This is a genomic window from Polaromonas sp. CT11-55 (assembly GCF_047303325.1).
Taxonomy (GTDB): Bacteria; Pseudomonadota; Gammaproteobacteria; order Burkholderiales; family Burkholderiaceae_C; genus Polaromonas.
The window spans coordinates 115,343-170,583 of record NZ_JBKBEX010000002.1 but is presented as its reverse complement, the minus strand read 5'-3'; the positions used below and the strand labels follow the sequence as shown (position 1 = coordinate 170,583).

Below are 55,241 nucleotides of genomic sequence, written 5' to 3'. Positions count from 1 at the left end.
CTCCGAGATGATCCACAGTCTGCTGCCCGTCTTCATGGTCACGGTGCTGGGCACCAGCCTGTGGGCCGTCGGCCTCATCGAGGGCCTGGCCGAAGCCACGGCCCTCATCGTCAAGGTGTTCTCGGGCGTGCTCAGCGACTACTGGGGCAAACGCAAACCGCTGGCGCTGCTGGGCTACGGCCTGGGCGCGGCCTCCAAACCGCTGTTCGCGCTGGCCGCGACCACAGGGCTGGTGCTCAGCGCCCGCCTGGTGGACCGCGTGGGCAAGGGCATACGCGGCGCGCCGCGCGACGCCATGGTGGCCGACCTGGCCCCGCCCGGCATGCGCGGCGCAGCCTTCGGGCTGCGCCAGTCGCTGGACACCGTGGGTGCCTTTGTCGGGCCGCTGCTGGCCATGGGCCTGATGCTGCTGTGGGCCAACGACTTCCGCGCGGTGTTCTGGGTCGCCGTCATTCCTGGTTTTCTGGCGGTGGCGCTGCTGCTGTTCGGCGTGCGCGAGCCAGAGCGTGAACGCGCGCCGGATGCCCCGCGCCTGAACCCCATCAGCCGCGCCAACCTCAAGCGCCTGGGCGCGCCCTACTGGCGCGTGGCGGTGCTGGGTGCGGTCTTCATGCTGGCGCGTTTCAGCGAGGCCTTTTTGCTGCTGCGCGCCATGCAGGGCGGCCTGCCGGTGGCCTACGCGCCGCTGGTGCTGGTGGCCATGAACGCGGTCTATTCCCTGGGCGCCTACCCTTTCGGCAAGCTGGCCGACCGCATGAGCCACAGCGCCTTGCTGGCTTGGGGCCTGGGGGTGCTGGTGGCGGCCGACCTGCTGCTGGCCGCCGGCAGCCACTGGGGCACCGCGGGCGTGGGCATCGCGCTGTGGGGCCTGCACATGGCCATGACCCAGGGCCTGCTCGCCACCATGGTGGCCGAAACGGCGCCGTCCGACCTGCGTGGGACGGCTTTCGGTTTCTTCAACCTCGCCAGCGGCCTGGCGCTGCTGCTGGCCAGCACCCTGGCCGGCGTGCTCTGGGACCAGTTGGGCGCGCCGGCCACCTTTGCCGCGGGCGCCGTGTTCAGCCTGGCGGCGCTGGCGCTGCTGGGCATCTGGCGCAAGTCACTGCGGCTACCGGCGGCCGCCTGATCCCTGCCGGATCAAGCCAGCGCCAGCCCCGCCACACCCAACAGCATCAGCGCCGCGCCCAGCACCTGCGAAGGCTTGAGGGGTTCCTTGAGCAGCCGGGCACCCACCAGCGTGCCTATCAGCATGGACATCTCGCGCACCGGGGCTACGTAGCTGAGCGGCGCGGACTGCACGGCGAACAACACCAGGCAGTAAGCCAACGGTGAGAGCAGGCCGATCAGCAAGATGGCCGTGCGGTGCTGCCGCCATTGCGCCGCCAGCAAGGCGCGCCGCGGCAACACCCAGGGCGCGAGCAGCACCGTGCGAAAACCAAGGCCCGCGGCATAAAACAGCACCGGCGCCATGCCCAGGGACTTCACTGCCCAACCGTCGACCACGGTATAGCCGGCAATGCACAGGCCGGTCAGCCCGCCCCAGAGCACCCCGCGCCGCCGCCGCGCGTCCCCGCTGCCGACAATGCCCGCCGCGCCACCGGAGGTCATGAAGACGCCCGCCAGCACCAGGGCCACGCCCAGCCAGCCCAGTGCGCTGGGCAGCTCGCCAAGCAAGGCCACGGCGCCCAGCACCGCGAGCAGCGGCCCGGTGCCTCTGGCCATGGGATAGACCACGGCGAAATCGGCCACCCGGTAGCCTTTTTGCAGCACCAGCGAATACACCAGGTGCAGCAGCGCGCTGGCCAACGCCGCCAGCCACATCCAGCCGTCAAAGGCCTGGGGGTGTTGATGCCATGCGAGCAGGGCCACCGGCGCCGCCGCCGCCATGCTGACGCAGCCGAACAGCCAGATAAAGAGCAGGCCGCCGGCCGCGCGCTTGGCCACGATATTCCAGAGCGCGTGGCACACCGCCCCCGCGAGCACCAGCGCCAGCGTCTGGGCGCTCATGCTGGTGTGCCGGCACCGGTCTCGGGCAGGCGGAATCGGCTGTCCAGCAGGGTTTTGACGCGCCCGGCCACGGCTTCGCATTCCGCTGCGGTGAGCGGCTCGAATCCCGACGCCCAGGCCGCCATGTCCTCCCAGCGCGGGAATTTGGGCGACTCGCCCCAGCGCCAGTCGGGATGCGCCGACCGCCGGTTGCGCCCCAGCACGTGCAGGTGCACGCGGCGATGCGCCTGCACGTTCTTGGGCCCGGCGGGCGGGGCCTGGTCGTTGAGCGCCCAGTTGCCCGCCTCCCAGTAATTGAGGCAGCCATCGTTCAGGGCGGGCAGCACGTCCAGCATGGCGCGGCCCGTGGCGGCCACCAGGCAGGACCAGTGGGCCAGCTCCAGCGGCGCCAGTTCGCTGCGCTCCCAGACCGACCGCGGCGGGTTGACGACCAGGTGGCCGCCGTCGCGGCGGTCGCACAAAAGGGCGTCGGGCAGAAGCAGGGTGCCGCCGGGGCAGCTGTGCAAAACAAGAGGCATGGGGTACAACCTTTGGCGATAAATGATGAGCAAATGTGATCAGTAAATAAATTGAACAACCGCCATAATCCTTGAATTTCCTCAATATCACACTCAAAACCATGAGGAAAGCGACCGCAAATGATGAGTAAAACAGATGACTCGAGTCCCCAGACACTGCCGCTCAACGCGGTGCGGGTGTTTGTGGAAGCCGCGCGCCAGCTCAATTTCAGCCGCGCCGGCCGCGTACTGGGCATGAGCCAGGGCGGCGTCAGTCGCCATGTGGCCACGCTGGAGCGCTACTTCGGGCAGCCCCTGTTCGCGCGCAGCGGCACTTCGGTCCGCCTGACCGATGCGGGGCGCCTGTATTTCGACACGGTGCAGGAAGCCCTTTCGACCATAGAGCTGGCCACCCGCCAGCTGGCGCAAGGTCAGGCCGGCGCCCGCCTCATCGTGCGCACCTCGCTGCCCACTTTTGCGATGACCACGCTGATTCCCGCCCTGCCCGGCTTCCAACCCGAGGCCCCGGTGGCGGTGGACCTGGTGACCTCGCTCTCGCCGCCGGACGCGGGCGACAGCTACGACGTGCTGGTCACGCGCGACCTGGCCATTGCCGGCGCCGAGCACTGGCTGCTGGCCGCCGAAAACCTGGTGTGCGTGGCTTCGCCCGCGCGCTGCCGCAAGTTCGCGCACCAGCCCATCAGCCAGTGGCAGTTTCTCGCGGCGCAGTCACGGCCCGACGTGCTGGCCGCCTGGTCGGCCCAGCTGGGCGTTCAGGCGACCGGCATCCATGTCAGCGCCAGCTTCGACCACTACTTCCTGGCGATAGCCGCGGCGACGGGCGGCATGGGCCACCTGGTGGTGCCCGAATTGCTGGTGGCCGAGCCACTGCGCCGCGGCCATCTGCTGCGGGCCTCGCCTGTGGTGGTACGCGGCGACGCCAGTTATTCGGCCTATATCAACCCGCGCAGCACAGCCCCGGAAACCGCCCGGGTGTTCTGCCGCTGGCTCAAGGGATGGTTCAGGCAGGCGCAGGACGGCCCGCCGGCAGCGCTACAAAAACACTAGCTGCGGGGACCGATGCCAATTGGCTTGCGCTGGACTTTTTGTTATTTCTGTATCAAACTGTTCTACTGGTCTGTCTTTGGAGCGCTCATGCCGGTCATCGCAGTCGTCAACCGCAAGGGAGGCAGTGGCAAAAGCACACTGGCCGCGCACATTGCCGCATGGTGCGCGCGCAACGGCAGCTCGGTCATGCTGGGCGACGTGGACCGCCAGCAATCGGCGCGCAGCTGGCTCAAGCGCCGCGGCGCCGACCTCCCCGCCATTGCCCCCTGGGCCGTGGACCAGAAAAACATGCTGCGCGTGCCCACGGGCATCACGCACGTGGTGCTCGATACACCAGGCGGCATGCACGGCTTCGAACTCGCGCGCGTCGTGATGTTCGCCGACGCCATCGTCATGCCGGTGTGCAATTCCATGTTCGACCGCGAGTCGGCCGCGCAGTGCCATGCCGACCTGATGGCCCTGCCGCGCGTGGCCAGCGGCCGCTGCCGCCTCGCCACCGTGGGCATGCGCATAGACGGGCGCACCAGCGCGGCAAAAGTCCTGGAAGAATGGTCCGAAGGCCTGGGCATGCCTTTCCTGGGCGCGCTGCGTGAAACCCAGCTGTATGTGCGCAGCCTGGAGCGCGGCATGACGATGTTCGATTTGCCGGCCAGCGCCGCCGCGCCGGACCTGGCGCAATGGCAACCCATACTGAATTGGCTCAGGCCTACGCTGTACCCGCCGCAGGCGGCCAACGACGCCCCCGAACAGGCACAGGCCAGGACAGTGGCCAAGGCCCCGGCCCGGGTGATCGCGCCCCGGCCCTCGGTCGCCGCGACGCTGGGCGCCAGGCCGCTCAACCCGTCACCTGTACAAAAAGTGGAAACAGCTTCACGCCTGGGCAGTTCCCTGCCCGGCAGCCTGATGCCGGCCCAGGAATCGCTGCTGCACGGCGCCCGGATGTCCGCCCAGAGCACGGCCCGCGCCGTGGTCCGGCCTGTCCAGGCCGCCGGCACGCCGGCCATGTCGCGCAACATGAATTCGCCCGACGGCCTGCAGATCCCGCAGTTCCTCAAACGCGCCACCTGAGGCGCCGCACCGGCCCCGCCGTCAGGCAGCGGCGAGTTCTTCGCGGACTTCGCGCGCGGCCTGCACCATATTGCCCAGCGCCGCCTCGGTCTCGGGCCAGCCGCGGGTCTTGAGGCCGCAGTCGGGGTTGATCCAGAGGTTTTCCGCCGGGATCACCGCAGCCGCCTTGCGCAGCAGCCGCACCATCTCGTCCACCGTGGGCACACGCGGCGAATGGATGTCGTAGACGCCCGGACCAATCTCGTTCGGATACTTGAAGTCGCCGAAGCCGCGCAGCAGTTCCATGTCGGAGCGGCTGGTTTCAATCGTGATGACGTCGGCGTCCATGGCCGCAATTTCCGGCAGGATGTCGTTGAACTCGGAATAACACATATGGGTGTGGATCTGGGTTCCATCGGCCACACCGCTGGCGCTGATGCGGAAGGCGCGCGTGGCCCATTCCAGGTAAGGTTTCCAGCCGGCGCGACGCAGCGGCAGGCCTTCGCGTATCGCCGGCTCGTCGATCTGGATGATGCCTATGCCCGCGCCCTCCAGGTCCACCACCTCGTCGCGTATCGCCCAGGCGATCTGCGCGGCGGTCAGGCTGCGCGGCTGGTCGTCGCGCACAAAAGACCATTGCAGGATGGTGATGGGGCCGGTCAGCATGCCTTTCATGGGCCGCTTGGTCAGGCTTTGCGCATACACCGTCCAGGCCACCGTCATGGCCGCGGGGCGCGCCACGTCGCCGTAAATCACCGGCGGCTTCACGCAGCGCGAGCCGTAGGACTGCACCCAACCCTTGGCCGTGAAGGCAAAGCCGTCGAGCTGCTCGCCGAAATACTCGACCATGTCGTTGCGCTCGGCCTCGCCGTGCACCAGCACGTCCAGGCCTAACTCTTCCTGCTTGCGCACGGCGAGGCGGATCTCGGCCTGCATTTTTTCGGCGTACTGCGATTTGCCGATCTCGCCGCGCTTGAGGGCCGCGCGCGCGGCGCGTATCTCGGCGGTCTGTGGAAACGAGCCTATCGAGGTGGTCGGAAACAGCGGCAGCGCAAAACGTTGCCGCTGCAGCTGCTGGCGCCGGCTGAAAGGCGAAGGCCGCTGGTCGGCGCCCACGGCGGCCCGGGCCAGCCGCGCCGCCACGGTGGCGCGGTGCACGCGGGGGCTGTGGCGCCGCGCCTGGGCGGCCAGGCGGGCGGCGGCCAGTTCGGCCTGCACCGAGCTTTCGCGGCCTTCGAGTGCGGCCTTCAGCATGCGCAGCTCAAACAACTTTTCCACCGCGAAGGCCAGCCAGGACTTGAGTTCGGCATCCAGCGTGTCCTCGGCCTGCAGGCTGTAAGGCACGTGCAGCAGCGAACACGAAGGCGCCAGCCAGAGCTCGCCCCGGTGTTTTTCGGCCACCGGCCGCAGCCTTGCCAGGGCGGCATCGGGATCGGTGCGCCAGATGTTGCGGCCGTCGATGATGCCCACCGACAGCACCTTGTGGCTTGGCAGCCAGTCGGCCACACCGACAAGTTCTTCGGGCGCGCGGACCGCATCGACGTGCAGGCCCGCCACCGGCAGCTGGCAGGCCATGCGCAAGTTTTCTTGCAGCGGCGAAAAGTAAGTGGCGAGCAGCAGCTTCACGCCTTTGCGTGCAAGCCGCCAGTAGCTGGACTCAAAAGCCTGGCTCCAGGCGGGCGGTAAGTCCAGGCCCAGGATGGGTTCGTCCATCTGCACCCACTCCACGCCCTGGTCCTTGAGACGGGCCAGGATTTTTTCGTACACCGGCAGCAGTTTCTCAAGCAGGCTGAAGCGGTCGAAACCCGGCACCTTTTCCTTGCCCAGCCACAAAAAGCTCAGCGGCCCCAGCAGCACGGCCTTGACGGCATGGCCGGCCTCCTGGGCCTGCCCGACTTCGTCAAACAGGCGTTCAGAGGCCAGGCTGAACTCGGTGTCCGGTCTGAACTCCGGCACCAGGTAGTGGTAATTGGTGTCAAACCACTTGGTCATCTCCAGCGCGAAGCTGCCGCCGCCGGCGCCGCCTTCAGCGCAGCCGCAGTCCGCGCTGTGGCTGTGGCCGACACCGGCATTCACGCCGCGCGCCATGGCGAAATAGCGGCTCAGCGCGGGCTCCTGGCCGGTGAAACCAAAGCGCGCCGGCTCGCAGCCCAGCATCTGGATGTGGTTGGCCACATGGTCGTAAAAAGCGAAGTCGCCCACTGTCACGAAGTCCAGGCCCGCTTCTTTTTGCACCGCCCAATGACGCTCGCGCAGCTCGGCGCCGGCGGCTTCCAGCGCGGCAATGTCTATCTCGCCGCGCCAGTGTTTTTCGAGCGCGAACTTCAGTTCCCGGTGCGCGCCCATGCGCGGAAAACCCAGGGTGTGTGTATGGACCATGCAGGCTATCTCCCGTTTGCGAATCAACAAAGAACGCCATGGTCGGCCAGATTCAACTATTATTCAAACGAAAGATATTGCCTTTCAACATGAAAATTATTGATTCACACCTGAATCACATTTGATTCACCCACAAGCCGGACATGACCTTCTCCATTCTTGAACTGCGCCACCTGCGTACCCTGACGGCCCTGCGCGACAGCGGCAGCCTGGTGCGCGCAGCGCAGCTGCTCAACCTCACGCAGTCGGCGTTGTCGCACCAGGTCAAGCTGCTTGAAGACCGCTATGCCGCGCCGCTGTTCGAGCGCAAGTCCGTGCCGCCGCAGTTCAGCACCACGGGCCTTCGCCTGCTGGCACTGGCCGATGCGGTGCTGCCGCAGGTCGAAGAGGCCGAACGCGACGTGGCGCGGCTGGCCACGGGGCGCTCCGGCCAGTTGCGCATCGCGGTTGAATGCCATACCTGTTTTGACTGGCTGATGCCGGCCATGGATGCCTTTCGCACGCGCTGGCCCGAGGTGGAACTCGACATCGTCTCGGGCTTTCACCCCGACCCGATCGCGCTGGTGTTGCAAGACCGCGCCGACATCGCCATCGTGTCGGAGGCCGATGCCGATGAAACTGTCGACTTCCATCCGCTGTTCCGTTTTGAAATCACGGCGCTGCTGGCCAACCACCATGCGCTGGCGGCCAAAACGCACCTCACGGCCAAAGACTTCGCCAAGGAGACGCTGATCACCTATCCGGTTCCGGACGAAATGCTGGATGTGGTGCGCCAGGTGCTGGAGCCGGCCGGCGTCAAGCCCGCGCGCCGCACCACCGAACTCACGATTGCCATGCTGCAGCTGGTGGCCAGCGGCCGCGGCGTCGCCGCGCTGCCCAAGTGGGCGGTTCAAAGCTACCTGGACCGCGGCTATGTAAGCGCCAGGCCCATCGGTAAAAAAGGGTTGACCGGCCGCCTGTATGTGGCGTGCACCGAGGCCACCTCAGGCCGGCCCTGGCTGGCCGACTTTGTGGCGATCACGCGCGAGAGTTGCTTTCTCACGCTCAGCGAGATCGAGCTGCTTTAAGCGCCGCAAAGCTCAGTGCCGGCCCTGGCGCAGTTGGGCCAGGCGCTCGGCCATGGCGTCGATGTCGAGCGCGTCTTCGGCATTGGCCAGGTAGATTTCCAGGTCGGCCATCGCGCGGTCCGGTTCGCCGTGGGCGGCCCAGGCCAGGCCGCGGTCACGGTATTCGGCCCAGGCTTCGGGCTGCAGCACGATGAGGCGGTCCTGCACCGGAATCAGGCGCTGCCAGTCTTCCTGGGTCTTGTGGATTTCCTTGAGGTTGCGCAGCATGCGGCTGATGATCTCGCGCGGCGGCGCCGACTGCAAGTACAGGCCCATGGGCACCTCGAATTCGTCGCCCGGGCTGCCGCCGTGCTGCCGGAAAGGCTCGAGCCGCTCGGACAGTTCTTCGCGGCTCAGCGACTGGCCGCTGAACGGGTCTATCACCACCTGGCCCTTGGGCAGGTTGACCTTGACCATGAAGTGCCCCGGAAAGGCCACGCCGCGCGCATTGAGGCCCAGGCCCAGAGCCAGCTCCAGCCAGAGCACGGCCAGCGTGATGGGAATGCCGCGGCGCGTGCGCAGCACCGCGTTCAGGTAGCTGTTGTCGGGGTCGTAGTAGTCGTTGACGTTGCCGCCAAAGTTCAGGTCGTGGAAAAAGAACTGGTTCAGCGCGCGCAGCCGCTGCAGCGCCGGCGCGTCAGCCGGCAGGCGGCGCTTGAGCCGGGCCAGCAGCTGGTCGACGTCGCCCAATACCTGCTGCACATCCAGGTCGGGGTATTCGTCCTGCGCCAGGCTGATGGCGGCTTCCAGAAGGGGGAAATGCTCGTCGCTTTCCACCAGGCTGGAGAAATATTGCAATGGTGACGGTACAGCCAGATTTAATTGCATGGCCCCTACTTTCTCATAAACCGGCGCAAAAAGGCATCCGGAAAATGCCGCTCGGTGCCCAGAGCATGCCGCCCGTCAATGTCTCAGCAGCTTTGTGACCTTGAGGCCGGACACCCACAGCGCCGTGAAATACAGCAGCGCCGAGGCCAGCAGCACCAGCGCCAGCCAGCCGATGCGCTCCAGGGAGTGGCTTTTCAGCGCGACCCAGCTCACCGCCCCGGCGGCCCACAGCAAAAAGGCCGCGAGCAAGGCGCTGGCGCCGCCCACCTGCAGCGCGAATTTGCCCCAGCCCGGCAGCGGTTTGTAACTTCCGCGCTTCAAGAGCCCTAGCAGCAGCCACAGGGCATTGACCAGCGCGCCAATGGCGATCGACAAGGTCAGGGCCGCATGCTGCAGCAGGGGCACCAGAAAATAATTCAGCACCTGGGTGAACACCAGCACGCAGACGGCAATACGCATGGGCGTGCGCATGTCGTGCCGGGCATAAAAGCCCGGCGCCAGCACCTTGACGGCCACGATGCCCATCAGCCCCACGCCATAGCTGGTCAAGGCCGCCGTCGTGCGCTGGACGTCAAGGTCGCTGAACGCGCCATAGTGGTACAGCACCGCGACCAGCGGCTGCGAGAAAACCAGCAGGGCCACGGCACAGGGCACAGACAGCAGCATCACCAGGCGCAAGCCCCAGTCGAGCATGGAGGAATAGCGCGCCTCGTCCTGGCTGCCGCGCGCGGCGGCCAGTTGCGGCATCAGCACCACCCCCAGGGCGACGCCCAGCATGGCGGTGGGAAACTCCATGAGTCGGTCGGCATAGGTGATCCAGCTCACGCTGCCGATAGCCAGGTGCGAGGCGATCTGGGTGTTGATGAGCAGCGATATCTGCGCAACGCTCACACCCAGCAGGGCCGGCAGCATCAGGGACAGCACCTTGCGCGTGCCCGGGTCGTTCCAGGACTGGCGCAGGGCCGCAAAGCTGGCGCCTATGCGCGGCAGCAAGCCCAGGCGCCGCAGCGCGGGTAGTTGCAGGCCCAGTTGCAGGATGCCGCCCACCATCACCCCCACGCATTGGGCATAGATCGGCTCGATGCCGTTCCTTGCGAACCAGGGGGCCCCCAGGGTGATGGAGCCTATCAGCGCCAGGTTCAGCAGCACGGGCGAGGCGGCGGGCACGGCAAACCGGCGCCAGGTATTGAGGATGCCGCCGGCCAGCGCGACCAGCGACATGAAGCCGATGTAAGGGAACATCCACCGGGTCATCACCACAGCGGCGTTGTAGCCCTGCGGCTTCAAGCCGCTGGCCATGGCCCAGACCATCAGCGGCGCGGCCAGCACGCCCGCCACGCATAGCAGGACCAGCGTCCAGGTCAGCAGGGTCGCGACGTGGTCAATCAGCTGTTTGGCGCCCTCTTCCCCTTGCTCAGCCTTGCAAGCCGCCAGCACCGGCACAAAAGCCTGGCTGAAAGCCCCCTCGCCGAGCACCCGCCGGAACAGGTTGGGGATGCGAAAGGCGACGTTAAAGGCGTCGGTCATGGCGCTGACGCCAAATACCGAAGCCATCAGCAGGTCCCGGACCAGACCCGTGATGCGCGAGGCCAGGGTCAGCAGGGAAACGGTGGAAGCGGCTTTGAATAATGACACCCCGGGAGTTTATGCGGCCAAAAGCCAAGAACCCGATAAAGTTGCAGCCAAGACGGGCCTAACCCAGGCGCAATGCGAAGCGAGCCGCGTAAAACCAAGTTAGAGACGCGGAACCGGCTTTGCCGGGCCGCAGGCGGGCGGCCCCTTCCTCAGTGCAAGGGGCAGGGAGCCGCCGCAGGCTCGAAGTGAGCGACCGTGGGGGCTGCTATAATTTAAGGCTTTGCTGCAACATCCACAGACTCCTCCCCAGGATTAAAGGAATACATATATGGCTACCGCCAAACCCAAGAAAAAGAACCCGCGCCTTGCGTCGGGCCGCAAACGCGTCCGCCAGGACGTCAAACTCAACGCCGCGAACACCTCGCTGCGCTCCAAATACCGTACCGCTGTGAAAAACGTCGAAAAAGCCGTTGCAGCCGGTGACAAAGACAAAGCCAAGGACCTGTTCGCCAAGGCCCAGAGCATTGTGGACACGGTTGCCGACAAGGGCATCTTCCACAAGAACAAGGCAGCGCGCGACAAGAGCCGCCTGTCCGCCAAGGTGAAAGCCCTGGCACTGGCCCCCGCAAAGGCCGCCTAAGCAATTAGGCAAATCGCCCGGACGGCATCTTTCCAACGAAAATACCGTCCGCCGTTTTGTAGGGTGCGCTGCAGCAAAGCAAAAAAGCCGTCGAAAGACGGCTTTTTTGTTGGCGCTTCAAAAACCTCAGTCAGCCCTTGGGCGGCTGGTCGGGCAGCAGGCAGGCTTCGGCCATCTGCAAGTCGTTGTCCTTGGCGAAATTGATGGCGAAATCCCAGGCCATGGGCTCGGCTTCGCGCAACTCCGAATTGACGACCACACACTTCACGCCGTTGATGACGGTGGGCACACACCAGGGGGAGTAGGTCAGGTGGCTGCCGGGCTGGGGGCCGCCCGGGCGGAAATGGCTCATCACACCGCACAGCCTGTCGGCCCAGTCGCTGGGCCGGAAGGTTTTGCCGTCGCGGGTAATACCCTGGATAAAGACTTCTTTGGCGGTGTTGGAGACCATCGGGTGGAGGGTTTTTTGCGCTGCCCGGCATGGGAAAGGGTGGGATCGCACCCCATGCTGCAGCGCACAACAATTCTAGCGTAACTCTGACTCTTATATAAGACTTGGAAGACAAATTTTCAATGCCGGCGATAGCGAGCGGCGCCCGGGCGCTTGCATTGCAGTGATGCAGGAACGTCACAAAAGGCCGCAAAGTCTGCGCCTAAAATCAGCCCAGGCCCGCATCAACTGCTGCGGGCCTCGAATTTTCCGCACTGTCACAGCCCTTGTTCCGGAGTTTTCCATGACCGCAGCCCTGCCCAAGCACATCGAAGCCGCCTCCCCTCACGTGATGAACACCTACGGCCGCCTGCCCATCGCGCTGGACCATGGCCAGGGCTGCCGCGTCTGGGACGTCAACGGCAAGGCTTACCTCGACGCGCTGGGCGGCATTGCCGTCAACACCCTGGGCCACAACCACCCCAAACTGGTGCCGGCCCTGCAAGACCAGATCGCCAAGCTCATCCACAGCTCCAATTACTACCATGTGCCGCTGCAGGAAACCCTGGCCGCCAAACTGGTGGAGCTGTCGGGCCTGGAAAACGTATTCTTCTGCTCCACCGGGCTGGAAGCCAACGAAGCCGCGCTCAAGCTGGCGCGCAAGTTCGGCCACGACAAAGGCATTGAGCGCCCGGAAATCGTCGTCTACGAAAAAGCCTTCCACGGCCGCAGCATCGCCACCCTGAGCGCCACCGGCAACCCCAAGGTGCAGGCCGGCTTCGGCCCGCTGGTCGAAGGTTTTATCCGCGTGCCGCTCAACAACATCGATGCGCTCAAGGCCGCCACTGCCAACAACCCCAATGTGGTCGCCGTGTTCTTTGAGGCCATCCAGGGCGAAGGCGGCATCAACAGCATGAAGGACGAGTACCTGCGCGAAGTGCGGGCGCTCTGCGACGAACGCGACTGGCTGCTGATGATCGACGAAGTGCAGTGCGGCATGGGCCGCACCGGCAAGTGGTTTGCCCACCAGTGGGCCGGCATCAAGCCCGACGTGATGCCGCTGGCCAAGGGCCTGGGCTCGGGTGTGCCGGTCGGCGCGGTGGTCACCGGCCCCAAGGCCGCCCACATCTTCGGCCCCGGCAACCACGGCAGCACCTTCGGCGGCAACCCGCTGGCCATGCGGGCCGGTGTGGAAACCCTGCGCATCATGGAAGAAGAAGGCCTGCTGGCCAATGCCGTGAAGGTGGGCGAGCACCTGCGTGCGGCGCTGGCGCGCGGCTTGGCCAGCGAGAAGGGCGTGAAGGAAATCCGCGGCCGCGGCCTGATGCTGGGCATCGAGCTGGCCGTGCCCTGCGGCGAGCTGCTGGGCCGCGCCGCCGAGAACGGCCTGCTGCTGAGCGTGACCGCCGACACCGTGATCCGCATGGTGCCATCGCTCATCATGACCACGGCCGAGGCCGACGAGGCGGTGGCCATCCTGGTTCCGCTGATCAAGCAGTTGTTGAAAGAGAAAAACGCGTGACCACTGTGATCCCCACCACGCCCGCTCCCGTGCGGCATTACCTGCAGTTCAGCGACCTGAATGCGGCGGAATACGCTTACCTGTTCGAGCGCGCCGCCATCATCAAGAAGAAATTCAAGACCTACGAAAAACACCAGCCGCTGGTCGACCGCACGCTGGCCATGATTTTCGAGAAAGCCTCGACCCGCACCCGCGTGAGCTTCGAGGCCGGCATGTACCAGCTGGGCGGCAGCGTGGTGCACCTGACCACCGGCGACAGCCAGCTGGGCCGGGCCGAGCCGATTGAAGACAGCGCCAAGGTCATCAGCCGCATGGTCGACCTGGTGATGATCCGCACCTTCGAGCAGACCAAGATAGACCGCTTCGCCGAGCATTCGCGCGTGCCCGTCATCAACGGCCTGACCAACGAATTCCATCCCTGCCAGATCCTGGCAGACATCTTCACCTACATCGAGCACCGCGGCTCCATCAAGGGCAAGACGGTGGCCTGGGTGGGCGACGGCAACAACATGGCCAACACCTGGCTGCAGGCCAGTGAGATCCTGGGCTTCAAGGTGCACGTCAGCACACCGGGCGGCTACGAGGTGGACCAGTCCATCGCCGGCATACGCTCGGCCGAAAGCTACAAGGTCTTCAAGGACCCGATGCAGGCCTGCGCCGGCGCCGACCTGGTCACCACCGACGTCTGGACCAGCATGGGCTACGAAGCCGAAAACGAAGCGCGCAAGAAGGCCTTTGCCGACTGGTGCGTAGACACCGAAATGATGCGCGCGGCCAAGCCTGATGCGCTCTTCATGCACTGCCTGCCCGCCCACCGCGGCGAGGAAGTCGAAGCCGACGTCATAGACGGCCCGCAATCAGTGGTCTGGGACGAGGCTGAAAACAGGATGCACGCACAGAAGGCACTCATGGAGTTCCTTCTGCTCGGGCAGCTCGCGTAACACGCGAGCGTCGGCGCGGTAGCGCCGGCATGCTGTTTCGGCGCAGGCTCATGTGCGCAAAGCGCACGTGAAGCGGCCAGGGGCTGCGTGCCGAAGCCAAAACAGGATGCACGCGCAGAAGGCACTCATGGAGTTCCTTTTACTTGGACAGCCTAGCTAAGGGCGAGAAGGTCGAACCGGCATAGCCGGCAGCCTTTCCGGAAAGCATGGGTCACTGCGGATGGTCAATTTCCAGCGCCGCCGCAGCGCCACGAAACGCCGGTGACTGCCCTGCCTGAATCACATAAACAGGTATTTCCGACAGCTGTCGCGCGAAACGGCCTTTCGCCTCGAAGCGCTGCCTGAACGCCGAGCAATTGAAAACCTCACCCAGACGCGGAACAATGCCGCCGCCTATGTATACCCCGCCACGCGCACCCAGCGTAAGCGCCAGATTGCCGGCAACCGTTCCGAGAAACGCGCAAAACAGTTCGAGCGCCTCAAGCGCCTGCGAATCGCCGTGCTCCATGGCCGCTGCCACCACATCCGCGGCACCGAATTCGGCAACTACCTTCGCCCCGTCGATTTCCTGCACAGCGCGGTGGATATCGGCCAGCCCCTGGCCGCACACAGCGCGCTCGGCCGAAGCGTGGCCATACCGGGAGGTGAACCACTGAAGCAGCTGCTGCTCTCGCGCCGTGCAGGCCGGCAAGGTGACGTGGCCGCCTTCACCCTCGATCGCTACCCATCCGCCGCGGCCATCAGGCAGCAATCCGGACACACCCAAGCCGGTGCCGGGGCCGATCAGGGCCTTTGCGGCGAGAGGGGCCGCTTGCCCACCCTGCACCTGACGCAGTTCCGCCGGGCCGAGACCCGGCAAGGCCAAGGCCAGAGCGGTGAAGTCATTCAGCACGCGCAAAGTCGTGAAACCGAATTGCACCTTTAACGCGCGAATGGAAAAAGCCCAGTGATGGTTGGTCATCTGTACCTGGTCGCCAAACACGGGATTGGCAATGGCGATTGCGCAATTCGCGGGCGCGTTCCGTCCCAGGATCGCCAGGTAATGCCGCATCGCATCCGCAAGCGTCGGATATCCGGCACAGGGCAAGATCTCCATGTGATTGATGGACTCCCCGGCGCCGTTCTGCCACGCGAACCGAGCGTTGGTTCCGCCAATGTCAGCCAAAAGCCGCTCGTTGCCGTGAGGACTGGTGGGAACTGCAGCCATCAATTCCTCGGAGTTGATCGCGGCCAGGCCGGGGAATGCCACCCGGCGACCGGCTCGCGACGGTCGGCCCTGGCAAAAAAAGCCGTACCCATCACTCCATCGTGATTTTTGCAGTCTTCACGATATCGCGGTACAGCGTGGCCTGAGGACCGATGAACGCGCGCATCTCGCGCCCGGTCATTGGTGCGACCGAGATGCCAGCATCCGCCAGCTTGGCGCGCACATCGGGCTGCGCAAGCGCTTCCACCAATGCCTTCTCATAAGCGGCCACGATGGCGGGAGAAGTTCCCGATTTCACAAACAGGCCCTGCCAGAGCGGCAGCGAAATGCCGTTGAACCCCTCTTCCTCGCCGATGCGCTTGACGTTCGGCAATTGCGCAACGCGGGCACCGTCAGACACCGAGAGGGCCTTGATTTTCCCGTCCTTGAGAAACGGCATGGCCGTAGACAAGACCAGCACTGCGCTGTCCACCTGGCCGCCGACCAGATCATTCGCGATCTGTGCGCCGCCGCGGTAGGGGATGTGCAGCATTTCTACCTTCGCTTGCTTGTTGATGAGCGCACCATAGATATGCTGCATCGTCGCAACTCCGGGGGTTGCGTAGTTGAAGCTCTCTTTGCCGCTCTTGCGCAGCGCGCCCACCAGGTCGGACAAAGACGCGTAAGGGGAGCCCGAGGGAACGGCGAATACCAGCGGCACCGTGGTCATTCGTCCCACCGGCAGAAGGTCCTTCTCCCAGTCAAGCCTGGACTTCGGATTCACCATGGGCACGAGCACGGTATCCGTGCCGCCCATGTAGATGACGTTGCCGTCAGCCGGTGCATTGAGCACTTTCTGCGCGGCGATCATGCCGCTGGCGCCAGCCACGTTCTCGACAATGACCTGTCGCCCCAGGCGCCTGGACAGCTCGGTGCCGACAACACGCGCGACCAGGTCGGCACTGCCGCCCGCGGAGTAGCCGACCACCAGCGAGATGGGCTTGTCGGATTGCGCATGGACAACACCCGACAACAACGCGCCGGCGCCCAACAAGGCAAGTTGATTCAACAATCTGCGTTTCATGCCGGGCTCCTTTCAGAAGGTGTGTTTGATGCCAAGGTCGAACGCCGTTGTGCGGCTCTGGCCGACCTGCTTGGCGGAGCCTACATTCGTATACAGCAAGGTGCGCTTGCTCAGGTCGTACTGAATCCCCGCCCCCACCATTTTCGAATTGAGATGGGTTGCCGGGCGCAGGTTGCCGTAAGAGACATAGGTGCGCCCAAAACTCAGGGGCACCAGCGCAGACACGGTGAACGAAGTGGCGTCACCGTTGAGGCCGCCCTTGGCGCGTGAATAACTGGCGGTGGGGCGGACCACGCCGAAGTCATATCCACCGGCAATGAGCTTGAGGTTGGTCCTGTTGTCCAGGCCATCGTAAGCTGCACCGAGCCAGACCGGGCCGTCCTTGTACTGGACGTTGGCGGAGGTGCTCCGCTGGCGCGTGCCTTCTCCCAGGCCGGTTGCCAGCTCGAAGCTCACGGCGCCCAGCGCCGGCGATTTGTAGCCTATGGTGTTGCTCCAGCGAATGTTGGAGGCCTCGACCGTCGCAGCGACCGGGAGGTAGTTCGCGTAGGTGTAAGTGGACCCGGTCTGGCTGACATAGCTCCAGAGCGTGGGATCGGTGTTGAGCGCAACCGTGTACGCCGCAGAGTATTCACGGCCGGAATAAATTTCGCCCCAGTCCTTGCTGCCTATGGCAAGCACTGAACGGCCCAGCCAGAAAACATTGGCGTTGCTGAGCGCCCCCGTATCGGTCGCGAAGCGGGTTTCGATCTGAAAGCGGGTGTAGTTGCCGCCACCCAGGTCTTCCTCACCGCGAAAGCCAAGACGGGAGGTGTTGCCGGCTTTCACGTTCCAGTCGTCATTGGGAGCCCTGCCGGGCAGCATCCCGGCCGGCGTGGTGCCGCTGGTCGCTTTTGTCAGCCCTTGGTCCACGATGCCGTAAATCGTCAGTGATGACTGGGCGTGTACTGAAAAAGCCGGGGCCAGCGCGCTTGCGGCCAGCAGTGCGCTGCGCATGGCAGCGCTCCGGGCTCTGCAGTGGCCCATAGGTGTAAAGAGGAATGTCTTCAAGCTTGTCTCCTTGTTCTGCGCCGGCTCCATCCGCCGGCGGGGGCAGTATATATGTATTTATTGTATTGAAGTACAATTAATATTGTATCGATCAAAATTCCAGTCGCACCACTCCGAAGCTCCGTGCGCGTGCCTAGCCTTAAAATTTCGCCAATTTCACAAATCAATGCAATTCATACAATATGCAAGAACGGCTCCGCTTATCGGGTTTTTCTCCGCCACTGCCAGCCCCCGTGCAAAGCGTTTCCTCCTGACGGGAACCCCATGAACATCGGAATGTTTGAATCCTTCATTACCGGCCACTGGTTCAGCGCTGAGGCCAAACGCATCTGGAGCGATGTCGCCACGCTGCAGGCCTGGCTCACCGTCGAAGCCGCCCTGGCCAGCGCCCAGGCTGAACTGGGTGTCATTCCTGCGCAGGCCGCAACCACCATTGCGCAGAAAGCAGATGCCCGGCTGTTCAACCTGGAGCGCCTTTCGCGCGACATCGCCTTCGCGCAGCACCCGCTCGTTCCCGTGCTTTACCAGTTCGAAGAGCTGTGCGGCGAACCTGCCGCCGGTTTCATCCATTGGGGTGCGACAACGCAGAACATCTTCGATACCGCGAGCTCACTGCAGATGCTCGAAACGCATCAGCTGCTGACAAACCATCTGGATGCGGCCATCGCCGCCTTCGGCCAACTTGCGCTGGCGCACCAAGCCACCGTGATGCCCGGCCGCACGCACGGCCAGCACGCCTTACCCATGACCTTTGGCTTCAAGCTCGCCGGCTGGCTGGACGAACTCGACCGGGACCGCGATCGGCTCAGGCAGCGATTGCCATCGTCATTCGTGGCGAGCCTGGGCGGGGCCATAGGCACTTTCGCGGCCATGGGCAGCGCGGGGCGCGAGGTCGAGGCGCGGATGGCCGCGCAGTTGGGACTTGAGCCGGCGGGGCTGCCCATGCGTTCGTCCTACGACCGTGTCTGCGACTACATCTCTGCGCTGGGGCTGCTGGCCGGCACCGTGCAAAAAATCGCGCAGGATGTCGTGTTCATGCAGCGCACCGAGATCGGCGAGGTTGCAGAAGCATTTCACATGGGAAAGGTGGGCAGCTCAACCATGGCGCAGAAGCGCAACCCGTCGACCGCGCTGTTGCTGGCCAGCCTTGCGCGCATGATGCGGGCCCGGGTGCCGGCAGCGCTCGAAGCGATGGTTCGCATGGACGAGGGCGACTCGTCCGCAACCAATGTGACCGATACGCTGTTGCCGGAAATTGCCATCATTGCGGCGTCGATTGCCGAAACCCTCGCGACCCTGGCCCAGGGCCTCGTCGTACACCCCGAGGCGATGCGCCGCAACCTCGATTTATCAAACGGCCTGATCGCGTCGGAAGCCGTGATGATGCGGCTGACCAGGCTGATGGGGCGGCATGAAGCGCATCAATTGCTTTATGAAGCGGCGCAGCGGTCCCAGTCCGAGGGCATGCCTTTCATGACGACGATCGGCGAGCATCCCCTGTTTGCAAAATGCGAGCTGCCGCCCGACCTGGTGCAGGCGCTCGTCGCCAGCAGCTATGTCGGCGAATCGGTGGTGCTCACGCGCGAAACTGTGGAACGCGTGGCCGGCGGTGGCGCCGCAATGGACTGACCCACCTTGCTCGTCACCGGGATCAGGCGCACGCCGTAGGGCAAGGAGGGGTCGGCCCATCGCACATTGATCGCCTGGTACAGCGACTCGATCTGGTCGGCAACGCTGCACCCGATGGTGTCAAAGAAGTTGGCGTGTTCGTTCGCCAGGTCCGTACGCCCCAGCAACACCACGCTCAGCGCCGATGGGATGCCGACGCCGGCATCCGACAGCAGTTGCCGGAATTTGGCGCCATCTTCAACGCCCCATGCCACCAGGGCAGTGAACGGCAGCCGCCCTGAGGCATCCAGGCTGGCCTTGATCAGGTTTGCAAGCGCCGCTTCGTAATTGTCGTCAGGCAGATGCGGTACGGTGATCTCGTGGAGCTCGGTGTCCGCCAGGGTGGTCTGCAGGTATTCAAACCGCCGGCGGCCCATCTGCGTTGCCAGAACGGGGGACGACGTTGCCGCGTACGCGATGCGGCCATGGCCTTGCTGCCGCAAAAGGGCAATCGCCTTGGCCAGGGGTTCGCCCCACTCCATGCCGACCGCCTCGACGTCCGTGCCGGCGAGCGTCGCGCCATCCACCGCCAGCACATCACATTTATCCCGCAGCGCGGCGAGCAGATCGATGGTGATGGTCTTGTAAGTCGACTGGACCACGCAGGCGTCGAAACGCGGCGAACCTTTCAATACGGTGCGTGCATGGGCCGGGTCGGTGTATGAAACCTCCAGCACCCGATGCCCGTCCGCGGTGAACCGGCGCTGCAGGCCTTCCACCAATACGCGGCCACGGGTGATGCTGATGGAGCGCCTGAGCAGCAGCACCGATCTGTTTGCCTGCAAGCGGGGGCCGGTGTTAGCCGGCACCAGCTCGCCATCCCCCCGAAAGTAGGTTCCGCGTCCCACCTGCGAATCGATCAGCCCTTTGGTTTTGAGGCCTTGAAAGGCGCGCTGGACCAGCATTTGCGATACACCGAAGCGGCGCATCAAATCACGTATCGGAGGCAGGCGATCGCCGGGACGGGCGTTGTTCGCAAGCTCGTCCAGGTACTGTTCCAGGTCGGAGGCCGTATTGTTCATATACATACAATACAACACATTTTGCTGGTGCCGCCCACGCTGATCCGCGGCTCAAGCGGCAGCGCCAATCAGGGCCGCATCAACCACGCCCCACAAACGGCATCTTCGTGGCCATGATGGTCATGAACTGCACATTGGTCGACAGCGGCAGAGACGCCATGTGCACCACTGCATCGGCCACTTCCTTGGCATCCATCATGGGTTCAATGGCGATCTCGCCGTTGGCCTGAGGCACGCCCTTGGCCATGCGGGCCGCAAGCTCCGTCATGGCATTGCCGATGTCGATCTGGCCGCAGGCGATGTTGTACTTGCGGCCGTCCAGCGAGATCGACTTGGTCAGGCCCGTGATGGCGTGTTTGGTCGATGTGTAGGGCGCCGAATTGGGACGCGGCGCGTGGGCCGAGATCGAGCCGTTGTTGATGATGCGGCCGCCTTGGGGCGATTGGTCTTTCATCAGCCTGATGGCGGCTTGCGCGCAGAGAAAAGAACCGGTGAGGTTGATGTCGACCACATTGGTCCACTGCTCAAACGTGATGTCCTCGATGTTCACCGGCGGGGCGCCCACGCCGGCATTGTTGAACAGCAGGTCGAGGCGGCCGAACTTTTCCTTGACCTTGGCAAAGGCCGCCGCCACGGACTCGGGCTTGCTCACGTCGGTGGGCAAGGCCAGCGCGCGGTCCGTGCCGGACTCCTTGGCGACTTCATTGAGCGGCTCCACGCGGCGCCCCACCAGCGCCACGCTATAGCCCTCACGCAGCAGGGCCACGGCCACGGCCTTGCCGATGCCTGTGCCCGCGCCGGTGACGAGTGCGACTTTGCCGTTGGACTTGTTCTCGGAATTCATGGTCTGCCTTGTCTCTCTTGAAAGGTTGGGGGGAGGTATTGCTGGTTGGTAAATCGATGCAGCGATGCGCCGCAGGTCTGGATTGTGCCCCAGCCTCGCCCAGGCCGCATGACCCTGGGCAGGCCAGCACCGGCAGATACTTTAGGTCTCAACTATTTTTGAAATTGTTGGAAATAACCGACACCACGGCTTTTTTGCCGGTGCTACCTTTGGATCCATGCCTGCCTCCACCCCATCAGCATCGCGCAAACTCTGGGACATCTCGCCACCGGTGGATGAAAACGCCGCCGTGTTCCCCGGTGACACGGCCTACTCCCAGACACTGCATTTCTCCCTGACGCCGGGTTGCCCGGTCAACGTCAACAGCATCACGCTGTCGCCGCACACCGGCGCCCATGCCGATGCCCCGCTGCACTATGCCAACGGCGCGGCCAGCGCCGGCGAGCTGGACCTTGCTCCCTACCTCGGGCCCTGCCGCGTGATCCATTGCCTGGACTGCGGCCCGCTGGTCTTGCCCGAACACGTCGCCCACGCGCTGGATAGCCTGCCGCCGCGCGTGCTGCTGCGCACTTCGCGCAGCGCCAGCCAGGCCTGGGACACTTTCACCGCCATCGCGCCTGAAACACTGGCATTGCTGGCAAGCAAAAACATCTGCCTGATCGGCATCGACACGCCCAGCGTGGACCCGGCCACCAGCCAGGACCTGCCCAGCCACCACCAGTTGCTGGCGCACGGCCTGCGCGTGCTGGAAAACCTGGTGCTCGACGAGGTGGCCGAAGGCGATTACGAACTGATTGCCCTGCCGCTCAAGCTGACCCGGGCCGATGCTTCCCCCGTGCGCGCCGTGCTGCGCGAACTCTCCTGAAACCCAAAAACTTTAGCCATGACCACACTCCAGGACTGCCGCGCCCTTGACGCGCAAGACCCGCTGCGCGAGCTACGCCAGCAATTCACGCTGCCCGAGGGCGTGATCTACCTTGACGGCAACTCGCTGGGCGTGCTGCCCACCACAGCCGCCGCCCGCGTCGCCGAGGCCGTCACGGCCGAATGGGGCCAGGGCTTGATCCGCTCCTGGAACAGCGCCGGCTGGTTCGAACTGCCGCAGCGCCTGGGCAACAAGATCGCGCGGCTGGTAGGCGCGGCTCCCGGCGAGGTTGTCGCCACCGACAGCACTTCCATCAACCTCTACAAGGTGCTCAGCGCCGCGCTGCACATCGCGGCACAAGACGCCCCCACGCGCAAGGTGATCGTCAGCGAGCGCAGCAACTTCCCGACCGACCTCTACATCGCCGAAGCGCTGTGCCGCGAGCGCGGCTTTCGCCTGCAACTGGTGGAGCCTGAAGAAATCGCGGCCGCCCTCACCCGCGACGTGGCCGTGCTGATGCTGACCCACGTGAACTACCGCACCGGCGCCATGCACGACATGGCCGCTGTGACCGCCGCGGCCCATGCCGCCGGCGCGCTCACCGTCTGGGACCTGGCGCACAGTGCGGGCGCCGTGCCGGTGGACCTCAACGCAGCCAAGGCTGACTTCTCCATCGGCTGCGGCTACAAATACCTCAATGGCGGCCCCGGCGCACCGGCCTTCGTCTGGGTCAATCCCAAGCACGCCGACCGTTTCTGGCAGCCGCTGGCCGGCTGGTGGGGCCATGCCGCGCCGTTTGAGTTCACGCCCGATTACCGGCCTGCGGCAGGCATCTCGCGCTACCTCTGCGGCACCCAGCCCATCCTGAGCATGACCGCGCTGGAATGCGGCCTGGACACCGTGCTCGCTGCCGAAGCTTTGGGTGGCATGCAGGCCCTGCGAAAAAAATCGCTGGAGCTCACCGACCTGTTTATCCGGCTCGTCGAGGAACGCTGCGAGGGCCACGGCCTGGGCCTGGCCACGCCGCGCGAACATGCGCAACGCGGCTCCCAGGTCTGCTTGACCCGCACCGAAGGCGCTTATGCCATCGTGCAGGCGCTGATCGCGCGCGGCGTGATCGGCGACTTCCGCGCCGGCGACGGCGCAGCCGGCAAGCACCTGGACATCCTGCGCTTTGGTTTCACGCCGCTCTACATCGATTTTGAAGACGTGTGGAACGCCGTCGAGCATTTGAAGCGGGTGCTTGAAACAGCCGAATGGCGAAAAGCCGAATTCAACCAGAAGCACGCGGTCACCTGATGAACAGCCACAACAAACCACAAGCCCCTGAAGACATCGTGCGCGACGAAAAAGCGCAGCTCGACTTCAGCAAGTCCATGAGCTACGGCGACTATTTGCAGCTGGACGCCATCCTGGGCGCGCAGAAACCGCTCTCGCCCGATCACAACGAAATGCTCTTCATCATCCAGCACCAGACCAGCGAGCTCTGGATGAAGCTGATGCTGCACGAGCTGCGGGCGGCGATTGCCAACGTGGCCAACGACGAACTGGGTGGTGCCTTCAAGATGCTGGCGCGCGTGAGCCGCATCATGGAGCAATTGGTGCACGCCTGGGACGTGCTGGCCACCATGACCCCGCCCGAGTACAGCGCGATTCGCCCCTACCTCGCCAACTCCAGCGGCTTTCAAAGCGCGCAATACCGCTGCATCGAATTCGCCCTCGGCAACAAAAACGCCGCCATGCTCAAACCCCATGCGCACAGGCCCGACCTGCTGGCCCAGGTGCAGGCCGCGTACGAGGCGCCATCGCTCTATGACGAAGCCCTGCGCCTGCTGGCCCGCCGCGGACTGGCCGTTCCGGCCAGCCACACCCAGCGCGATTGGACCCAGGGCTATGTGGAAAGCGAGGCCGTCGAGCAGGCCTGGCTGGTGGTGTACCGCGACCCGAAAAAGTACTGGGACCTGTACCAGCTGGGTGAAGAGCTCACTGATCTCGAAGATGCGTTCCGGCTCTGGCGGTTCCGGCACGTCACCACGGTGGAACGCGTCATCGGGTTCAAGCGCGGCACCGGCGGCACAGGCGGCGTCAGCTACCTGCGCAAGATGCTGGATGTTGTGCTGTTTCCGGAGATCTGGAAACTACGCACTGATTTATAAGCGCCCAGGGGTGCGGACGGTGTGACGCGCTGCGGCCGCCGTCCCGGAAATACCCCGGGCTGGGCTGGTATGCCTCAGGACTTCCTTCCCCGACAGGCGCCCCGAGCTGGCGAGGATTTCCGCCTGTTCACGCCGCAGGCTGTTGAGTGCGGCGATGGGGCCCATGCCGAAGTTTTCCGCAAACTTGCGCTGAAAAGTGCGCCGGGACATATTGCACATATCCGCCATCGCGTCGACAGACCATTCGTGGTCAAGCCGGGCCTGCAACAACTCGATCAACTGGCGAAAGGGTGCTGCGGCTCTATCCTGAATCCTCAGGGCCTGGCTGTACTGGCGCTGATCGCCGTCCCTGCGTAAATAGACTAGCAGCCGCCGCGCGACACGCTGCGAGAGGTCGGCGCCATGGTCGCGCTCGATCAGGGCCAGCGCGAGGTCGATGCCGGCCGTAACACCCGCCGTGGTCCAGTACTTGCCGCTTTCGCAGTAGATCTTGTCGTCGTTGACCTTAAGGTCCGGGAAGTCCCGCTGCAACCTCCCGGCGGATCGCCAGTGGGTGGTGACCTCCCGGCCGCTCAACAGCCCGGTGGCGGCAAGCAGGAAGGCCCCCGTGCAAACGCTGCAGGTTCTGCGTGTGGACTGATCTCTTTCCCGCAGCCAGTTGACCAGTTGAAGATCGGTACATGCCGCATGGACTCCGCCGCCGCCCGGCACCACCAGCGCATCGATAGGCAATGCCGCGGCAGCCCCCAAACCGTGGTCCACATGAATTTTCAGTGCACCATCGGCGCTCGTGACGGCGTCCTTCTGTGCCACGGTGGCCAGGCGATACACCGGAACGCCCGCCTCTTCATTTGCCGTGGTAAATGCCTGCCACGGCCCGGCCAGGTCAATGGGCTGAAAGCCATCGAACAAAAGAAATGCCACCCATTTTGGCGCACATTCGCCCGCTTTTGGCACTGTCCCTGCGGCACCTGGCCTTACCTTCCGTGTATTAAGGAGCGGGTTCATGAAAGTCAATATTATTCTCTTCAATGCACTGACACAACTTGATTTGACGGGGCCTTTTGAAGTCCTGGCACGCGTGCCGGCGGTGCAGGTCGAGCTCGTGGGGAAGTCACTGGAGCCGGTCCGATCGGACCGCGGTCTCACGCTGGTACCCACCACGACCATCGCCAACGCACCGCCCTGCGACCTGCTGGTGGTGCCGGGAGGGCCTGGAACCGACGACGCGATACTGGATGCCGAGTGGGTCGGCTTCACCCGCAGGCAGGCAAAGTCGGCGAAGTACATCTTCGGCATCTGCACGGGCTCGCTGCTGCTTGGCGCAGCAGGTCTCCTCAAAGGTCGGCGAAGCACCTGCCACTGGCAGGCCATCGATTTTCTGCCGGCCTTCGGTGCCATCGTTACCCGGGAGCGCATGTGTGTGGACGGAAATATCTTCACCGCGGGCGGCGTAACCTCCGGCATCGACATGGCCTTGAAGGTCGTCGCCATGCTGAAGGGAGACGAAGCCGCCAAGCAAATCCAGCTCCAGATCGAATACGACCCCAAGCCGCCCTTTCCAGGTGGTACACCTTTGACATCGGAGCCGGCCATCGTTGAAAAATGCCTGGCGGCGACGCAAGCCCGGCGAGCCCTTCGGGCTTCAGCCGTCGGACACGCAGCCCTTCGCATGCCAGCTTGAAAAAGTACCGCTAACCCTGGAGAACCTTATGAGCAAAAAACTATTTTTACTGGTTTTGTTGGCTTTTCTGGCATGCGGCATGGGCGCGCAGGCGCAAGGTGTTTACCCCTCGAAACCGGTGACATTGATTGTTCCCTATCCCGCAGGAGGCCCCATGGACAAGCTCGCGCGGGAGCTTGCCTTGCCCCTGGCAAAGCAGCTAGGGCAACCCATCGTCATCCAGAACCTGTCAGGCGCTGGAGGCAACCTGGGCAGTGCCATCGCCCTGCGTGCGGCTCCAGACGGCTATACCTTGCTGCTGAACCATATCAGCATGGCGACAGCCCCTGCCCTGTATCGCCGCCTTGGGTTCAACCCGGAAACGGATTTCGAACCTTTGGGCATCATGGCCGAATCACCGCTGATGCTGGTGACGCGCCCACAGATAAGCGCTGGCTCAGCGGTTGAGTTGGTGCGATGGATCGCCAAGCAACCACAGGTCAAGCTTGCCAATGGCGGCATCGGGTCGGCATCGCACCTGTGCGGTTTGCTGCTCCAATCTTCGCTGGGCATCGGCATGACCACCGTTCCCTATCGCGGTACCGCTCCGGCATTGGCGGATTTGCTGGGAGGCCATGTAGACCTGATGTGCGATTTGACCGCCAATGTGCTTCCCCAGGTATTCAGCGGGAAAACCAAGCCCATTGGCGTGACATCACGCAAGCCGCTCAGCGTCCCCGGCGCCTCGGCGATCCCGACGCTCGAGAAATTCGGCATCCCATCCGTGCAGCTCGGCGTCTGGTACGGGCTGTACGCGCCGAAGAATACGCCTGCGGAAGTACAAACCAGGGTCAACAGCGCACTGCTGGCCGCAATCCAGACGGACGCATTCAAACAGGCACAACTCGCTTCAGGGATCGACGTGGTTCGAGACGCGCGCAACACACCCGCGGGCCATCGCGAATACCTGCACAGCGAAATTGCGCGCTGGACGCCGGTGATCAAGGCGGCGGGGGCTTATGCGGACTAGGGCCGGCCGGAAGCAGTGATCCATCAACCCCGGGTTGTTTTTTCGATCATCAGGAGTGCCTGTTTGTCGTTCCATACAACCAGGGCAAATCCAGCACCTTCTCCCCCAGCATCTTCATCGCCATGTCCCGCCCCCACCGCACCACTCCATCGGCATGGAAGATCTGCCCATTGCGCAGCGCCCTCGCCTGCACACGCGCATTGCGTTGCCAGCGGTTGAGCGCATAACGCTGCAGCATGGTGGGCACGTCCAGGGCCGGGTCCAGCGCCTGAGCCAGGGCGCGGCCCAATTCGGCGGCGTCTTCAATCGCCATGCCCGCGCCCTGCGCCAGGTAGGGGCGCATGGGATGGGCGGCATCGCCCAGCAGGGCCACGCGGCCGACCGCATGCTGGTGGGCGCCCTGCATGGGCGCGCGGTCATGCAGCACCCACAGGCGCCAGCCTTCAATCGCCTCTATCACTTCGCGCAGGGCGGCGCAGCAGCCGGCCGTCGCGGCGGCCAGGTCGGCGGCATTGGCACTGTGGTCCCAGAGGTCAGCCTCGGCCGCAACCTCGCCGTGCACGATGGCCACCACGTTGAGCGACTCACCGCCGCGCACCGGGTACTGCACCACATGCATGCGCGGCCCCAGCCAGGCGGTGACCTGCTGGCTCCTGAGCAGCTCGGGCAGGTCTGCCTGCCGCACCAGCGCGCGGTAAGCCAGGTGGCCGGTGCGGCGCGGCAGGCCGTCGCCCAATAACTCCTGGCGCACCGTGCTCCACAGGCCGTCGGCGCCTATGAGGGCGTCGCCCTCAATGCCGGGGCCGTCGTCGGCCTGCACCGTGACGGCCTGCGTGGTCTGGCTGAAGGACTGCAGCGGGCGGCTCAGGTGCAGCTTGACGTCGGCGTTTTGCTGCACGGCCTCCAGCAGCAGGCGATGCAGATCGGCCCGGTGCAAGGTGGCATAGGGCGCACCATAGCGCTGGGCGATGTTGGCACCCAGCGGCAATTCGCCCAGCACCTGGCCCGAAATGGCGCTGCGCACCTGCAGGCGCTCAGGAAACGCGGCCACGATCTGCAGGGCGCCAGTCAGGCCCCAGCCCTGCAGCACCTTGACAACGTTGGGGCCGAGCTGAATGCCGGCGCCGACTTCGCTGAAAGCACTCGCGCGTTCAAACAGGCGAACATCCCAGCCGGCACGCGACACTGAAAGCGCCGCAGCCAATCCGCCGATGCCGCCGCCGGCTATCAGGGCTTGCCTGAACATCAAGCCAACAGTTGCCGCAACACAAAAGGCAGGATGCCGCCGTTGCGGTAGTAGTCGACCTCGATGGGCGTGTCCACGCGCAGGATCACAGTGACCTCCTCGCGCGAACCGTCGGCGCGCGTGATGACCAGCTTGGCCTCGCTTTGTGGCTTGAGCTCGGGGTGCGGGATCACGTCTATGACTTCGGTGCCGGTGAGCTTGAGGGTTTGCCACGAGTCGCCGGGCTTGAACTGCAGGGGCAGCACGCCCATGCCCACCAGGTTGCTGCGGTGTATGCGCTCGAAGCTGCGCGCCACCACGGCCTTGATGCCCAACAGCTGCGTGCCCTTGGCGGCCCAGTCGCGCGAGGAACCGGTGCCGTATTCTTCGCCGGCAAAAATCACCGTGGGCGTGCCCTCGTCCATGTACTTCATGGCGGCGTCGTAGATGAACATCTTCTCGCCACCAGGCTGGAACAACGTCACGCCGCCCTCTTCGCGCGAGCCGTCGGCGCCGGGCGGGATCATGAGGTTCTTGATGCGCACATTGGCAAAAGTGCCGCGCATCATCACGTCGTGGTTGCCGCGGCGCGCGCCATAGCTGTTGAAGTCGGCCTTCTGCACGCCGTTGGCCTGCAGCCACAGGCCAGCGGGCGAACTGGCCTTGATGGAGCCGGCTGGCGAGATGTGGTCCGTCGTGATGGAGTCGCCGAACAGCGCCATGATGCGCGCGCCCTTGACATCGACGCTACCAGCCTTGCCGGCATCCATCGCGAAGCCCTTGAAGAAAGGCGGCTCGGCGATGTAAGTGCTGGCGGGCCAGGTATAGGACGTGCCCTTGACGCCCTTGATGTTTTCCCAGAGCTTGCCGGGTTCGGTCTTGACCTTGGCGTAGTTGGCGCGAAAGGCCTTGCCGTTCATCGCGTACTTCATGAGCTTGTAGATCTCGTCGCTGCTCGGCCAGATGTCGCCGAGGTACACATCCTTGCCGCCCTTGCCTTTGCCTACGGGCTCGGTCATCAGGTCGCGCATCACCGTGCCGGCAATCGCATAAGCCACCACCAGCGGCGGGCTGGCCAGGAAATTGGCCTTGAGGTTGGGGTGTATGCGCGCCTCGAAGTTGCGGTTGCCCGAAAGCACGGCCGCGCAGACCAGGTCGCTTTTGGTAATGGCTTCGTTGAGCTCGGGCGTCAAGTCGCCGGCATTGCCTATGCAGGTGGTGCAGCCGTAGCCGGCCAGCGCGAAGCCGAGCTTTTCAAGGTAGGGCAGCAAACCGGTTTCGGTCAGGTACTCGGTCACGATGCGCGAGCCGGGCGCCAGCGAGGTCTTGATGTGCGGCTGCACCTTCAGGCCCGCCTCCACCGCCTTCTTGGCCAGCAGGCCGGCGGCCAGCAGCACGCTAGGGTTGGAAGTGTTGGTGCAGCTGGTGATGGCGGCGATCAGCACGTCGCCGTTGCCCACCGTGATGCCGGGTGCGGAATGCACGACCTCGGTCTGCGCGGTGGCGGGTGCATCGGTGGTGTTGCTGGCGCGTGCGTGCGCCAGCGTCGGGCGGTTGCCTTCCATTTCCATGACGGGCCGCGCGGCGCCCGCCGGGGTGGGCGGCGCGGAGGGCAGCGTATCCTGCCGGCCCTCGTCGGTGCGGCGCACCAGGTGGCGGGTGTTGAGCATGCCGGCGGGCTGGTTAAAACCGTTCTCGGCAATCGGCTTGCTGAACAGCGACTTGAACTGGCCGGCGACATTGCCCAGCTCAATGCGGTCCTGCGGGCGCTTGGGACCGGCCAGGCTGGGCGTGACGTCGCCCAGGTCCAGTTTCACCACATGCGAATAGTCGATCTCGCCGGCTTTCGCCACGCCGAACAGGCCCTGGGCCTTGAAGTAGGCTTCGAAGGCTTCGATCTCTTCCTTGGTGCGGCCCGTGCCCTTGAAGTAGTCAATGGTTTTTTCATCGACCGGAAAGAAACCCATGGTGGCGCCGTATTCGGGCGCCATATTGCCTATGGTGGCGCGGTCGGGCAAGGCCAGCGTGCGCGTGCCTTCACCGAAGAATTCAACAAACTTGCCGACCACTTTTTCCTTGCGCAGCTGCTCTGTCACGCGCAGCACCAGGTCGGTGGCGGTGACGCCTTCGCGCAGGCGGCCGGTCAGCTCAAAGCCGACCACGTCGGGCGTGAGGAAGTAGACCGGCTGGCCCAGCATGGCAGCCTCGGCCTCGATGCCGCCCACGCCCCAGGCGACCACGCCTATGCCGTTGATCATGGTGGTGTGGCTGTCGGTGCCCACCAGCGAATCGGGGTAGTACACGCCGCCCGCCGTTTTATGCACGCCGCGCGCCAGGTATTCGAGGTTGACCTGGTGCACGATGCCGAAGCCCGGCGGCACGACGCCGAAGGTGTCGAAGGCCTGCATGCCCCATTTCATGAACTCGTAGCGCTCGCGGTTGCGCTGGAACTCGAGCTTCATGTTGAGGTCCAGCGAATTTTTCTTGCCGTAGTAGTCGACCATGATGGAGTGGTCCACCACCAGGTCCACCGGCACCAGCGGCTCTATGGCTTTCGGGTTCTTGCCCAGCTTGAGCGCCACGCTGCGCATGGCGGCCAGATCGGCCAGCAGCGGCACGCCGGTGAAATCCTGCAGCACCACGCGCGAAACAACAAAAGGGATTTCCTCGCTGCGCTCGGCCTGGGGCAACCAGTTGGCCAGCTGGCCCACGTGCTCAGCCGTGACTTTTTTGCCGTCGCAGTTGCGCAGCACCGATTCGAGCACGATGCGCATGGACACCGGCAGGCGCGCGACTTTGGGAAATTGTTTGGCCAGTTCCGGCAGGGAGTAGAACTTGCCGGTCTTGCCGGAGGCGGTCTTGAAGCTTTTGAGCGTGGAGGGAAAAGCGTGGGGAGGCGGTTTGGCCATGGCGGACTCCTTTTTTATTGACGGCAGCCCCCATTCTGGCAGGCCCCAGGGCCCCGTGGGAGCCTGGGCCCGCATACCCTGCCCGCCTACCGAGTCTTGGGCCTTGTCACCAGGCCGGCTGCGGTGCCGCGCGGCGCAGGCCGAAGTACTGCAGTTCGGCCAGCACCGCCACCGTCAGCGCCTGCACCACCACATACGCCACGCCCAGCATGGATGGCGACACCAGCCCGCCAACCAGCAGCAGCACGCAGGCCAGCGCCCAGCCAATATTGCCCGCGACCAATACCCAGACAATGGGCCGCGGCAAGGGATTACGCGTTGAAACAAACGCAACGATGGCAGCATAGACCAGCAGGAACTCGCCGGTGTAGGCGACGAGCCCCTCGGGCAGGTTCAAGAGGCGGGCCATCGCGGCCGGGAAGGCAAGCTGCAAGACGCCGCAGGCAATGCAGGACAGCGCATCCACACGCAGCACGTTGCGCAGGAAACTGGGAGAAGACAGCACGGAACTCGAAGACATGGCAAAACTCCTGAAGCGGCGGCCGGTGATGGGATCAGCGCGCCGGGCCGCCGGGTCGGTGCGCATGGAGGTCATCATTCCCGCGCGCCAGCCGACCGTCGATAACCTGGCAGGTAATGGAAACCTGCTCACATGGCTTTACGATGGCGCCATGACCGCCAGCACCCACCACCCCAGCCGCCCGGCGCCGCGCAGCGCGCCCCAGCCCTTTGGCGACCACCTGCGCCACTGGCGCCAGCACCGGCGCCTGAGCCAGCTGGACCTGGCCCACGAGGCCGACATCTCGACGCGTCACCTGAGTTTTGTGGAAACCGGCCGCTCGGTGCCCAGCCGCGAAATGGTGCTGCGGCTGTCGGAGCGACTGGACATTCCGCTGCGCGAGCGCAATGCGCTGCTGGTGGCTGCCGGTTACGCGCCCATGTACCACGAACGCCCGCTGGACGACCCTGCCCTGGCCTCAGCCCGGCAGGCCGTGGAGCTGCTGCTCAAAAGCCATGAGCCCTACCCGGCCCTGGCGGTGGACAGGCACTGGAACCTGGTGGCGGCCAACCGCATGGTGCCGCACCTGATGGAGGGCGCCGACGCTTCGCTGCTGCAAGGGCCGGTGAATGTGTTGCGCCTGAGCCTGCACCCTTTGGGCCTGGCGCCGCGCATCGCCAACCTGCCGCAGTGGCGCACGCACATCTTTGAGCGCCTGCGCCAGCAGATTGCGGCGACGGCAGACCCGCTGCTGGCGGCCTTGCTGGAAGAGCTCAAGGCCTATCCCGTGCGTGAGGAAGCGATGGAGCACCTCGAAGGCGAGCACCCGGGTGTGGTCATGCCTTTTTTGTTCAAGACCCCCGCCGGTATGCTGAGCTTTATCAGCACCACCACCATCTTCGGCACACCGGTGGACGTGACCTTGCAGGAACTCGCCATGGAAACGTTTTTCCCGGCCGATGATTTCACGCGCCAGGCGTTGCTGGCACTAGCGGCGCAGGCTTAGACGTCAGCAGCCTTCACAACTCGACGATTGTCTTGAAGCCGCCAAAGATCATCCGCTTCCCGTCGAAGGGAAGATTCTTTGGGTCCATCATGGCTTCAAGGCGAGGGTCGGACATGACCTTTTTGTTGACGCTGTCGCGCTGCTTGCGCGACTTGTAGGTGATCCATGAGAACACCACCACTTCATCCTTCTTGAGCTTGACGCTTTGCGGAAAGGACGTGACCTTGCCCGGTTTCACATCGTCGGCAATGCACTCGGTGTACTCGATCGCGCCGTACTCCTTCCAGATCTTGCCGGCCTTGCGGGACAGTTTGCGATAGTCCTCCACTTTCTTGGCGGGGACGGCAACAATGAATCCATCAACATAACGGGCCATGGGAAATCTCCTTGTTAAAGGGCTTGTTGAAATATTGTGTACACCGTACACAATATAGCCAAAAACAGGCATTCCCTCTGCGGAAAAAGTAACAAAGCTTGTTGGCCCAGCGGGTGGGCACCTCGGCGCCGGCTTCAGGCGCTGAAAACGTGGGCCTGGCCGGCCACCGTGATGCGCACCATCGCGCCCAGTGCTGGCGCATGGATTCCCGCGCTGTGCACCAGCAGCGGTTCATCCCAGGCGGTCGACGGTACCGGCGCTGCGGCGGCCGGGCCGGTGCCGCGCACCAGGCGTACGGACAGCACACAGACCGAGCCGCCGAAATCGGTATCGGTGACCGCGCCGTAGCAGGCGCCGTCTTGCGGGCCATGCACCGCCGCTTCGGCGGGCACTTCAGCCACTTGCAACTGTTCGGGCCGCAGCATGATTTGCGCCGCGCCCCGGCGCCCGCTGTCGTTGACGGCGACACGCCCCAGCGCACAGTCGGCCCAACCGCCGGCCAGTTGCGCGGGCAGCACAATGCTGTCGCCCAGGAAGCCGGCCACGGCCGCATCACGCGGGCGCAAATACACATCGAGCGGACGGCCGGCCTGCACCAGCAGCCCTCCGCGCATCACGGCCACCTGGTCGGCAAACGAAAGCGCCTCGGCCTGGTCGTGCGTGACGAGGATGGTGGTGATGCCCGCCGCGCCCAGCAGTTGCGCCACCGCCTTGCGGGTGCTGGCGCGCAGGCCGGTATCGAGTGCCGAGAAAGGCTCGTCCAGAAGCATCAGCCGCGGCCGCTGCGCCAGCGCGCGCGCCAGCGCCACGCGCTGCTGCTGGCCGCCCGAGAGCTCATGCGGGCGGCGCGCCAGCATGGCGGTGTCGAGCGCGACCATGTCCATCAGCTCGGCAATGCGTTCGGCGCGCCGCGGCGTGTTGCGCGGCAGGCCGAAGCCGACGTTGCCCTCAATCGTGAGGTGCGGAAACAGCGCGCCGTCCTGCGGCACATAACCTATGCCGCGTTCGTGCGCGGGCACGGCCTCAGGCCCGTCGGCCAGTTGCCGGCCGCCCAGGGTGACGCGGCCTGCGTCGGGCGCTTCGAAGCCGGCGATGATGCGCAGCAGTGTGGTCTTGCCCGAACCCGAGGGGCCGACGATGGCGGTGCGGCTGCCGGGCGCGACCCTCAGGTCCACGCCGCCCAGCGCCTGCACGGGGCCGTAATGTTTGCGTATGGCCTGCAATTCCAGAGAAGTCGTCATCGTCCCGCCGTGCGTTTGGATTGTTGGTAAAGCAGCCAGGTCATGGGCAAGGAGAGCAGCACCATGATGAGCGCATAGGGCGCGGCGGCGGCATAGTCGATCTCGCTGCTGTAGGCCCAGAAAGAGGTCGCCAGCGTGCGCGTGCCGTTGGGCGCGAGCATCAGCGTGGCGGTGAGTTCATTGGTGATGCCCAGGCCCACCAGTGCCGCGCCGGCCGCCGCGCTGGGCGCGGCCAGCCGCATCGTGACGGCCCACAGCGCCTGTGCGGGCGTGCGGCCCAGGCTGCGCGCGGCCTGCTCAAGCTCCACCGGTGCCTGCGCGATGCCGGCACGCAGGCTGATCAGGGCGCGCGGCAGGAACATCAGCAAATAAGCCAGCAGCACCGTGATCGCCGTCTGGTAAATCGGCAGGCGCACGGTCACGGTGACAAGCGCCAGCGCCACCACCACACCGGGCAGCGAGCCGACCATGTAATTGCAGGCTTCCAGCACACGCTGCAGCCGGCCGGGCGAGCGAATCGACAGCCAGGCCATAGGCACAGCGGCCACGGTGGTCAGCAGCGCACCGGCCAGTGCAAGGCCCAGGGTTTGCACAAGCGACGGACCGAGTTCATCAAGGCGCCAGACGGCCGCACCGCCGGCCAGCAGCCAGCGCCCCAGCGTGAACAGCGGCACGCCCAGGGCCAGCAGGCTGAGCAGCGCGGGCAGCAACAAGCCCAGGGCGGCCATGCGGCCCAGCTTGCGTTTCAATGGCATGCGCGCCGCGCCCGTGCCCACACGCGCATAACGCTCCTTGCCGCGCGCGGCCGCCTCCAGCCCCAGCAGCGCGAAACAGCAAACCACCAGCACGCCCGAAAGCATGTTGGCAGCGGGCCCGTTGTAGGTGGACTGGAACTGGTCGACGATGGCGGTGGTGAAGGTGTCGAAGCGGATCATCACGTAAAGGCCGTACTCGGCCAGCAAGTGAAGGCCCACCAGCAGCGAACCACCGCACACCGCGAGCCGCAGCTGCGGCAACACCACACGAAAGAACACGGCCCAGGGGCCCAGGCCCAGCGAGGCGGCGCTGTCTTCCATGCCCGGGTCCAGCCGCCGCAGGGCCGCAGCCACCGGCAAATACAGAAACGGGAAATAGGCAATCAAGGAAACCATCACGCCGGCTGTGAGGCCGTGCAGGCCTGGCGCCACCGTCATCCAGGCATAGCTGTGCACAAAGGCCGGCACCGCCAGAGGCGCGACCAGCAGCCAGGCCCAGGTGCGAGCGCCGGGCAGGTCGCTGCGCTCGGTGAGCCAGGCCAGCGCCACCGCCAACACCGCGCACAGCGGCACGGTGAGCGCCACCAGCAACGCGGTATTGACCAGCAACTCCGCGACGCGCGGCCGGAAAATCAAAGCCGAGGCGGTATCCCAGCCGGTCTGTATGCCGACCCAGAGCACGAAGCCCAGCGGCAGCAAGGCCAGCAGCGACACCACCAGGGCCGCCCCACCCACCCAGGAAAGGCGCCAGCGGCCACGGTCGACCGCCGGCGCGGGGAGCAACACCGCGGCCGCCGGCTTCAGGGCGGCTTCGGCGCCGGCATCAAGGGGCAAGGCACTCACGGGAAGTGTCCGGTCAGCGGACTTGAAAACGGTTTACAGCAGGCCGGCCTGGGTCATCAGGTCGGTGACTTTTTTGCTGTTGAGTTTGGAGGGCTCAACCTTGGGCGCCTGCAGCTCGGCCAGCGGCACCAGCTTGGGATTGGACTGCGCGCCCGTGCCGACGGCGTACTCATAGGCATCGCCGGTTTTCAGAATCTCCTGGCCGCCCTTGCCGGCGATCCACTTCACAAAAGCCTGGGCTTCGGGCTGGTGCTTGCTGGAGGCCAGCACGCCGCCGCCGGAAATGCTCACAAAAGCGCCCGCATCCTGGTTGCGGAAATAGTGCAGCTGGGTGTTGTTGCTGTTCTCGCCGGTCTTGGCCTGGTCGCCGTAATAGTAGTAGTGGTAAATCACGCCGCCCTCAATCTGGCCGGCGTTGACGGCCTTGAGCACCGTACCGTTGCCTTTGTAGGGCGTGGCGTTTTCCTTCATGGCCTTAAGCCAGGCGGCAGTGGCGGCCTCGCCCTTGAGTTCGAGCAGCGCGCTCACGATGGCCTGGAAGTCTGCGCCGGAAGGCGACGCGGCCCAGCGGCCCTTCCACTCGGGCGTGGCCAGGTCCAGCATGGACTTGGGCAACTGGGCCGGCGTGAGCTTGGCCTTGTTGTAGACAAACACCGTGCTGCGCGCGGCGATCCCTATCCAGCGGCCGTGCGCGGGCCGGAAGTTGGCGGGCACTTCAGACAAGGTGGCCCCGTCCAGCGGGGCAAACAGCCCGGCGGTGTCGACCAGCGCCATGGCGGGCGAGTTCTCGGTCAGGAACACATCGGCAGGCGATGCGACGCCCTCCTGCACGATCTGGTTGCCCAGCTCGGTGTCGCTGCCGTTGCGCAACGTGACCTTGATGCCGGTTTCCTTGCTGAAGGCATCGGCCCAGGCCTTGGTCAGGCTGGCGTGCTGCGCGTTGTAGACCACGATGCCTTCCGGTGTGGGCTTGACGCCCTGGGCGGTGGCGGCCAGAGGTGCGGCCAGCAGGCCGGCGGTCAGTGTGGCGGCGACAAGGGATGGGAGGGACAATTTCATGAAACACCTTAGGGACGGAAAACGGCAAGCGTGTGGAAGGGCCACACTCATAAGCCAGCCGTAATACAAATGCGAATTACTTGTATCCGTATGGTAACCGCTTCTAACGCCCCCGGGGCCTGTCTGGCGGGTAAACGTGCACGGGCTGTGAGGCTGTGGGCCCGCGCTGACAGGCGGCCGCGACCGAGGCTTATGGGCAGGCCCCGCGTGGGGGCCTAGCATCAGCCAGATACCCGAATTTTTGAGGGTTTTGAGGGAATTCCCATGAGCACACCCAAATCCGACCACGACACCCTGTGGGAGCTGATCCAGGGCATACGCTTTGGCATGCTGACGCACCGCCATGCGAACGGCATGCTGCACGCCCATCCACTGACCACCCAGAACCAGTCGCTGGACGAGGATGCGCGGCTGTATTTCTTTATCTCGCGCAAAAGCGAGTTGGCGCAGCGCCTGCAGCAGGACGGCAACGTCAACGTGTCTTATGCCGATCCCGGCGAGGACAGCTATGTGTCGCTGTCGGGCCAGGCGCTGATCGCCGAGGACCAGGATAAAAAAGAGGAGCTCTGGTCACCGCTGGCCCGAAGCTGGTTTCCCGCCGGTGTCCACGACCCGGACCTGGCTTTGCTCGAAGTGCGCGTCCACCATGCCGAATACTGGGACGTCAAAGAAAGCAAGATGGTGCAGCTGTTCAAGATGGCCAGGGCGGCCATCACGGGCGAGCTGCCGCGCAAGCTGGGCGAGCACAAAGAGCTGCATATTCCCTGAGAACCTCCTTCCGAGCCCTTTCAAAAAAACTACACCCACGGGCCCACACCATGTCCTCCATCTCCTTTATCTCATTCAACAAAGCCACCGAACCGACCGCCCCGGACGACCTGCGCATCAACACCGCTGCGGTGCTGTATGTGGAGGCCTCGCGTCCCGATCTGGTCGGTCAGACCACCATCCACATGCTGGGCCAAGGCACCACGGTCAATGCCGTCACCGAGTCGATAGGCACAGTGGTCTCTTCCATAGGCGGGCTGGTGGCGGTTAAACGCCATTACCTGGCGCCACCGCCCGACGACGGTGCAAGCACGGTCTATGTGCAGCCGGCCAATGTCAGCCACATACGCCCCAACCTGCCGCTGGCGCCGGAGTTCTGGTATTTGAAATTTGTCGATGGTTCGGAATTGCGGGTGGCGGACCCGCTGCCGTCCGGGCTATAGCCTCCCCTCAATGAAAAAAAGCCCTGCAGGAAACTGCGGGGCTTTTTTGCATGCGCACGGGGCAAGCTCACTTCTTTTCAGCCTGCACCGGTACATAGCGCACGGGCTCATCACCCACACGCAGGTAGTTCACAACGCCCATTACGTCGTCGACCAGCCAGACGGCTTTTTCAAGCGCTTCGGACTGCTCGCGCGTCTTCACGCAGCCCTTGAGAAACACCAGCCGCCGCTCGCCCTGCACCCAGACGCTGGTGTCGTCAAACCGGCCGTCGAGCTTGATGTATTGCGACACGCGCGGAATGATCTCCTGGTCATACCAATAAGAGTTGGCCAAGCGGCAACGTCCCACCCGGTAACAGCTGCCGCCGTGCTGCGCCCGCACATGGGCCACGTCGCGCACTTCCTGCTCGGTGTAGAGCGGCCCTTCGGGAACCGGGCACTGGGCGATGGCCGAGGTGACCTGCAGGAAAGGGTCGTTGAAGGCGTTGGTGCGCGCCTCCTGGGCACCCGCGCCCGTTGCCGAAAAAAGGACAAAAAAAAGGAAGGAAAGAAGTGACGGTTTCATCATCACTTCATCCTTCCATTTCAGCTTGCGGGTGTCAAGCTCAGGCCGTGACGCCGTCCTTCACGGTATCGGCCATGTCGGTGTAGTCCTTGACCTGGTCGAAGTTGAGGTACTGGTAGACCTGCGCGCTGGCGGCCGTCAGCACGCCCATGTCGGCCATGTACTCGGCCTTGGTGGGGATGCGGCCCAGCTTGGAACAGATCGCGGCCAGCTCGGCGGAGCCGAGGTAGACGTTGGAGTTCTTGCCCAGGCGGTTCGGGAAGTTGCGGGTGGAGGTGGAAAACACCGTGGCGCCCTCCTTCACCTGCGCCTGGTTGCCCATGCACAGGCTGCAGCCCGGCATTTCCATGCGGGCGCCGGCCGAACCGAGCACGCCGTAATGGCCTTCTTCCGTGAGCTGCTTCGCGTCCATCTTGGTGGGCGGCGCCATCCACAGCTTGACCGGGATGTCGCGCTTGTTTTCGAGCAGCTTGGAGGCCGCGCGGAAATGGCCGATGTTGGTCATGCAGCTGCCGATGAAGACTTCATCGATCTTGCTACCGGCCACTTCAGCGAGGGTCTTCACGTCGTCGGGGTCGTTCGGGCAGGCCACGATGGGTTCGTGGATGTCGGCCAGGTCGATCTCGATGACGGCTGCGTATTCGGCGTCCGCATCGGCCTTGAGCAGCTGCGGATCGGCCAGCCAGGCTTCCATCGCGGCGATGCGACGCTTGATGGTGCGCACATCCGAGTAACCCGTGGCGATCATCCATTTCAGCATCGTGATGTTGCTGTTGATGTACTCGATGATGGGTTCCTTGTTCAGGTGCACCGTGCAGCCGCCGGCGGAGCGCTCGGCCGAGGCGTCGCTGAGCTCGAAAGCTTGCTCCACCTTGAGGTCGGGCAGGCCTTCAATCTCCAGGATGCGGCCCGAGAAGATGTTTTTCTTGCCCTGCTTGGCGACCGTCAGCAGGCCGGCCTTGATGGCGTACAGCGGGATCGCGTTGACCAGGTCGCGCAGCGTGATGCCGGGCTGCATCTTGCCCTTGAAGCGCACCAGTACGGATTCAGGCATGTCCAGCGGCATGACGCCGGTGGCGGCGCCGAAAGCCACCAGGCCCGAGCCCGCGGGGAAGCTGATGCCGATAGGAAAGCGCGTGTGGCTGTCGCCGCCGGTGCCCACGGTGTCGGGCAGCAGCATGCGGTTGAGCCAGCTGTGGATGATGCCATCACCGGGACGCAGCGAAATGCCGCCGCGCGTGCTAATGAACTCAGGCAGTTCGTGGTGCATCTTCACGTCGACGGGCTTGGGATAAGCCGCCGTGTGGCAGAAGGACTGCATGACCAGGTCGGAGCTGAAGCCCAGGCAGGCCAGGTCTTTGAGTTCGTCGCGGGTCATGGGGCCGGTGGTGTCTTGCGAGCCGACCGAGGTCATCTTGGGCTCGCAGTAGGTACCGGGGCGCACGCCCTGGCCTTCCGGCAGGCCGACCGCGCGGCCGACCATTTTTTGCGCCAGCGTGAAGCCGCGGCCGTTGTCTTCAGGGCTGACCGGCAGGCGGAACTGGGTGGACACGGGCAGGCCCAGCGCGAAGCGCGCCTTGGCGGTGAGGCCACGGCCGACGATCAGCGGAATGCGGCCGCCGGCGCGCACTTCGTCGAACAGCACGTCGCTCTTGAGCTTGAACTCGGCGATCACCTTGCCGTCCTTGAGCGCCTTGCCTTCGTAGGGGCGCAGCTCGATCACGTCGCCCATGTTCATCTGGCTCACGTCGAGCTCAATCGGCAGCGCGCCGGAGTCTTCCATGGTGTTGTAGAAAATCGGGGCTATCTTGCTGCCCAGGCAGACGCCGCCGAAGCGCTTGTTGGGCACGAAGGGAATGTCCTCACCGGTCCACCAGAGCACGGAGTTGGTCGCGGACTTGCGCGAGGAGCCGGTGCCGACCACGTCGCCGACATAGGCCACAAGGTTGCCTTTGGACTTGAGGTCTTCAATGAACTTGACGGGGCCGCGCTTGCCGTCTTCTTCGGGCGTGACGCCCGGGCGCGCATTCTTGTGCATCGCGAGCGCATGCAGCGGGATATCGGGACGGCTCCAGGCGTCGGGCGCGGGCGAGAGGTCGTCGGTGTTGATTTCGCCGGCCACCTTGAAGACGGTCAGCTTGATGGACTGGGGCACTTCGGGGCGGCTGGTGAACCACTCGGCGTCGGCCCAGCTTTGCAGCACGGCCTTGGCGTATTTGTTGCCCTTCTCGGCCTTTTCCTGCACGTCGTGGAACTGGTCGAACATCAGCAGGGTGTTTTTCAGGCCGCTGGCGGCTTGCGTGGCAACGCTGTCCTCAGCGTCGTCGAGCAGCGCGACCAAGGGGCTGATGTTGTAGCCGCCCAGCATGGTGCCCAGCAGTTGCGTGGCTTTTTCACGCGAGATCAGCGCGCATTTTTCCGTGCCGTGGGCCACGGCGGCCAGGTAGCTTGCCTTGACCTTGGCGGCGTCATCCACGCCGGCGGGAACGCGGTGGGTAATGAGTTCGACCAGGAAAGCTTCCTCGCCCTTGGGCGGGTTCTTCAGCAGCTCGATGACTTCGCCGGTCTGCTTGGCGGACAGCGGCAGCGGCGGGATGCCGATCACAGCGCGTTCGGCGACGTGGTTGCGGTAAGTTTGCAAGAACTCGGATGACATGCTGGTTTCTCCTGTAATCGAAATCGTGGTGTGTAAAGAAAACGGACGTTGTTTACTGGGCGGCCGAAGCGGGCTGCGCGGCAGCGGCCGGCGCATCGGAAGTAGCCGGAGCGGCGGCAGGCTTGGGCGCATCCAGCACGCTGGCGGGCGGGTTCAGCTTGATGGCTTCGGCCACTGCGAGTTGCGCCGGGCTCATGCACTCGTCGGCCAGGCGCACGCCCAGCTTCTGGTTCATCAGCATGGATTTATTGGCCAGTTGCAGCCAGACGGCGCCGGCCTTCTGGTCTTCCAGGCGGATCGCGCCGGTGGTGGTGGCCACGGGAAACATGCGGTACTTGAAGTTCTTGCCGCTGACATTGAAATAGCCGGGGGACTTGGTGTCGGCCACCAGGTCGACCGCCGCACCCAGTTCACAGGGCAGCTTGCCCACGTGAACGCGCTCGGCGATGGCCAGCTCGGCCGGCGTCAGCGCGGCTTCGGCGGCCTCAATGCCGGCGGCCACGTTCTTGGCGGCGCTCTTGAGATTGGTGCGGCTGGACGGGTTGACGACGGGCTGCTTCTTGGCGGCGGGTTTTGCGGCAGGTTTTGCCGCGGGCTTGGCGGCCGCGTCGGTCTGGGCCATGGTGAAACCGGAAGCAGCCAGCAAAACAGCGGCGGCCAGGGCGTGGACAACAGAGGGGGTGTGGAGTTTTTGCATGGGGCTTTCGTACGGGTGATGAGGTGGTGAATGTTCAGTGAAACGCGGTCTTGAAATAAGCTCGCGCCTCCGGGGGAAGCGGCCGGCCGGTCTGGTGCGCGCGCTCAAGGACCTGCCAGAAATAGCGGTAGCTCGCGCGGTCGTGCAGCTTGCCTTCAAAGCTGATGGGAGCCCAGTCTGCGCTGGCTGCGGCGGTGATTATTTTGGTAGCGTCCTCAATCTCGCCTTCGCCGGGCGCGAAGGCCTCCAGGATGGGGCGGATCTGGTTCGGATGGATGCTCCACATCCGGGTATAGCCAAGTTCGCGCGAGGCATGGCGTGCGGCAGCGGTCATGGCTTCAGTGTCATTAAATTCCGTGACAACACAATGCGAGGGCACTTTGCCATGGGCATGGCAGGCCGAGGCGATTTCCAGCTTGGCGCGCAGTACCAGCGGGTGCGTGAACTGACCCCGGCTGCTCATGCCGGCGGCGGGAATCGCCCCCGCATGGGCTGACACAAAATCCATAAGCCCGAAGCTCAGCGACTGCACGCGCGGGTGCGCCGCAATCTCAAAGGCGTTGCGCACCGCCAGCGGCGACTCGATCAGCACGTGCAAGGGCAAGTTGCCGGCGCCGGCGGCCAGCAACGCCTCTTCGGCGCGCAGCACGTCGGCCAGCGATTCGACCTTGGGCACCATGATGTGCGAGAGATGGCGCGCGAGCTTGCCGGCGATGACCGCCATGTCGGCCTCAAAAGCCGGGTGGTCGGCCGCATGCACGCGCACGGCCACACGGGCCTTGTCGCCGGCCAGGGCCGCCAGGGCCACTACCATGGCCGCGTGCTCGGCCTCGCCGCCCACGGGGGCGCCGTCCTCACAGTCCAGCGTCACGTCGAACACGCAGGCGCCGAATTCCTCGATCATCTCGGCCTGCAGCTGCAGGCTTTTACGCATGCGCGCTTCCACGCCACTGTAGTGGTCGCAGACGGGCAAAATCATGGCACCGGCCTGGGCGCCCAGCAGCACTTGCGCGGGATGAACGGCGATGGTGCTCATGGCTTGCGCTGCGCCACGATAAACATGCGAGGGAAAGCCAAAAGCAGCTTGCCATCGGTACGCACAGGGTAAGCCTTGGCAACGCGCCGCTCGTACTCGGCGAGGTAACTCGCTTGTAATTCAGGCGGGAGGCGGTCGACAAATGGCTTGAGGCCCGTCGCACGCACCCATTCCACGATCGCCGCGGCCGAAGCCATGGGGTGCTGGTAAGCCGTGCGCCAGACATCGACATGCGCGGCCTTCTCGGCCAGCAGGTCGTAATAGCGGTCTATGGAAAAGAGATCGGTGCGCAGCTTTGAATAGTCGCCTATGGCTTCGCTCCAGAGCACCTCGGCCGCCAGCTCGCGCATCAGGCGATGCGTGGGCTCGTCGCGGTTGTCCGGCATCTGGACGGCCAGTACGCCGCCGGGTGCCAGCGCGGCGAACAGCCGCGGGATCAGTGTGGCGTGGTCGGGCACCCATTGCAGGGCCGCATTCGCGTAGATGAGCTGGGGTGCATCTCCAGTCGCGGGCTGCCAATCGGCGATGTCGCTCAACTCAAAGCGCGCGGCCGGCAGGCGCTTGCGCGCGCTGGCCAGCATGGCTTCGGAGTTGTCGGTGCCCGTAACCGTGGCACCCGGAAAGCGGTGGACCAGCAACTCGGTGGAGTTGCCCGGCCCGCAGCCCAGGTCGAACACCGTGGCCGCCTGCGCCAGCGGAACCCGCGCCAGCAGCTCCTGGGCCGGGCGCGTGCGCTCGTCCTCATAGCGGCTGTAGAGTGCGGGGTTCCAGTCGCTCATGAGGGGCGGCGGTGGTGTGCGGGCAAGGTGCTGGGCGGCCTCGGTGCTGGGTACTGGTTTACAGCAGGTGCTTGACGCCGTCCTGCTCACCCTTGAGCTCGTCCAGGGTCTTGGTGATGCGTTCCTGGCTGAAGGCGTCGATTTCCAGGCCTTCGACCAGCTTGTATTCGCCGTTTTCGCAGGTCACGGGAAAGCCGAACATGATGTCCTTGGGAATGCCGTACTGGCCGTCCGAGGGGATACCCATGGTGACCCACTTGCCGTTGGTGCCCAGCGCCCAGTCGCGCATGTGGTCGATCGCGGCGTTGGCGGCCGATGCGGCCGAGGACAGGCCGCGCGCTTCAATGATGGCGGCGCCGCGCTTGCCGACGGTGGGCAGAAACACATTCGCGTTCCATTCCTGGTCGTTGATCATCTTGGCGACACTTTCGCCCTTGATGGTGGCGAAGCGGTAGTCAGCGTACATCGTGGGCGAGTGGTTGCCCCAGACGGTGAGCTTTTCAATGTCGGCCACGGGCTTGCCGGTCTTGGCGGCGATCTGGCTGGCGGCGCGGTTGTGGTCCAGGCGCAGCATGGCGGTGAAGTTCTTGCGCGGCAGGTCGGGGGCGCTCTTCATGGCGATGTAGGCATTGGTATTGGCGGGGTTGCCGACCACCAGCACCTTGACGTTGCGGCTGGCGACGGCATTGAGGGCCTTGCCCTGCGCCGTGAAGATGGCGCCGTTGACGGCCAGCAGTTCGGCGCGTTCCATGCCGGGGCCGCGCGGGCGCGAACCGACCAGCAGCGCGTAGTCGGCATCCTTGAAGGCCGTCATCGGGTCGCTGTGGGCTTCCATGCCGACGAGCAGCGGGAAGGCGCAGTCGTCGAGCTCCATCATCACGCCCTTGAGCGCTTTTTGCGGGCCTTCAACAGGCACTTCGAGCAGTTGCAAAATGACGGGCTGGTCCTTGCCGAGCATTTCGCCGGAGGCAATGCGAAACAGCAGTGCGTAACCGATTTGGCCAGCTGCACCGGTGACTGCAACACGGACGGGTTTTTTGCTCATGATCGAGGGCTCCAGGAAAGTTAAGAATCGGTTGATGAGGGGTGTGATGTGAGATGTCTGGCGCGAGCCTGGGATATTCAGGGATGGTTTGGCGGGGTTTCGCCCCTCAAAATCACCGCAAAACGGCAGGCCATGCACTGGCTCAGCCCAAGATTTTACGCTTGAAAAGTGACGGGCGTCAATTTGTCTTATGTCTTATATAAGATATGATTCGGGCTTGATTCGGAGTTTATTTCCCGGGATGCCGCGCGCCCGCTGCGGCGTCGCCGCAACCTGCCGTTAACCGCCGCCCAACTGCTGCCATGGCCATCAACACGTCCTCATTGACCGATCCCGCCGCCCTCGCCGGCGATGCAGGCGCGGCGGCGGGCGTGGCGCCGGCCTTCAGCCCGCTGTACCAGCAGATCAAGGTGCTGATCCTGCAAAGCCTGCAGGCCGGCGAATGGAAACCCGGCGAGGCCATCCCCAGCGAGATGGACCTGGCCGCGCGCTTTCGCGTGAGCCAGGGCACGGTGCGTAAAGCGATCGACGAACTGGCCGCCGAAAACCTGGTGGTGCGCCGCCAGGGCAAGGGCACCTTCGTGGCCACGCATGCCGAGCAACACGTGCAGTACCGCTTCCTGCGCCTCATGCCTGACAGCGGCGACACCAACAGCGAAGGCCCGGCCGAACGGCAGATCATCGATTGCAAGCGCCTGCGCGCGCCCGCCGACATCGCGCGTCCGCTGTCGCTGCGCACCGGCGACGCCGTGCTGCAGCTGCGCCGCGTGCTGGCCTTCCAGGGCACGCCGACCATCCTCGAAGACGTCTGGCTGCCCGGCGGCCCCTTCAAGGGCCTGACCGCCGAGCGGCTGGCCACCCACCGCGGTCCCATGTACGCGCTGTTTGAAACCGAGTTCGGCGTGCGCATGGTGCGCGCCGAGGAAAAAATCCGGGCCGTCGCGGCCGATGAAGCATCCGCAGCGCTGCTCGGCGTGCTGGTGGGCGCGCCGCTGCTCAGTGTGGAGCGCACCGCCTTTACCTACAACGACCTGCCCATGGAATTGCGCCGGGGCCTGTATCGCACCGACACCCATCACTACAAAAACGACCTTAGTTGACGGGATTCATCAAGAAGCTGCAATCGTTTGTAAGCTTATTGTTGCGTTGCAATAGAATTCGGCTGTTTAGCTGTAATTGCATCCCCGGTTACCCATCAGTTACACCCCCCACGAAAGCCTAAAAAAATGACAGAGCTGGCATCCAAACAGCGTCCCAAACGGCCCGAGTTCCGCAATATCAATGCGCTCTCCGACCTTCCTTCCTATCGTTTGCCGCCTGCAGGCTGGGTTTCCATCCTCCACCGCATCAGCGGGTTAATCATGTTCCTGCTGATGCCCTTCATCATCTGGATGTTCGACACCTCGATCTCCTCGGAGATCTCCTTCGAGAAATTCAAGGCCGCCTTCAATATCGGCATGCTGGGCCTGCCCGGCTTCCTCTGGAAGCTCGCGGCCCTGGCCCTGATATGGGCCTACCTGCACCACTTCATCGCCGGTCTGCGCCACCTCTGGATGGACGTGAGCCACGCCGCCGTCAGCAAAGAGTTTGGCAAGTCCTCCGCCATCTTCACACTGGCCGCGAGCATCGCCCTGACACTGGTCCTCGGCGCCAAGCTGTTCGGCCTTTACTGATCACAAGGAGCATAAAAAATGGCAGTTAACTACGGCTCCAAGCGCATTGTTGTCGGCGCCCACTACGGCTTGCGCGACTGGCTCGCGCAGCGCGTCACGGCGGCGCTGATGGCCCTCTTCACCGTGCTGTTGCTGGCCCAGGTCATCTTCAGCAAAGGCCCCATTGGCTACGACAAATGGGCCGGCATTTTCTCGGCGCAATGGATGAAAGTGCTGACCTTCACGGTCATCATCGCCCTGCTCTACCACGTGTGGGTCGGCATGCGCGACATCTGGATGGACTACATCAAGCCGGCCTCCATCAAGCTGGTCCTGAATGTGTTCACCATCGTCTGGCTGGTGGCCTGCGCCGGCTGGGGCATCCAGGTTCTCTGGCGCCTCTGAGCCGCCGCCCCGCAGATCCGACAAGAAGACCGACACCCCACAAAAATCATGACCGCAACTTCCCAACTCCCCAAGCGCAAATTTGACGTCGTCATCGTCGGTGCCGGCGGCTCCGGCATGCGCGCATCGCTGCAGCTGGCGCGCGCCGGCCTCAACGTGGCCGTGCTCTCCAAAGTGTTCCCCACGCGTTCCCACACCGTCGCGGCACAGGGCGGCATAGGCGCCTCGCTCGGCAACATGAGCGAGGACAACTGGCACTACCACTTCTACGACACCGTCAAGGGCTCCGACTGGCTCGGCGACCAGGACGCGATCGAATACATGTGCCGCGAAGCGCCCAAGGTCGTGTACGACCTCGAGCACATGGGCATGCCCTTCGACCGCAACCCCGACGGCACGATTTACCAGCGCCCCTTCGGCGGCCATACCGCCAACTACGGCGAAAAACCCGTGCAGCGTGCTTGCGCCGCGGCCGACCGCACCGGCCACGCCATGCTGCACACGCTGTACCAGCAAAACGTCAAGGAAAAGACCAGCTTCTTCGTCGAATGGATGGCGCTGGACCTGATCCGCGACGCCGCGGGCGACGTGGTGGGCGTGACCGCCCTCGAAATGGAAACCGGCGACGTCCACATTTTTGAAGCCAAGACCACGCTGCTGGCCACCGGCGGCGCGGGCCGCATCTTCGCCGCATCGACCAACGCCTTCATCAACACCGGCGACGGCCTGGGCATGGCGGCGCGCGCCGGCATCCCGCTGGAAGACATGGAGTTCTGGCAGTTCCACCCAACCGGCGTGGCCGGCGCCGGCGTGCTGCTGACCGAAGGCTGCCGCGGCGAAGGCGCCATCCTGCGCAACAGCAACGGCGAGCGCTTCATGGAGCGCTACGCGCCCACGCTGAAGGACCTGGCGCCGCGCGACTTCGTCTCGCGCTCCATGGACCAGGAAATCAAGGAAGGCCGCGGCTGCGGCCCCAACAAGGACTACATCCTGCTGGACATGACCCACCTGGGCGTGGACGCCATCATGAAGCGCCTGCCCTCGGTGTTCGAGATCGGCCACAACTTCGCCAACGTCGACATCACCAAGGAACCGATTCCCGTGGTGCCCACCATCCACTACCAGATGGGCGGCATCCCGACCAACATCCACGGCCAGGTTGTCACGCAGGACGCCAACAACCAGAGCCAGGTGGTCAAAGGCCTTTACGCGGTGGGCGAGTGCTCCTGCGTTAGCGTGCACGGCGCCAACCGCCTGGGTACCAACTCGCTGCTGGACCTGCTGGTCTTCGGCAAGGCCGCCGGCAACCACATCGTCGAGTTCGCCAAGACCACCACGCACAAGGCGCTGCCGGCCGACGCCGCCGACAAGACCCTGGCCCGCATCGCGCGCCTGGATAACGCGACCGACGGCGAATACGCGCAGGACGTGGCCAACGACCTGCGCGCCGCCATGCAGCAGCACGCCGGTGTGTTCCGCACCCAGGCCATCATGGACGAAGGCGTGACCAAGATCGCCGCCCTGCGCGAGCGCGTCAACCGCATCGGCCTGAAAGACAAGTCCAAGATCTTCAACACCGCGCGCATCGAGGCGCTGGAAGTGGAAAACCTGATCGAGGCCGCACAAGCCACCATCGTGTCGGCCGCCGCCCGCAAGGAAAGCCGCGGCGCACACTCGGTGGACGACTACGGCGACACCCCTGAGCACCCGAACGGCCGCAACGACACCGACTGGCACAAACACACGCTGTGGTACAGCGAAGGCAGCCGCCTGGCCTACAAGCCGGTGCAAATGAAGCCCCTGACCGTCGATTCCGTGCCGCTGAAGACGCGCACGTTCTGACACCACCGACGCACAGCCGGCCTGCGACCCCACAAGAAGCGAGAACCCCATGACCAAACGCACCTTCAAGATCTACCGCTACGACCCGGACACCGACGCCAAGCCCTACATGCAGACCATCGAGGTGGAACTCGACGGCCATGAGCGCATGCTGCTGGACGCGTTGATGAAGCTCAAGGCGCAGGACCCATCCATCAGCTTTCGCCGCTCCTGCCGCGAAGGCGTCTGCGGCTCCGATGCGATGAACATCAACGGCAAGAACGGCCTGGCCTGCCTGACCAATATGCGCACGCTGCCCGAGGTCATCATCCTCAAGCCGCTGCCGGGCCTGCCCGTGGTGCGCGACCTGATCGTCGACATGACGCAGTTCTTCAAGCAGTACAACTCGATCAAGCCCTACCTGATCAACGACAACGTGCCGCCCGAAAGAGAGCGCCTGCAGAGCCCCGAAGAGCGCGACGAGCTCAACGGCCTTTACGAGTGCATCCTGTGCGCCAGCTGCTCGACCTCCTGCCCCAGCTTCTGGTGGAACCCCGACAAGTTCGTCGGCCCGGCCGGCCTGCTTCAGGCCTACCGCTTCATCGCCGACAGCCGCGACGAAGCCACCGCCGAGCGCCTGGACAACCTGGAAGACCCCTACCGCCTGTTCCGCTGCCACACCATCATGAACTGCGTCGACGTCTGCCCTAAGGGCCTGAACCCGACGAAAGCCATCGGCAAGATCAAGGAAATGATGGTTTTGAGGACAGTCTGACCGTTCGCTGACCGACCCGCCGACATGGAAACCGCCGACGCCCTGCTCGATGAGCGCGCCCTGAGCAAGCTCAAGTGGCGCTGCCGGCGCGGCCTGCTGGAAAACGACCTGCTGATAGCGCGCTTCTTCCAGGGCCACGAGGCCACCCTGACCGTCAGGCAGGCTAAAGGGTTGAGTGATTTAATGGATTTGTCCGACAACGACCTGCTCGACCTGCTGCTAAAACGGAAGGACGCTGGCCAGCTGGCGGACGAATCGGCCAAGGCAAGCGCCTCTACTTCTGAAGCCCATGACGTTTTAAAGTTGCTGCGGCCCTCGACCCCGGCTCCGTGATTCCCAGCCCGACCCAATCTGACACTGATACGAAAGAAAGAAGCAAGAAATGAAGCTAGCTGACAACAAAGCCACCCTGTCCTTCAGCAACGGCAGCCCCAGCATTGAACTGCCGGTGTACCAGGGCAATGTCGGCCCGGACGTCGTCGACATCCGCAAGCTGTATGCCCAGACCGGCATGTTCACCTATGACCCCGGTTTCCTGTCGACCGCATCCTGCCAGTCGGCCATCACCTATATCGACGGCGACAAGGGCGAGCTGCTGTACCGCGGCTACCCCATCGAGCAGCTGGCCACCAACTGTGACTACATGGAAACCTGCCACCTGCTGCTGTACGGAGAGCTGCCCAATGTGGCGCAAAAGGCCGACTTCGTGCACCGCGTGACCAACCACACCATGGTCAACGAGCAGATGCAGTTCTTCCTGCGCGGTTTCCGCCGCGACGCGCACCCCATGGCCATCATGACCGGCCTGGTCGGTGCCCTGTCGGCCTTCTACCATGACAGCACCGACATCAACAACCCGGAACACCGCGAAATCGCCGCGATCCGCCTGATTGCCAAGATGCCGACCCTGGTCGCCATGGCTTACAAGTACACCGTGGGCCAGCCCTATATGTACCCCAAGAACCACCTGAGCTACGCCGGCAACTTCCTGCACATGATGTTCGCCACGCCGTGCGAGGAATACAAGGTCAACCCGGTGCTCGAACGCGCGCTGGACCGCATCTTCATCCTGCACGCCGATCATGAGCAGAACGCCTCCACTTCCACCGTGCGCCTGTGCGGATCCTCCGGCACCAACCCGTTTGCCGCCATCGCGGCCGGCGTGGCCTGCCTCTGGGGCCCGGCCCACGGCGGCGCCAATGAAGCGGCCCTCAACATGCTGGGCGACATCCAGAAGCAGGGCGGCGTCGAGAAAATCGGCGAATTCATCAAGCAGGTCAAGGACAAGAGCTCCGGCGTCAAGCTGATGGGCTTTGGCCACCGCGTCTACAAAAACTACGACCCGCGCGCCAAGCTCATGCAGGAAACCTGCAAGGAAGTGCTCCAGGAGATGGGCCTGGAAAACGACCCGCTGTTCAAGCTGGCAATGGCCCTGGAAAAGATTGCCCTCGAAGACGACTACTTCGTCTCGCGCAAGCTCTACCCCAACGTCGACTTCTACTCAGGCATCGTGCAGCGCGCCATCGGCATTCCCGTGCCGCTGTTCACTGCGATCTTCGCGCTGGCCCGCACCGTCGGCTGGATCGCCCAGCTCAATGAAATGATCGGCGACCCCGAGTACAAGATCGGCCGCCCGCGCCAGCTGTTCACCGGCGCCACGACCCGCCAGGTCAAGCCGCTGGCCAAGCGCTAAATAAGCCTGGCTTTGCGCAAAGCCCGCCTGATGGCAGCATCGGCGGGCTTTTTTACGCCCCGGCCGGAAAACGCCCGCCGGCAAGCGGGTCATCGCGTATTGCGATGGCAAAACCCGACTCTTAGCGGCAAAATAGCGATTCACCGTCGTCGAACGCGATGACGTCACGCATTACCCCCCATGAAAAGCTCAGAACGCAACTTTGCCCGCCGCATTGACCTGACCTCGCTTCAGCTCTTTGTGGCCGTCTGCGAGCTGGGCAGCATAGGCAAGGCCGCCGAGCGCGAATTCATCGCCGCCTCGGCCGTAAGCAAGCGCCTTTCCGACCTTGAGGCCACGCTGGACACCCCGCTGCTGTACCGCCACACCCGCGGTGTCGACCTGACGCCGGCCGGTGAAAGCCTGCTGCACCATGCGCGCTCGGTGCTGTTCAGCCTCGAGAAAATGCAGGGCGAGCTCAGCGAATACGCCGACGGCGTGCGCGGCCATGTGCGTGTGCACGCCAGCATTTCGGCCATCGTGCAGTTTTTGCCCGAAGACCTGGGTGCTTTCACGCGCGAGCATTCCGGCATCAAAATAGACCTCGAAGAGCATCTGAGCACCGAGGTCGTACGCGCGGTGCAGGAAGGCGCAGCCGACCTGGGCATCTGCAACACCGCCGACGGCACGGGCGACCTGCAGACCCTGCCCTACCGCAGCGACAAGCTGGTGCTCATCGTCCCCCGGGGCCACCCGCTGTGCGCCGAAAGCGCCATCCGCTTTGAAGCGGCCCTGGACTACGACCAGGTCGGCCTGCACTCCAACAGCTCGATTTACCTGGCCATGCGCGAAGCCGCGGCCAGGCTGGGCCGCACCATCAAGCTGCGCATCCACGTGACCGGCCTGGATGCCATGTGTCGCATGATCCACAACGGCCTGGGCGTGGGCGTGATGCCGCAGCGCGCCTTTGAGCTGACGCATGGCGTCGGCGAGCTTGAATCCATACCGCTGCTGGACAGCTGGGCGGAGCGCCAGATCCAGTTGGTGGCGCGCGACTTTTCCACGCTGCCCCTGACGGCGCGGCTGCTGGTGGAGCACCTGACGAAGCCCGCAGCGCCGACGGCCCGCGCCAAACCGGCCAAAACCGGGACCGCCCCCGCCGGTGTGGCCGCCTAAAATTACCTCCAACGACAAACACAAACGGCAACAAGAGACCACGAAGGAAAACCATGGGACGCACCCTTTACGACAAGATCTGGGACGAGCACGTCGTTCATACCGAAGACGACGGCACGGCCATCCTCTACATAGACCGCCACCTGGTGCACGAAGTCACCAGCCCGCAGGCCTTTGAAGGCCTGCGCGAGGCCGGCCGCAAGGTCTGGCGCATCAGCTCCATCGTCGCCACCGCCGACCACAACACGCCCACCACCGGCTGGGAACTGGGCTACGACGGCATCACCGACCAGGTCAGCAAAGAGCAAATCACCACGCTGGACAGCAACATCAAGGAATTCGGCGCGGCCGCCTTCTTCCCCTTCCTCTCCAAGCGCCAGGGCATCGTGCACGTCATCGGCCCCGAAAACGGCGCCACCCTGCCCGGCATGACGGTGGTCTGCGGCGACTCGCACACCTCCACCCACGGCGCGTTCGGCGCGCTGGCGCACGGCATAGGCACCAGCGAGGTCGAGCACGTCATGGCTACGCAAACCCTGCTGGCCAAAAAAGCCAAAAACATGCTGGTGAAGGTGGAGGGCAAGCTCGCCCCCGGTCTGACCGGCAAGGACATCGTGCTGGCCATCATCGGCAAGATAGGCACGGCCGGCGGTACCGGTTACACGATTGAATTCGCCGGCTCGGCGATACGCGCGCTCAGCATGGAAGGGCGCATGACGGTCTGCAACATGGCGATTGAAGCCGGCGCACGCGCCGGCCTGGTCGCCGTCGACCAGAAAACCATCGATTACGTCAAGGGCCGCCTGCTGTCGCCCACCGGCGTGGAATGGGACATGGCCGTCAAGTACTGGAACACGCTGCACTCCGATGCCGACGCGAAGTTCGATGCCGTGGTCGAGCTCGACGCCGGCCAGATCCTGCCGCAGGTCACCTGGGGCACCTCGCCCGAAATGGTGCTGTCGATTGACGACCGCGTGCCCGACCCCGACAAGGAAAAAGACGCCAACAAGCGCGATGCCATCGAACGCGCCCTGAAATACATGGGCCTGGAGCCCGGCAAGGCGCTGAACGACCTTTACATCGACAAGGTGTTCATAGGCTCCTGCACCAACAGCCGCATCGAGGACATGCGCGAAGCCGCCGCCGTGATCAAGAAGATCGGCCAGAAGGTCGCGAAAAACGTCAAGCTCGCGCTGGTGGTGCCGGGCTCCGGCCTCGTCAAGGAGCAGGCCGAACGCGAGGGCCTGGACAAGATTTTTGTGGCCGCCGGCTTTGAATGGCGCGAACCGGGCTGCTCCATGTGCCTGGCCATGAACGCCGACCGGCTGGAGCCGGGCGAGCGCTGCGCCTCCACCAGCAACCGCAACTTCGAAGGCCGCCAGGGCGCCGGCGGACGCACCCACCTGGTCAGCCCCGCCATGGCGGCGGCGGCGGCCGTGCACGGCCACTTTGTCGATATCCGCAAGTTTGTCTAACCCGAGCCACAGGAGGAACTGTTCATGAAAAAGCTCACAACACTGCTCGCACTGTCACTGGCATGCGTGACCCTGCTGCTGGCCGGCTGCAACACCTTCCGCGGTGTCGGGCAAGACGTCCAGAAGGTCGGCGAAAAAATTGAAAATGCGGCGAAAAAGTAAATGCAATGAAAAAATTCATCGTACACAAGGGCCTGGTTGCGCCCATGGACCGCGAGAACGTCGACACCGACGCCATCATTCCCAAGCAATTCCTCAAGTCCATCCGCAAGACCGGCTTCGGCCCCAACCTGTTTGACGAATGGCGCTACCTGGACGCGGGCTTTCCCGGCCAGGACCCCGCCACGCGCAAGCCCAACCCCGACTTCGTGCTGAACCAGCCGCGCTACGCGGGCGCCTCCATCCTGCTGGCACGCAAGAATTTCGGCTGCGGCTCTTCGCGCGAACACGCACCCTGGGCGCTGGACCAATACGGCTTTCGCGCCATCATCGCGCCCAGCTACGCCGATATCTTCTTCAACAACAGCTTCAAGAACGGCCTGCTGCCCATCGTGTTGCCCGAAGCGCAGGTGGCCCAGCTGTTCGACGAGGCGCTGGCCTTTCCCGGCTACCAGCTGACGGTGGACCTGGAGCGCCAGGTGATCGTCAAGCCGCAGGGCGGGGAGCTCCCCTTCGAGGTGCAGGCTTTCCGCAAATACTGCCTGCTCAACGGCCTGGACGACATCGGCCTGACTCTGCGCCAGAGCGACAAGATCAAGGCCTTTGAAGCCGAGCGCCTGGCAACCAAACCCTGGCTGAACCACACCGTCGCGGGCTAAACACCCTTTTCTTTTCCTTTTCACGCATACGCTGCGAGCCGCCTCATATGGAGGGCGCGCAGCCATTCAAAGACAGCACCATGAAAATCGCAATCCTGCCGGGTGACGGCATTGGCACCGAAATCGTCGCCGAGGCCGTCAAGGTCCTGAAGGCCCTGGACCTGAAGTTCGAAACCGAAAGCGCGCTGGTCGGTGGCGCCGCCTACGAGGCCCACGGCCACCCGCTGCCCGAGGCCACGCTCAAGCTCGCCAAGGAGGCCGACGCCGTGCTGTTCGGCGCGGTGGGTGACTGGAAATACGACAAGCTGGACCGGCCGCTGCGGCCCGAGCAAGCCATCCTGGGCCTGCGCAAGAACCTGGGCCTGTTCGCCAACTTCCGCCCGGCAATCTGCTACGCGCAACTGGTGGATGCCTCCAGCCTCAAGCGCGAACTGGTGTCCGGCCTGGACATCCTCATCATCCGCGAGCTGACCGGCGACATCTATTTCGGCCAGCCGCGCGGCCGCCGCGTTTCACCCGACGGCCACTTTCCCGGTTCGGAAGAGGCTTTTGACACCATGCGTTATTCGCGCCCCGAGATCGAACGCATTGCCCACGTCGCCTTCCAGGCTGCCCGCAAACGCGGCAAGCGCGTGACCAGCGTCGACAAGGCCAATGTGCTGGAAACCTTCCAGCTCTGGAAAGACGTGGTCACCGAAGTCGGCACGCAATACCCCGACGTCGCGCTGGACCACATGTATGTGGACAACGCCGCCATGCAGCTGGTCAAGGCGCCCAAGAAGTTTGACGTGGTCGTCACCGGCAATATGTTCGGCGACATCCTCAGCGACGCCGCCGCCATGCTGACCGGCTCCATAGGCATGCTGCCCTCGGCCAGCCTCAACGACAAAAACCAGGGCCTGTACGAGCCCAGCCACGGCAGCGCGCCCGACATCGC

53 protein-coding genes (2 of these 53 running past the window's edge) are annotated in these 55,241 nt (G+C 64.4%); 28 read left to right on the top strand and 25 right to left on the bottom strand.

Annotated elements, in window-relative coordinates:
• Window positions 1–1,126: the 3' portion of an MFS transporter gene (locus ACEN8I_RS02585; protein ID WP_413325966.1), read on the top strand. 95 nt of this gene lie to the left of the window's left edge; only the last 1,126 of its 1,221 coding nucleotides appear in the window; the start codon falls outside the window, past its left edge; its stop codon occupies window positions 1,124–1,126.
• Between the two features lie 11 nt (window positions 1,127–1,137).
• On the opposite strand, the gene ACEN8I_RS02580 is transcribed toward ACEN8I_RS02585, so the two are convergent.
• Window positions 1,138–2,007: a DMT family transporter gene (locus ACEN8I_RS02580; RefSeq protein WP_413325964.1), complete on the bottom strand. Its 870-nt coding sequence runs from the start codon at window positions 2,005–2,007 to the stop codon at window positions 1,138–1,140.
• Window positions 2,004–2,525 (bottom strand): hypothetical protein, encoded by a 522-nt coding sequence (locus tag ACEN8I_RS02575; RefSeq protein ID WP_413325962.1) that lies wholly within the window; start codon window positions 2,523–2,525, stop codon window positions 2,004–2,006. Before ACEN8I_RS02575 ends, ACEN8I_RS02580 begins: the two co-directional genes overlap by 4 nt.
• 120 nt (window positions 2,526–2,645) lie before the next feature.
• Between ACEN8I_RS02575 and ACEN8I_RS02570 the strand changes: the two genes are divergently transcribed.
• Both ACEN8I_RS02570 and ACEN8I_RS02565 read left to right on the top strand, forming a co-directional pair.
• The gene (locus tag ACEN8I_RS02570) at window positions 2,646–3,572 is read left to right on the top strand and encodes a LysR family transcriptional regulator (RefSeq protein ID WP_413325959.1); all 927 of its coding nucleotides are present in this window, start codon (window positions 2,646–2,648) and stop codon (window positions 3,570–3,572) included.
• An 87-nt stretch (window positions 3,573–3,659) separates the two neighbouring features.
• Entirely contained in the window at window positions 3,660–4,640 is a 981-nt protein-coding gene (locus ACEN8I_RS02565) for a ParA family protein (protein WP_413325956.1), read from the top strand.
• Between the two features lie 21 nt (window positions 4,641–4,661).
• Here ACEN8I_RS02565 and metE read toward each other — a convergent pair whose 3' ends face one another.
• Window positions 4,662–6,998 carry a 5-methyltetrahydropteroyltriglutamate--homocysteine S-methyltransferase gene (metE, locus tag ACEN8I_RS02560; protein WP_413325953.1) on the bottom strand — a complete coding sequence of 779 codons (2,337 nt, stop codon included), beginning with the start codon at window positions 6,996–6,998 and terminating at the stop codon, window positions 4,662–4,664.
• Between the two features lie 143 nt (window positions 6,999–7,141).
• On the opposite strand from metE, the gene ACEN8I_RS02555 reads away from it, so the two are divergent.
• Window positions 7,142–8,065: a LysR substrate-binding domain-containing protein gene (locus tag ACEN8I_RS02555; RefSeq protein WP_413325951.1), complete on the top strand. Its 924-nt coding sequence runs from the start codon at window positions 7,142–7,144 to the stop codon at window positions 8,063–8,065.
• A 12-nt stretch (window positions 8,066–8,077) separates the two neighbouring features.
• Here ACEN8I_RS02555 and ACEN8I_RS02550 read toward each other — a convergent pair whose 3' ends face one another.
• Both ACEN8I_RS02550 and murJ read right to left on the bottom strand, forming a co-directional pair.
• Window positions 8,078–8,932 carry a SirB1 family protein gene (locus tag ACEN8I_RS02550; RefSeq protein ID WP_413325948.1) on the bottom strand — a complete coding sequence of 285 codons (855 nt, stop codon included), beginning with the start codon at window positions 8,930–8,932 and terminating at the stop codon, window positions 8,078–8,080.
• Window positions 8,933–9,007: 75 nt separating this feature from the next.
• Window positions 9,008–10,567, bottom strand: a complete 1,560-nt coding sequence (gene murJ, locus ACEN8I_RS02545; RefSeq protein WP_413325946.1) for a murein biosynthesis integral membrane protein MurJ — start codon at window positions 10,565–10,567, stop codon at window positions 9,008–9,010.
• Between the two features lie 268 nt (window positions 10,568–10,835).
• Between murJ and rpsT the strand changes: the two genes are divergently transcribed.
• The gene (gene rpsT / locus ACEN8I_RS02540; RefSeq protein WP_007864125.1) at window positions 10,836–11,147 is read left to right on the top strand and encodes a 30S ribosomal protein S20; all 312 of its coding nucleotides are present in this window, start codon (window positions 10,836–10,838) and stop codon (window positions 11,145–11,147) included.
• 130 nt (window positions 11,148–11,277) lie between these two features.
• Here rpsT and ACEN8I_RS02535 read toward each other — a convergent pair whose 3' ends face one another.
• On the bottom strand, window positions 11,278–11,598 hold the full coding sequence (locus ACEN8I_RS02535) for a DUF3579 domain-containing protein (RefSeq protein WP_413325943.1): 321 nt from the start codon (window positions 11,596–11,598) through the stop codon (window positions 11,278–11,280).
• A 283-nt stretch (window positions 11,599–11,881) separates the two neighbouring features.
• On the opposite strand from ACEN8I_RS02535, the gene ACEN8I_RS02530 reads away from it, so the two are divergent.
• Together ACEN8I_RS02530 and argF are read left to right on the top strand one after the other, a co-directional pair.
• Complete coding sequence (locus ACEN8I_RS02530; RefSeq protein WP_413325941.1) at window positions 11,882–13,099, top strand: aspartate aminotransferase family protein; 1,218 nt, start codon at window positions 11,882–11,884, stop codon at window positions 13,097–13,099.
• 5 nt (window positions 13,100–13,104) lie between these two features.
• Window positions 13,105–14,040, top strand: coding sequence for an ornithine carbamoyltransferase (gene argF / locus ACEN8I_RS02525; protein WP_413326379.1), 936 nt, complete (start codon window positions 13,105–13,107; stop codon window positions 14,038–14,040).
• Window positions 14,041–14,251: 211 nt separating this feature from the next.
• Here the strand turns inward: argF and ACEN8I_RS02520 are convergent, their stop codons facing one another.
• The 3 genes from ACEN8I_RS02520 to ACEN8I_RS02510 all read right to left on the bottom strand — a co-directional run bounded on the left by ACEN8I_RS02520 (window position 14,252) and on the right by ACEN8I_RS02510 (window position 17,306).
• Entirely contained in the window at window positions 14,252–15,247 is a 996-nt protein-coding gene (locus ACEN8I_RS02520; RefSeq protein ID WP_413325939.1) for a glucokinase, read from the bottom strand.
• 91 nt (window positions 15,248–15,338) lie between these two features.
• The gene (locus tag ACEN8I_RS02515; RefSeq protein ID WP_413325937.1) at window positions 15,339–16,310 is read right to left on the bottom strand and encodes a Bug family tripartite tricarboxylate transporter substrate binding protein; all 972 of its coding nucleotides are present in this window, start codon (window positions 16,308–16,310) and stop codon (window positions 15,339–15,341) included.
• Window positions 16,311–16,322: 12 nt separating this feature from the next.
• Entirely contained in the window at window positions 16,323–17,306 is a 984-nt protein-coding gene (locus ACEN8I_RS02510) for a porin (protein WP_413325935.1), read from the bottom strand.
• 330 nt (window positions 17,307–17,636) lie between these two features.
• On the opposite strand from ACEN8I_RS02510, the gene ACEN8I_RS02505 reads away from it, so the two are divergent.
• The gene (locus ACEN8I_RS02505) at window positions 17,637–18,989 is read left to right on the top strand and encodes an adenylosuccinate lyase family protein (protein ID WP_413325933.1); all 1,353 of its coding nucleotides are present in this window, start codon (window positions 17,637–17,639) and stop codon (window positions 18,987–18,989) included.
• Here the strand turns inward: ACEN8I_RS02505 and ACEN8I_RS02500 are convergent.
• Together ACEN8I_RS02500 and ACEN8I_RS02495 are read right to left on the bottom strand one after the other, a co-directional pair.
• Window positions 18,914–20,050, bottom strand: coding sequence for a GntR family transcriptional regulator (locus tag ACEN8I_RS02500; RefSeq protein WP_413325931.1), 1,137 nt, complete (start codon window positions 20,048–20,050; stop codon window positions 18,914–18,916). The genes ACEN8I_RS02505 and ACEN8I_RS02500 overlap by 76 nt on opposite strands.
• A gap of 79 nt (window positions 20,051–20,129) precedes the next feature.
• Window positions 20,130–20,894, bottom strand: coding sequence for an SDR family oxidoreductase (locus ACEN8I_RS02495; protein ID WP_413325928.1), 765 nt, complete (start codon window positions 20,892–20,894; stop codon window positions 20,130–20,132).
• Between the two features lie 217 nt (window positions 20,895–21,111).
• Between ACEN8I_RS02495 and kynB the strand changes: the two genes are divergently transcribed.
• From kynB to kynA, 3 genes are read left to right on the top strand one after another with little or no spacing between them, the layout of a single operon-like run.
• Window positions 21,112–21,759, top strand: coding sequence for an arylformamidase (gene kynB / locus ACEN8I_RS02490; RefSeq protein WP_413325926.1), 648 nt, complete (start codon window positions 21,112–21,114; stop codon window positions 21,757–21,759).
• Between the two features lie 18 nt (window positions 21,760–21,777).
• Window positions 21,778–23,058, top strand: a complete 1,281-nt coding sequence (kynU, locus tag ACEN8I_RS02485; RefSeq protein ID WP_413325924.1) for a kynureninase — start codon at window positions 21,778–21,780, stop codon at window positions 23,056–23,058.
• Entirely contained in the window at window positions 23,058–23,915 is an 858-nt protein-coding gene (kynA, locus tag ACEN8I_RS02480; protein ID WP_413325922.1) for a tryptophan 2,3-dioxygenase, read from the top strand. Before kynU ends, kynA begins: the two co-directional genes overlap by 1 nt.
• On the opposite strand, the gene ACEN8I_RS02475 is transcribed toward kynA, so the two are convergent.
• On the bottom strand, window positions 23,910–24,839 hold the full coding sequence (locus tag ACEN8I_RS02475) for a GlxA family transcriptional regulator (RefSeq protein WP_413326377.1): 930 nt from the start codon (window positions 24,837–24,839) through the stop codon (window positions 23,910–23,912). The two genes, kynA and ACEN8I_RS02475, sit on opposite strands and share 6 nt — an antisense overlap.
• Before the next feature lie 82 nt (window positions 24,840–24,921).
• Here ACEN8I_RS02475 and ACEN8I_RS02470 point away from each other — a divergent pair, with 82 nt between their 5' ends.
• Window positions 24,922–25,599 (top strand): DJ-1/PfpI family protein, encoded by a 678-nt coding sequence (locus ACEN8I_RS02470; RefSeq protein ID WP_413325920.1) that lies wholly within the window; start codon window positions 24,922–24,924, stop codon window positions 25,597–25,599.
• Window positions 25,600–25,627: 28 nt separating this feature from the next.
• A complete protein-coding gene (locus ACEN8I_RS02465; RefSeq protein ID WP_413325918.1) occupies window positions 25,628–26,608 on the top strand; it encodes a tripartite tricarboxylate transporter substrate-binding protein in 981 nt (326 codons plus the stop codon).
• Window positions 26,609–26,657: 49 nt separating this feature from the next.
• On the opposite strand, the gene ACEN8I_RS02460 is transcribed toward ACEN8I_RS02465, so the two are convergent.
• The 3 genes from ACEN8I_RS02460 to ACEN8I_RS02450 all read right to left on the bottom strand — a co-directional run bounded on the left by ACEN8I_RS02460 (window position 26,658) and on the right by ACEN8I_RS02450 (window position 31,262).
• On the bottom strand, window positions 26,658–27,854 hold the full coding sequence (locus tag ACEN8I_RS02460; RefSeq protein WP_413325915.1) for an FAD-dependent monooxygenase: 1,197 nt from the start codon (window positions 27,852–27,854) through the stop codon (window positions 26,658–26,660).
• Window positions 27,854–30,742, bottom strand: a complete 2,889-nt coding sequence (locus ACEN8I_RS02455; RefSeq protein WP_413325913.1) for an aconitate hydratase — start codon at window positions 30,740–30,742, stop codon at window positions 27,854–27,856. Before ACEN8I_RS02455 ends, ACEN8I_RS02460 begins: the two co-directional genes overlap by 1 nt.
• A 106-nt stretch (window positions 30,743–30,848) precedes the next feature.
• Window positions 30,849–31,262: a hypothetical protein gene (locus ACEN8I_RS02450; RefSeq protein ID WP_413325911.1), complete on the bottom strand. Its 414-nt coding sequence runs from the start codon at window positions 31,260–31,262 to the stop codon at window positions 30,849–30,851.
• Between the two features lie 151 nt (window positions 31,263–31,413).
• Between ACEN8I_RS02450 and ACEN8I_RS02445 the strand changes: the two genes are divergently transcribed.
• Window positions 31,414–32,247 (top strand): helix-turn-helix domain-containing protein, encoded by an 834-nt coding sequence (locus ACEN8I_RS02445; protein ID WP_413326375.1) that lies wholly within the window; start codon window positions 31,414–31,416, stop codon window positions 32,245–32,247.
• A 13-nt stretch (window positions 32,248–32,260) separates the two neighbouring features.
• Here the strand turns inward: ACEN8I_RS02445 and ACEN8I_RS02440 are convergent, their stop codons facing one another.
• From ACEN8I_RS02440 to ACEN8I_RS02425, 4 genes are all read right to left on the bottom strand, one after another.
• Window positions 32,261–32,623, bottom strand: coding sequence for a DUF1428 domain-containing protein (locus ACEN8I_RS02440; RefSeq protein WP_413325909.1), 363 nt, complete (start codon window positions 32,621–32,623; stop codon window positions 32,261–32,263).
• 134 nt (window positions 32,624–32,757) lie between these two features.
• The gene (locus ACEN8I_RS02435) at window positions 32,758–33,864 is read right to left on the bottom strand and encodes an ABC transporter ATP-binding protein (protein ID WP_413325907.1); all 1,107 of its coding nucleotides are present in this window, start codon (window positions 33,862–33,864) and stop codon (window positions 32,758–32,760) included.
• Window positions 33,861–35,462 carry an ABC transporter permease gene (locus ACEN8I_RS02430; RefSeq protein ID WP_413325905.1) on the bottom strand — a complete coding sequence of 534 codons (1,602 nt, stop codon included), beginning with the start codon at window positions 35,460–35,462 and terminating at the stop codon, window positions 33,861–33,863. Before ACEN8I_RS02430 ends, ACEN8I_RS02435 begins: the two co-directional genes overlap by 4 nt.
• 33 nt (window positions 35,463–35,495) lie before the next feature.
• Window positions 35,496–36,521, bottom strand: coding sequence for an iron ABC transporter substrate-binding protein (locus tag ACEN8I_RS02425; RefSeq protein WP_413325903.1), 1,026 nt, complete (start codon window positions 36,519–36,521; stop codon window positions 35,496–35,498).
• A 264-nt stretch (window positions 36,522–36,785) separates the two neighbouring features.
• Here ACEN8I_RS02425 and ACEN8I_RS02420 point away from each other — a divergent pair, with 264 nt between their 5' ends.
• The gene (locus tag ACEN8I_RS02420; protein ID WP_413325901.1) at window positions 36,786–37,289 is read left to right on the top strand and encodes a pyridoxamine 5'-phosphate oxidase family protein; all 504 of its coding nucleotides are present in this window, start codon (window positions 36,786–36,788) and stop codon (window positions 37,287–37,289) included.
• Window positions 37,290–37,339: 50 nt separating this feature from the next.
• Window positions 37,340–37,732 carry a hypothetical protein gene (locus ACEN8I_RS02415; protein WP_413325899.1) on the top strand — a complete coding sequence of 131 codons (393 nt, stop codon included), beginning with the start codon at window positions 37,340–37,342 and terminating at the stop codon, window positions 37,730–37,732.
• 67 nt (window positions 37,733–37,799) lie between these two features.
• On the opposite strand, the gene ACEN8I_RS02410 is transcribed toward ACEN8I_RS02415, so the two are convergent.
• The 6 genes from ACEN8I_RS02410 to ACEN8I_RS02385 are packed head-to-tail and all read right to left on the bottom strand — an operon-like array spanning window position 37,800 to window position 44,510.
• A complete protein-coding gene (locus tag ACEN8I_RS02410; protein WP_413325897.1) occupies window positions 37,800–38,300 on the bottom strand; it encodes a BON domain-containing protein in 501 nt (166 codons plus the stop codon).
• 37 nt (window positions 38,301–38,337) lie between these two features.
• Window positions 38,338–40,953 (bottom strand): bifunctional aconitate hydratase 2/2-methylisocitrate dehydratase, encoded by a 2,616-nt coding sequence (locus ACEN8I_RS02405; protein WP_413325895.1) that lies wholly within the window; start codon window positions 40,951–40,953, stop codon window positions 38,338–38,340.
• Window positions 40,954–41,005: 52 nt separating this feature from the next.
• The gene (locus ACEN8I_RS02400; RefSeq protein ID WP_413325893.1) at window positions 41,006–41,650 is read right to left on the bottom strand and encodes a hypothetical protein; all 645 of its coding nucleotides are present in this window, start codon (window positions 41,648–41,650) and stop codon (window positions 41,006–41,008) included.
• A gap of 34 nt (window positions 41,651–41,684) precedes the next feature.
• Window positions 41,685–42,686: an HpcH/HpaI aldolase/citrate lyase family protein gene (locus ACEN8I_RS02395; RefSeq protein ID WP_413325891.1), complete on the bottom strand. Its 1,002-nt coding sequence runs from the start codon at window positions 42,684–42,686 to the stop codon at window positions 41,685–41,687.
• A complete protein-coding gene (gene tam / locus ACEN8I_RS02390; protein WP_413325889.1) occupies window positions 42,683–43,465 on the bottom strand; it encodes a trans-aconitate 2-methyltransferase in 783 nt (260 codons plus the stop codon). Before tam ends, ACEN8I_RS02395 begins: the two co-directional genes overlap by 4 nt.
• 58 nt (window positions 43,466–43,523) lie before the next feature.
• Window positions 43,524–44,510, bottom strand: a complete 987-nt coding sequence (locus tag ACEN8I_RS02385; RefSeq protein WP_007866656.1) for a malate dehydrogenase — start codon at window positions 44,508–44,510, stop codon at window positions 43,524–43,526.
• A 302-nt stretch (window positions 44,511–44,812) separates the two neighbouring features.
• Here ACEN8I_RS02385 and ACEN8I_RS02380 point away from each other — a divergent pair, with 302 nt between their 5' ends.
• The 12 genes from ACEN8I_RS02380 to leuB form a co-directional block, all read left to right on the top strand.
• Window positions 44,813–45,610, top strand: a complete 798-nt coding sequence (locus ACEN8I_RS02380) for a GntR family transcriptional regulator (protein WP_413325887.1) — start codon at window positions 44,813–44,815, stop codon at window positions 45,608–45,610.
• A gap of 126 nt (window positions 45,611–45,736) precedes the next feature.
• A complete protein-coding gene (sdhC, locus tag ACEN8I_RS02375; RefSeq protein WP_413325885.1) occupies window positions 45,737–46,183 on the top strand; it encodes a succinate dehydrogenase, cytochrome b556 subunit in 447 nt (148 codons plus the stop codon).
• Between the two features lie 18 nt (window positions 46,184–46,201).
• Window positions 46,202–46,567, top strand: a complete 366-nt coding sequence (gene sdhD / locus ACEN8I_RS02370; RefSeq protein ID WP_007866650.1) for a succinate dehydrogenase, hydrophobic membrane anchor protein — start codon at window positions 46,202–46,204, stop codon at window positions 46,565–46,567.
• A 48-nt stretch (window positions 46,568–46,615) separates the two neighbouring features.
• Window positions 46,616–48,409 (top strand): succinate dehydrogenase flavoprotein subunit, encoded by a 1,794-nt coding sequence (sdhA, locus tag ACEN8I_RS02365; RefSeq protein ID WP_413325882.1) that lies wholly within the window; start codon window positions 46,616–46,618, stop codon window positions 48,407–48,409.
• 49 nt (window positions 48,410–48,458) lie between these two features.
• Window positions 48,459–49,163, top strand: a complete 705-nt coding sequence (locus tag ACEN8I_RS02360) for a succinate dehydrogenase iron-sulfur subunit (RefSeq protein WP_413325880.1) — start codon at window positions 48,459–48,461, stop codon at window positions 49,161–49,163.
• Between the two features lie 24 nt (window positions 49,164–49,187).
• Window positions 49,188–49,496: a succinate dehydrogenase assembly factor 2 gene (locus ACEN8I_RS02355; RefSeq protein ID WP_413325878.1), complete on the top strand. Its 309-nt coding sequence runs from the start codon at window positions 49,188–49,190 to the stop codon at window positions 49,494–49,496.
• Window positions 49,497–49,545: 49 nt separating this feature from the next.
• Window positions 49,546–50,856, top strand: a complete 1,311-nt coding sequence (gene gltA / locus ACEN8I_RS02350; protein ID WP_413325876.1) for a citrate synthase — start codon at window positions 49,546–49,548, stop codon at window positions 50,854–50,856.
• 180 nt (window positions 50,857–51,036) lie between these two features.
• Window positions 51,037–52,011: a LysR family transcriptional regulator gene (locus tag ACEN8I_RS02345; protein WP_413325873.1), complete on the top strand. Its 975-nt coding sequence runs from the start codon at window positions 51,037–51,039 to the stop codon at window positions 52,009–52,011.
• Window positions 52,012–52,064: 53 nt separating this feature from the next.
• Entirely contained in the window at window positions 52,065–53,486 is a 1,422-nt protein-coding gene (gene leuC, locus ACEN8I_RS02340) for a 3-isopropylmalate dehydratase large subunit (RefSeq protein ID WP_413325871.1), read from the top strand.
• 24 nt (window positions 53,487–53,510) lie between these two features.
• The gene (locus ACEN8I_RS02335) at window positions 53,511–53,648 is read left to right on the top strand and encodes an entericidin A/B family lipoprotein (protein ID WP_413325869.1); all 138 of its coding nucleotides are present in this window, start codon (window positions 53,511–53,513) and stop codon (window positions 53,646–53,648) included.
• A 5-nt stretch (window positions 53,649–53,653) separates the two neighbouring features.
• Window positions 53,654–54,304 carry a 3-isopropylmalate dehydratase small subunit gene (gene leuD, locus ACEN8I_RS02330; RefSeq protein WP_413325867.1) on the top strand — a complete coding sequence of 217 codons (651 nt, stop codon included), beginning with the start codon at window positions 53,654–53,656 and terminating at the stop codon, window positions 54,302–54,304.
• An 80-nt stretch (window positions 54,305–54,384) separates the two neighbouring features.
• Window positions 54,385–55,241, top strand: partial view of a 3-isopropylmalate dehydrogenase gene (gene leuB / locus ACEN8I_RS02325; protein ID WP_413325865.1) — the 5' portion only. Its footprint extends 214 nt past the window's final position; only the first 857 of its 1,071 coding nucleotides appear in the window; it begins with the start codon at window positions 54,385–54,387; its stop codon lies beyond the right edge, outside the window.

What these genes read in the sequence shown, in the direction of transcription:
- ACEN8I_RS02535 (WP_413325943.1), bottom strand. Translation starts at nt 11,598, where the DNA reads ATGGTCTCCAACACCGCCAAAGAAGTCTTTATCCAGGGTATTACCCGC.
- ACEN8I_RS02555 (WP_413325951.1), top strand. Translation starts at nt 7,142, where the DNA reads ATGACCTTCTCCATTCTTGAACTGCGCCACCTGCGTACCCTGACGGCC.
- kynU (WP_413325924.1), top strand. Translation starts at nt 21,778, where the DNA reads ATGACCACACTCCAGGACTGCCGCGCCCTTGACGCGCAAGACCCGCTG.
- ACEN8I_RS02510 (WP_413325935.1), bottom strand. Translation starts at nt 17,306, where the DNA reads ATGCGCAGCGCACTGCTGGCCGCAAGCGCGCTGGCCCCGGCTTTTTCA.
- ACEN8I_RS02335 (WP_413325869.1), top strand. Translation starts at nt 53,511, where the DNA reads ATGAAAAAGCTCACAACACTGCTCGCACTGTCACTGGCATGCGTGACC.
- metE (WP_413325953.1), bottom strand. Translation starts at nt 6,998, where the DNA reads ATGGTCCATACACACACCCTGGGTTTTCCGCGCATGGGCGCGCACCGG.
- ACEN8I_RS02360 (WP_413325880.1), top strand. Translation starts at nt 48,459, where the DNA reads ATGACCAAACGCACCTTCAAGATCTACCGCTACGACCCGGACACCGAC.
- ACEN8I_RS02395 (WP_413325891.1), bottom strand. Translation starts at nt 42,686, where the DNA reads ATGAGCACCATCGCCGTTCATCCCGCGCAAGTGCTGCTGGGCGCCCAG.
- ACEN8I_RS02385 (WP_007866656.1), bottom strand. Translation starts at nt 44,510, where the DNA reads ATGAGCAAAAAACCCGTCCGTGTTGCAGTCACCGGTGCAGCTGGCCAA.
- ACEN8I_RS02345 (WP_413325873.1), top strand. Translation starts at nt 51,037, where the DNA reads ATGAAAAGCTCAGAACGCAACTTTGCCCGCCGCATTGACCTGACCTCG.
- leuC (WP_413325871.1), top strand. Translation starts at nt 52,065, where the DNA reads ATGGGACGCACCCTTTACGACAAGATCTGGGACGAGCACGTCGTTCAT.
- ACEN8I_RS02405 (WP_413325895.1), bottom strand. Translation starts at nt 40,953, where the DNA reads ATGTCATCCGAGTTCTTGCAAACTTACCGCAACCACGTCGCCGAACGC.
- ACEN8I_RS02565 (WP_413325956.1), top strand. Translation starts at nt 3,660, where the DNA reads ATGCCGGTCATCGCAGTCGTCAACCGCAAGGGAGGCAGTGGCAAAAGC.
- ACEN8I_RS02425 (WP_413325903.1), bottom strand. Translation starts at nt 36,521, where the DNA reads ATGAAATTGTCCCTCCCATCCCTTGTCGCCGCCACACTGACCGCCGGC.
- ACEN8I_RS02505 (WP_413325933.1), top strand. Translation starts at nt 17,637, where the DNA reads ATGTTTGAATCCTTCATTACCGGCCACTGGTTCAGCGCTGAGGCCAAA.
- ACEN8I_RS02450 (WP_413325911.1), bottom strand. Translation starts at nt 31,262, where the DNA reads ATGTCTTCGAGTTCCGTGCTGTCTTCTCCCAGTTTCCTGCGCAACGTG.
- ACEN8I_RS02410 (WP_413325897.1), bottom strand. Translation starts at nt 38,300, where the DNA reads ATGATGAAACCGTCACTTCTTTCCTTCCTTTTTTTTGTCCTTTTTTCG.
- ACEN8I_RS02455 (WP_413325913.1), bottom strand. Translation starts at nt 30,742, where the DNA reads ATGGCCAAACCGCCTCCCCACGCTTTTCCCTCCACGCTCAAAAGCTTC.
- ACEN8I_RS02460 (WP_413325915.1), bottom strand. Translation starts at nt 27,854, where the DNA reads ATGTTCAGGCAAGCCCTGATAGCCGGCGGCGGCATCGGCGGATTGGCT.
- ACEN8I_RS02445 (WP_413326375.1), top strand. Translation starts at nt 31,414, where the DNA reads ATGACCGCCAGCACCCACCACCCCAGCCGCCCGGCGCCGCGCAGCGCG.
- sdhC (WP_413325885.1), top strand. Translation starts at nt 45,737, where the DNA reads ATGACAGAGCTGGCATCCAAACAGCGTCCCAAACGGCCCGAGTTCCGC.
- ACEN8I_RS02440 (WP_413325909.1), bottom strand. Translation starts at nt 32,623, where the DNA reads ATGGCCCGTTATGTTGATGGATTCATTGTTGCCGTCCCCGCCAAGAAA.
- ACEN8I_RS02570 (WP_413325959.1), top strand. Translation starts at nt 2,646, where the DNA reads ATGATGAGTAAAACAGATGACTCGAGTCCCCAGACACTGCCGCTCAAC.
- ACEN8I_RS02495 (WP_413325928.1), bottom strand. Translation starts at nt 20,894, where the DNA reads ATGAATTCCGAGAACAAGTCCAACGGCAAAGTCGCACTCGTCACCGGC.
- ACEN8I_RS02550 (WP_413325948.1), bottom strand. Translation starts at nt 8,932, where the DNA reads ATGCAATTAAATCTGGCTGTACCGTCACCATTGCAATATTTCTCCAGC.
- ACEN8I_RS02530 (WP_413325941.1), top strand. Translation starts at nt 11,882, where the DNA reads ATGACCGCAGCCCTGCCCAAGCACATCGAAGCCGCCTCCCCTCACGTG.
- rpsT (WP_007864125.1), top strand. Translation starts at nt 10,836, where the DNA reads ATGGCTACCGCCAAACCCAAGAAAAAGAACCCGCGCCTTGCGTCGGGC.
- ACEN8I_RS02575 (WP_413325962.1), bottom strand. Translation starts at nt 2,525, where the DNA reads ATGCCTCTTGTTTTGCACAGCTGCCCCGGCGGCACCCTGCTTCTGCCC.
- ACEN8I_RS02420 (WP_413325901.1), top strand. Translation starts at nt 36,786, where the DNA reads ATGAGCACACCCAAATCCGACCACGACACCCTGTGGGAGCTGATCCAG.
- ACEN8I_RS02380 (WP_413325887.1), top strand. Translation starts at nt 44,813, where the DNA reads ATGGCCATCAACACGTCCTCATTGACCGATCCCGCCGCCCTCGCCGGC.
- ACEN8I_RS02500 (WP_413325931.1), bottom strand. Translation starts at nt 20,050, where the DNA reads ATGAACAATACGGCCTCCGACCTGGAACAGTACCTGGACGAGCTTGCG.
- tam (WP_413325889.1), bottom strand. Translation starts at nt 43,465, where the DNA reads ATGAGCGACTGGAACCCCGCACTCTACAGCCGCTATGAGGACGAGCGC.
- gltA (WP_413325876.1), top strand. Translation starts at nt 49,546, where the DNA reads ATGAAGCTAGCTGACAACAAAGCCACCCTGTCCTTCAGCAACGGCAGC.
- kynA (WP_413325922.1), top strand. Translation starts at nt 23,058, where the DNA reads ATGAACAGCCACAACAAACCACAAGCCCCTGAAGACATCGTGCGCGAC.
- ACEN8I_RS02580 (WP_413325964.1), bottom strand. Translation starts at nt 2,007, where the DNA reads ATGAGCGCCCAGACGCTGGCGCTGGTGCTCGCGGGGGCGGTGTGCCAC.
- ACEN8I_RS02470 (WP_413325920.1), top strand. Translation starts at nt 24,922, where the DNA reads ATGAAAGTCAATATTATTCTCTTCAATGCACTGACACAACTTGATTTG.
- sdhA (WP_413325882.1), top strand. Translation starts at nt 46,616, where the DNA reads ATGACCGCAACTTCCCAACTCCCCAAGCGCAAATTTGACGTCGTCATC.
- ACEN8I_RS02435 (WP_413325907.1), bottom strand. Translation starts at nt 33,864, where the DNA reads ATGACGACTTCTCTGGAATTGCAGGCCATACGCAAACATTACGGCCCC.
- ACEN8I_RS02355 (WP_413325878.1), top strand. Translation starts at nt 49,188, where the DNA reads ATGGAAACCGCCGACGCCCTGCTCGATGAGCGCGCCCTGAGCAAGCTC.
- kynB (WP_413325926.1), top strand. Translation starts at nt 21,112, where the DNA reads ATGCCTGCCTCCACCCCATCAGCATCGCGCAAACTCTGGGACATCTCG.
- sdhD (WP_007866650.1), top strand. Translation starts at nt 46,202, where the DNA reads ATGGCAGTTAACTACGGCTCCAAGCGCATTGTTGTCGGCGCCCACTAC.
- ACEN8I_RS02465 (WP_413325918.1), top strand. Translation starts at nt 25,628, where the DNA reads ATGAGCAAAAAACTATTTTTACTGGTTTTGTTGGCTTTTCTGGCATGC.
- ACEN8I_RS02415 (WP_413325899.1), top strand. Translation starts at nt 37,340, where the DNA reads ATGTCCTCCATCTCCTTTATCTCATTCAACAAAGCCACCGAACCGACC.
- ACEN8I_RS02515 (WP_413325937.1), bottom strand. Translation starts at nt 16,310, where the DNA reads ATGAAACGCAGATTGTTGAATCAACTTGCCTTGTTGGGCGCCGGCGCG.
- leuD (WP_413325867.1), top strand. Translation starts at nt 53,654, where the DNA reads ATGAAAAAATTCATCGTACACAAGGGCCTGGTTGCGCCCATGGACCGC.
- ACEN8I_RS02520 (WP_413325939.1), bottom strand. Translation starts at nt 15,247, where the DNA reads ATGGCTGCAGTTCCCACCAGTCCTCACGGCAACGAGCGGCTTTTGGCT.
- ACEN8I_RS02400 (WP_413325893.1), bottom strand. Translation starts at nt 41,650, where the DNA reads ATGCAAAAACTCCACACCCCCTCTGTTGTCCACGCCCTGGCCGCCGCT.